A 57,486-nucleotide genomic window follows, 5' to 3' on the forward strand; every position below is an offset into this window, starting at 1 on the left:
GGCGAGGTCCGCGGCCGCACGCCGGTGTCCATCCGGCTGCGCGGCAACGCGCTGCGGGTGATCGTGCCGCAGACGTTCGACGACACCTGATCGCCTCTCCCGCTCAGAGCACGCCGCGCGCCGCGAGCAGGTCCCGCAGCCGGTCGTGCGGGAGGGCCGGCGACCGGTGCCCGTCGCGCCCGATCATGGTGCGGGCGGCCAGCAGCGCGTTCAGCACCGCCTCCTCCACGGCCTGGACGACGGCCTCGTAGAACGGGTCGATCCGGTTCCACGGGACGAGCCGCAGCGTCTCGTAGCCGTCCTCCCCGGCCGGGAACCCGCCGGTCAGCGCGCCCGGGTTCGCGGTGGAGAAGGCCAGGAAGATGTCCCCGGAGGAGTGCTGGCCGTAGGTGCCGGTGCGGGCCAGGCCGAGCGGGACGCGGCGGGCGAGCGCGGTGCACTGCCCGGGGATCAGCGGCGCGTCCGTCGCGACGACCGCGATGACCGAGCCGGCGCCGGCGAGGCCGAGCCAGTCGGTGTCCTCCATCGGGTTGTCGTCGGCGAGCGCCGCCCCGGTGGGGACGCCGCAGACGGTGAGGTCCTTGCGGGAGCCGAAGTTCGCCTGGACGAACGCGCCGACCGTGTACGCCTCGCCCGCGTACCGCACGACCCGCGAGGACGTGCCGTTGCCGCCCTTGAAGCCGTAGCAGTTCATGCCGGTGCCGCCGCCGGCGTTGCCCTCCTCGACCGGGCAGCCGCGCGCCGCGTCCAGCGCCTGGACGGCGTGCTCGGGCCGCACGTGGGCGCCGCCGACGTCGTTGAGGTAGCCGTCCCAGGTCTCGGCGACGACGGGCAGCATCCAGTCCTGCGAGCCCGGGCACTCGCGGAGCATCCAGTCGATGGCGCCGCGGTGGCAGGTCCCGACCGCGTGCGTGTTGGTGATCAGCACGGGGGTGTTCAGCGCGCCGGTCTCGGCGAGCCAGTGCGTGCCGGTCATCTCACCGTTGCCGTTCAGCGAGTACACCCCGGCCGCGCACGCGTCGGTGAGGCCCGACCGGCCGCGCGGCAGCAGCGCCGTGACGCCCGTGCGGACGGGGCCCTCCCCCGGGCGCAGCGGGCCGTCCCCGGAGATCAGCGTGACGCAGCCGACCTCGACGCCGGGCACGTCGGTGATCGCGTTGAGCGGGCCGGTGTCGCCGGGCAGCGGCAGGCCGAGGGCGCGGGCGCGGGTCATGGATCACCTTCCAGGTCGAGGTCGGCGGGGTCGCGGCCGGTGGCGTCGGCGGCGTAGCCGCGCAGCAGCCGCGCGGCGAGCGCGGCGTCGACGGCGGGCACGGCGTTGACGATGTGGAGCCCGTACCCGTCCTCCAGCGCGACGAGGTTGCGGGCGATCTCGGCGGCGCCGCGGGACAGGGTGAACGCGCCGGTCGCGGCCCCGGACTCCAGGATCGCGGCGTAGATGCCGGTCTGCCGCTCGAACAGCCGGATGTGCTCGGCCGCGTACGCGGGGTCGCGGCGCGAGACGGTGCCGAGCTCGTACAGCAGCACGCACAGCTCGTCGCCGGGCCCGGACGGCAGCCCGCTGGCGATCATCGCGGCGAGCCGGCGGCACGGGTCCGGCTCGTCGCGCACCGCCGCCTCGCGGGCCGCGCAGAACCGGTCGACGGCCTCGCGCTGCACCTCGCGCAGCAGGTCGGCCAGCGTCGGGAAGTAGTACAGGACCGAGCCGGACGACATCGCGGCCCGGTCGGCGACGTCGCGCAGCCGCAGGCCGAGCATGCCGCGCTCGGCGACCGCGCGCCGCGCGGCGGCGACGAGCTCGGTGCGCTTCTCCGCCGCCCTGCTGGGTCGTGCCATGCTCGACATTCTCCGAAGATCATTCAGACAATTCAAGTCAGAGCGCGGGCTCACGGATTCGAGACCGAGATGTGACGGACGGCTCGCTTGACCGTGCCGCCCGGAGTTCTTTGATACTCGTTCAAAGAACTCCGTCGGGAGGTGCCTCCATGGCCGCATCCGAAACCCGCCCGCCGGCCGCCGCCGGCCGGCCCCCGGCCCTGCACCGGGGGCTGCGCACCCTCGGCGCGCTGCTCATCGTGCTGTCCGCGGTCACGCCCGCCTCGTCGGTGTTCATCATCGCGCCGGGGGTGATCGCGCAGGCCGGCACCGGCGCGTTCTGGAGCTTCGCGGCGGCGGGCGCCGTCGGCGTCCTCATGGCGTTCGTGTACGCCGAGCTGTCCTCGGCCTACCCGCTGACCGGCGGCGAGTACGCCATCGTCGGCCGCACCCTCGGCCGGCTGCCGGGGTTCGTGGTGCTCGGGCTGATCCTGATCACCCAGCTGCTGATCCTCGCGGTGATCGCGCTCGGCGTCGGCACCTACCTCGGCGTGCTCGTGCACGGCCTGGACGGCCCGGTCGCCGCCGCGGTCGCGGTCGCCGTCGCCACCGTCGTCGCGATCTTCGACATCAAGGTCAACGCCCTGGTCACCGGGGTCTTCCTTGCGATCGAGATGGCCGCGCTGCTGGTGCTGTCCGGCCTCGGTTTCCTGCACGTGCAGCGGCCGTTCACCGACCTGCTCGCGCATCCGGTCGCCGCGGCGGACGGCGGGGGCCTCGCCGCCGCGTCCGCCGGGCTGATCGCCGCCGCGACCGCCGTCGCGATCTTCGCCTACAACGGCTACGGCTCCGCGGTGTACTTCGGCGAGGAGACCCACGACGCGCAGCGCGCCGTCGCCCGCACGATCCTGTGGGCGCTCGGCATCACCGTCGCGGCCGAGCTGGTCCCGGTCACCGCCGTGCTGCTCGGCGCCCCCGACCTGAAGGAGCTGCTGGGCTCGGACGCGATGCTGGAGTACTTCATCACCGCGCGCGGCGGCCACGCCCTCAACACGGTGATCAGCCTGGCGATCGCGCTGGCCATCCTGAACGCGGTCATCGCGATCATGCTGCTGACCGCCCGGCTGGTCTTCAGCTCCGGCCGGGACGGCACCTGGACGCCGCGGATCGACGGGGCGCTCACCGCCGTCCACCCCCGGTTCGGCACCCCGTGGGTCGCCACCGTCGCCACCGGCGTGCTCAGCGCCGCCGCCTGCTTCCTGGAGGAGAAGTTCCTGCTCGTCGTCACCGGCACGTCCCTGGTCGCGGTGTACGCGGCGCTGTGCCTGGCCGTGATCGCCGGCCGGCGCAACGGGACGACCGCGCACGCGAAGTACCGGATGCCGTGGTTCCCGGTCGCGCCGGTCGCCGCGCTCGGCGCCCTCGGGTACGTGATCTACCAGAACGCCAAGGACCCCGAGGTCGGGCGGCCGAGCCTGATCGTCACGGTCGTGGTGATGGCGGTGTCGGCGGGGTACTTCGCGCTCGTCCTGCGCCGCCGCGGCGGCTGGGAGCTGAAGGACGGGCAGGAAGGCTAGCGCTCGTCGGCCATGACGTAGTCGCCGGCCTCCAGGCGCTCGATGAGGCCGCGGGTCCACCGCATGGCCGAGTCGGCGGAGTGCACCCACCAGCCGAGCAGCTCGTGCAGGTGCGCGGGGTCCGCCGGCGCCTCGTACAGCGGCATGACGTTGGCGCGCCGGGCGGCCAGGCCGTCCAGCCGCTGCCGGAGCAGCTCGATCGCCTCCGGGCGGGTCAGCTCGGCCAGGAAGGCCAGCCCGGCCGTCAGCATCTCCGGGTGCCGGACGTCCACCGTCGAGATCGCGCAGCGCAGCAGCCGGAAGAACTCCTCGCGGCCCGCGTCGGTGATCTCGTAGTCGGTGTGCGGCGGCCCGGCGTCGCTCTCCTCCACGTCGTGCGCGAGCAGCAGGCCCTCCTTGGCCAGCTGCCGCAGCGCGTGGTAGATCGAGCCCGGGTTCACGTGGGCCCACTCGTCCGAGCCCCAGGAGATCAGCTCCCGGCGGACCTCGTACCCGTGGGCGCAGCCGAACCGCCGCACCCCGCCGAGGACCAGCAGCCGCGTCGCCGACATCATCACCCTTCCCCTGATCGAGCCGAGGTTCAGGGTAGAGCGTGCGCGGGGTCCCCGGCGCCGCGGGCACCGGCTAGCCGCGCAGGGCGGCCAGGTCCTCGGGCGTGAGGCGCAGCCGCGCGGCGGCCATGTTCTCCTCCAGATGGGCGGGGGAGCCGGTGCCGGGGATGGCCAGCATCACCGGTGACAGGGCGAGCAGGCCCGCCAGCAGCACCTGCGGGACGGTGGCGCCGTGTCGGGCGGCGACCGCCTTGACGCGGTCGTCGTCGGGGATACCGAACCCGCCGAGCGGGAAGTAGGGGACGTAGGCGATGCCGTCGCGCGCGCAGATCTCCAGCATCTCGGTGTCCGCGGCCTGGGTGATGTCGAACCGGTTCTGGACCGCCGTGACGGGCGCGATCGTCCGGGCCTCGGCGAGCTGGGCGGTGTCGACGTGGCTGAGCCCGAGATGCCGGATCAGCCCCTCCTCGCGCAGCCCGGCGAGGATCTCGAACCGCTCCGCGATCGGGTCGTCGCCCGGCTCGTCCAGGCCGCCCGGCCGCAGGTAGACCAGGTCGAGGCTGTCGCGGCCCAGCTCGCGCAGGTTGCGCTCGACCTCGGCGCGCAGCCCGGACGCGGGGAGCTGGCCGGTGGGGATCGGGTCGTCCGGCCCCCGGTACGGGCCGACCTTCGTGGCGATGACGAGGCCGTCGGGGTAGGGCGACAGCGCCGTGCGGATCAGCTCGTTCGCCGCCAGGCCGGACTGGTGGTAGTAGAACGCGGCGGTGTCGACGTGGTCGGCGCCCAGCTCGACGGCGCGGCGCAGCACCCGCAGGGCCGTGTCGCGGTCGTTGGGCGGGCCGTCCAGGGTGCTGACGGGCAGCCGCATCGCGCCGAAGCCCATCCGCCGGACCCGCAGGTCGCCGCCGATGTGGAAGTGGTCGTTAGCAGTGGTCGGTGTCGTCATGGGTCCCACTGTGCTGCGGTGATCCGGTCGGGACGAGGCGGTGGCAGCTTGCTGCCAGCCTGCGCCCCGCATGGCAGACTTGGCGGTGATGACGGTGGACATGGACCGGAACGTGGTCCTGCGCGGCGAGCAGGAGCTGGCCGAGCGGGCGTGGCGGCTGTTCCAGGCGCGCGAGGAGTTCGCCTGCGCCGCGACGGACATGACCACCTGGGCGATGCCCGGCGTCCGGGAGCGGATCGTGGCCGACCGGCACTGGAACGCGCCCGGCGGCATCACCGTCCGCAAGCTGTACACCCCCGCCGCGCTCGCCGACGAGGAGTCCGAGCGCGAGCTGATCCGGCTCGCGGACGGCGGGGTGCGGGTGCGGATCTGCACCGCGCCGCTGCCGCACGAGACGATCATCGTGGACCACCGGACCGCGATCCTCGCCGGACCGCCGGAGCGGGGCGTGCGCGAGTACACCGTCGTCCGGTCGCCCAGCGTGGTGAAGGGCGTGATCTCACTCTTCCGGGCGACCTGGGAGACCTCCGCCGACCTCGCCGACTTCCGGCGCGAGCGGCCGCCCGCGCTCAGCGAGGAGAGCCGGCACATCCTGCGGCTGCTCGCCGGCGGGCTGAAGGACGAGGCCGCCGCCCGGCAGCTCGGCATGTCGCTGCGCACCTACCGGCGCCGGGTCGCCGAGATCCTCACGCTGCTGGACGCCGGGTCGCGTTTCCAGGCGGGCCTGCGCGCCCAGGAGTTCGGCCTGCTGGGCTGACCGCCGGCGGCGCGGACGCGCGTCGAGACGTTCCCGCGTCCGTCAGACCGGCGTCCGTCAGACCTCCTCCCTGATCCGCCGCAGCAGCGACTCGTCCGCGATCTTGTGGTCGGCGGCCAGCAGCACCGCCTTGCTGACGATCAGCGACAGCCGCTCGTCCTCGAACGGCAGGAACAGCCCGGACTGCCCGATGCGGCGGGACGGCACCACGCGCAGCCGCGCGCCGTCCGGCTCCATCCGCACCTGCGCGGTGCCGAGGTGGATCCGGTAGGTGCGCAGCTCGCCCCGGACGGCGAGGAACCGGTCCTCCAGCGAGCACCGATCGGCGATCCTCGTGCCGGGCAGGACGCGCTCCAGCACGGCGCGCCGCACCTCGGCGGCGGCGCCCGGCCGCCCGAACGCCGCCTCCCGCCGGTAGTGCAGGTGGTGGCGGTCCTCGCCGTCCGGCCAGTCCGGGTCGGCGGCGATCGACGCCCCGTCCACGAACAGGCCGACGTCCCGCATCGCCTCGCCGAACACCAGCGGTGGCGCGCCGGCGAGGCCCGCGCGGCTCCAGTGCCGGCGGTCCCGGTGCTCGAACCGCACGTCGCCGGTGATCACGTGCTCGGGCTGCCCGGCGGCGTCGGCGGGGTCGTAGCGCAGCACCGCGCGCCATCCGCCGCCGAGGACGCGGCGCGCCGCCGGCTGGAAGCCGCCGTGCGGCCGGCCCCGGTGGTCGGGCCGCCAGCCGCGTTCCCGGAACAGCTCCCGCAGCCGCGCGTACCGGACGATGTGCCCCGCGAACCGGTCGGAGCGCAGGGCGCCCGCCTCGTCCGGGCCGAGCACGCAGACCTCGCGGAACGCCTGCCGGAAGGCCTGCACCATCCGGTTGTCGATCACGAAGTCGCGCCAGGCCCGCACCGCGGCGGGCCGCGCCCGCGCCGGATGCCACAGCCGCACCGGCGCGCCGTCCGGCGGGACGGGCAGCGCCCGGCCGTCCACCGTCACCAGCACGCCGTCGCCCGGCGTCGCCGCGTGCCAGATCCCGTCCGGGTCCTGGAACTCCCAGATCAGGCCGCGGGCCACGGCGCCGCTCACCGGGTGGTCGAGCCACTCGCGCCGCCACGCGCCGTGCCGCCAGGCCCGCCCGTCCGCCGCCATCAGCGCCTCGGCGCCCTCGCGCTCGCCCGCGAGCGTGCCCCGCACGTGCTTGGCGAGCGCCTTGAGCTCCCTGACCTCCGCGGCGTGCGGGACCTTGAGCGCGCCGGGGACGGTCGGCAGCGGGTACCCGTCCGCGCCGACGTAGTTCAGCCGCACGGTCAGCGGGTCCTCGATCGCGAGGACGGCCTGGTAGCCGCCGACGTCGCGGGCGAGGGAGCCGTCCGGGCCGAGGCCGTGCGCGGGCACCTGCGCCCCGCCCGGATCGCCGTCGCCGCCGCCGTCGGGGGGCGGATCCGCCGCCGGTGCGGTCCACGTCATCGGGGGCCGCCTCGTCGCGGGCCGCTTCCTTGCGGGCCACGGGCCGTCGAGCGCGGCCAGGTGCGCCCGGAGGTCGTCGAACATGTCGCGATCTTGGCAGATCCCTCCGCCGGAACCGGGCGGTTCGGTAAGGATCATCGGCCCGCCGGCGGCTGCCGCGGAATCGTCTCTGGTCAGTGACCTTCCGGTCACCTACGCTCGGGGAGACCGGGACAGAACGAGATTCGGGACGGCCCATGGCGCACAGCGTGGTGATCATCGGTAGCGGGTTCGGCGGCATCGGGATGGCGATCCGGCTGCGGCGGGCCGGCGTCCATGACGTGGTGATCCTGGAGAAGGCCGGCGGCCTCGGCGGCACCTGGCGCGACAACACCTACCCGGGCGCCGCCTGCGACGTCCCCTCCCACCTGTACTCCTTCTCCTTCGAGCGCAAGACCGACTGGACGCGGCGGTTCCCGCCGCAGCCGGAGATCCTCGACTACCTGTGGCACTGCGCCCGCAAGTACGGCGTGGTCGACAAGATCAGGTTCGGCACCGAGGTCACCGAGGCGCGCTTCGACGAGGACGCGGCGCTGTGGCGGGTGTCCACGACGACCGGCGAGCTGGACGCGCGGGTGCTGGTGTCGGCGTGCGGGCAGCTGAACCGGCCCGCGCTGCCGCCGATCGAGGGACGCGAGTCGTTCGCCGGGACGAGCTTCCACTCCTCCCGCTGGGACCACGGCACCGACCTGCGCGGCAAGCGGGTCGCGCTGGTGGGGACGGGCGCGAGCGCGATCCAGATCGTCCCGGAGATCGCCAAGGAGGCGGCGGAGCTGCGGCTGTTCCAGCGCTCCGCGCCGTACGTGATCGACAAGCCGGACCGGCCGTACCGGGCGTGGGAGAAGGCGGTCCTGAAGACCGTGCCCGGCGCGTACTCGCTGAGCCGGGCCCGGATCTACGCGATGTTCGAGTCGCGCGCCCTCGGCTTCGTGAAGTACCCGAAGCTGATGGGGCTCATGGAGAAGGGCTTCCGCAAGCATCTGGAGGAGCAGGTCGCCGACCCGGCGCTGCGCGGCCGGCTCGTCCCCGGCTACCGGATGGGATGCAAGCGGATCCTGCTGTCCGACACCTACTATCCGGCGCTGACCAGGCCGAACGTCCACCTGATCACCGACCCGATCGAGCGCGTCACGCCGTCCGGCATCGCGACGGCGCGCGAGCACCACGACGCGGACGTGATCGTCTACGCGACCGGCTTCCAGTCCACCGACTTCCTGTCCCCGATGAAGATCGTCGGGCGGGACGGCCGGGAGCTGAACGAGGCGTGGCGGGACGGCGCGCAGGCGCACCTCGGCATCACCGTCAGCGGCTTCCCCAACCTGTTCCTGCTGTACGGGCCGTACACCAACCTCGGCCACAACTCGATCATCTACATGCTGGAGTCGCAGTTCCGGTACGTGCTGGGCTGCGTGGAGGCGCTGCGCCGGCACGGCCTCGACTGGATCGACGTCAAGCCGGACGTGCAGGACGCCTTCACCCGCGAGATGCGGGAGCGGCTGCGCTCCACGGTGTGGGAGGCGGGCTGCCAGAGCTGGTACATGACCGCGGACGGCAAGGTGGTCAACAACTGGCCCGGCTTCACCTTCGCCTACCGCAACGCCACCCGCCGCCCCGACCCGCGCCATTTCACAGCGCGGCGCGCTACCGCCCGGTAGCCGCCGGGCCTAGGCTCGGGGACATGCCGACCGCCTTCATCACGGGCGCGACCGCGGGCATCGGCGCCGCGTTCGCCCGCCGCCTCGCCTCCGACGGGTTCGACCTGGTCCTGCTGGCCCGCGACACCGAACGGCTGGAGCGGACCGCCGACGGGCTGCGCGACCGGTACGGGGTGCGCGCCGAGACGCTGACCGCCGACCTGTCCACCGAGGCGGGGCTCTCCGCCGCCGAGGAGCGCACCCGCAAGGACGTCGACCTCCTGGTCAACAACGCCGGGTTCGGCCACAACGGCGTGTTCCTCGACGTACCGGTGTCGGACGAGATCACGATGCTGAAGGTGCACTGCGAGGCCGTCCTGCGGCTCACGCACGCGGCGCTGCCCGGGATGCTGGAGCGCGGCCGGGGCGGGATCGTCAACGTCTCGTCGGTCGCGGCGTTCGCGACGCGCGGCACCTACGGGGCGTCCAAGGCCTGGGTGGTGAACTTCAGCCAGGGCGTGAACGCCGACATCCGGCGCCGCTCGCGCGGGCGCGTCCGGGTTATGGCGCTCTGCCCCGGTTACACGCACACCGAGTTCCACCAGCGGGCGAACATGGACATGTCCGGTCTGCCGGAGTTCCTGTGGCTGAAGGACGACGACGTGGTGGACGCGGGGCTGCGCGACCTGCGGCGCGGCGTGCAGGTCAGCGTGCCGGGCGCGCAGTACAAGGCGATCGTGGGGCTCACCCGGTTCGTGCCGCGCGGCCTGGTCGCCCGGCTGTCGTCCGACACGGGCCGTAACTACGATTGATCAAGCGGTCAAGCGCCGCGGTCTTGTCACTTGGGGACGAAGGCGGCATGTTGGACTTCCGGCGGTTCTCAGGCGCGCGAAACCCCGGGTCCACCCGCCCGCAATCCGCCGAGAGGTCCCCCGATGGGTCACGACCTGGGTTACGCCGCCCTCGCTCTGATCGCGACCACCGTCTACTACATCGCCTTCCTCGTGTTCCGCCTGTCCGCGCGCCGGATGGAGCCGCTGCGCGGAAGCCGCCCGTTCCACGTCGCCCGGCTGATGCTCACCGACCCGGTCTGGCTGGGCGGCGGGCTGCTGCTGTTCCTCGGCCTCGGCTACGAGGTCGTGGCGTTCCAGGAGATGCCGCTGGCCGTGGCGCAGCCGATCTTCGCGGTCAGCCTGGTGTGCCTCGTCGGGTACGCGGTCTGGTTCCTCGGCGAGCGGCTCAGCCTCCGGGAGTGGGCGAGCGTCGCGCTGTTCGTGCTGGCCACCGTGCTGATCGGGCTGTCGGCCACCGGTGAGGGCACGCCCGCGGCGGACGCCACGCTCGCCGGCACCCTGCGCGCGCCGTGGACGATGCTGGCGATCTGCGCGCCCGCGGTCGTCGCCGCCGGGCTGGTGTGGCTGGTCGGGGACCGGCGCGCCGGCGGCCGGCACGCCCGCAAGCTCGCCGGGGTCGCCTACGGCATCGGCGCGGGCGCCTGCGCCGGGCTCGCCGAGGCCGGCATCCGCGGCATCTCGATCGTCTACGCCGACACCGGCAGCGTGCGCGCCGTCCTGGAATCGGCCTACCCGTACCTGACGCTCGGGCTGGCCGCGATCGCGCTCGGGCAGTTGCAGATCGCGCTGCAGCGCTGCCGCATCGCGATCGTCGCCGTCGTGCTGACCGTCATCGGCCGCACCTACCTCATCATCAGCAGCACCGTCCTGTTCGGCGAGGACTGGCCCCGCGACTCGCTGCCGTTCCTGCTGCGCGCGGGCGGGTTCGTGCTGGCGCTGGTCGCGCTGGTGACCTTCCCCCGCTACGAGGAGCCCGGCGCCACCGGCGCGCTGCCGGAGCGGGCCGCGCGCCGCAGGGGCGTGCGCGCCGTGCCTTGATCCCCTAGATTGCCGGAATGGCCCTCCCCTCCGCCCGCGGAGCGCGATCCGGCCGGGCCCTCGGCACGGCCGCGCTCGCGACCGCCGCCCTCGGCGCCTGCCTGCTCCCCCTCACCGCCTCCCCCGCGTCCGCCGTGGTCGGCGGAAAGCCCGCCTCCGCCGCCTCCTACCCGTGGCTGGCGGCGGTCGGCTCGCCGGTCTTCTTCGTCCGCCCGGCGGGCCAGTTCTGCGGCGGCGTGCTCATCAAGCCCGACACGGTCCTCACCGCCGGGCACTGCGTGGCGTTCCTGCGCGCGGCGCCCGGCCTGATGAAGGTCACGTTCGGCCGCGACGACCTGACCGGCAAGGGCGGCGAGACCGTGGACGTGAAGTCGCTGCGGATGCACCCGAAGTACAGCGAGACGACGTTCAAGGGCACGACGGCCAGCCACCACGACCTGGCCGTCCTGACCCTGGCGCGGCGCGTGAACCGGCCGACCGTCGCGCTCGCCGCCCCCGGACCGGCGAGGAGCGGTGTGATCGCCGGCTGGGGCACCACGTCCGAGACCGACTACTTCAACACCCGGCTGCGCTCGGTCACGGTGCCGCTGCCCGGCGATGCCGCCTGCGAGAAGGCCTACGGCGACGACTACGACGCGTCCGACAACGTCTGCGCCGGGTCGCCGCAGGCCGACAGCTGCCTGTTCGACAGCGGCGGCCCGCTGCTGGCCGGCGGCCGCGTGATCGGCCTCACCTCGTGGGGCTACGGCTGCGCCAAGCCCGGCTACCCCGGCATCTACACCCGCGTCACCGACCTGCCCTGAGCCGCGGAGGCGGCACCGAACAGGCCGGAAGCGGGCAGCGGTTGGCGCCGCCGGCCCGCCTGCCGCGATGCTGTGACCCATGCGCGTATTGGTGACGGGGGCGGCGGGTTACATCGGGTACGCGGTCGGGCGGCGGCTGGTCGCCGCCGGGCACGACGTCGACGGGCTGGTGCGGCGGGACGCCGAACTGCCGGACGGGGTACGGCCCGTCCGCGGGGACGTGCTCGACCCCGGGTCGCTGCCGTCCGGGCCGTACGACGGGGTCTGCCATCTCGCGGCCCTCACCCGCGTCCGCGAGTCGTTCGAGGAGCCGCTGCGCTTCTTCACCGCCAACGTCCAGGGGACGGTCAACGTGCTGCGCGCCGCCGCCGGCGCGCGGGTGGTGTTCGGGTCGACGGCCGCGGTGTACGGGACGCCCGAGCGGCAGCCGATCCCCGAGACCGAGGCCACCGCGCCGTCCAACCCGTACGGGGCCTCTAAGCTGGCCGCCGAGCAGGCCGTCCGCTACCACGCCCGCACCGGCGCGATCGGCGCGGTCGTGCTGCGGACGTTCAACGTCGCCGGGTCGGTGGACGGCCGCGTCGACCCCGACGAGACCCGGCTGATCCCCAAGGCGCTCGCGGTGGCCGCGGGCCATGCGCCACGGCTGGAGATCAACGGTGACGGGCTGGCCGTCCGCGAGTTCCTGCACGTCGACGATCTCGCCGCCGCCTACGTCCGCGCGCTGGAGGCGGTGAACCTCGGCGAGGACCGGGTCTACAACACCGGCAGCGGCACCGGGACCGCCGTCCACGAGGTGGTCGCGGCGGTCGAGGAGGTCACCGGGCGGCCCGTCCCGACGCTGCGCCGCCCGCCGCAGCCGGAGCCGCCCGTGCTGGTCTGCGACCCGGCCGCGATCCGCGCCGAACTGGGCTGGCTGCCGGAGCGCTCGTCCCTCCCGGAGATCATCGCGGGCTCGTGGGCCGCCCTCACCCGCGCGGGCGGATAAACTCTCCAGCGTGTCCGACCCGAAGTTCGAAGTCCAGATGCTGCACGACCGCGTCATGATCAAGGTAGAGAAGGACGCCGGCGAGCGCCGCAGCAGCTCCGGCATCGTGATCCCGGCGACCGTCGAGCAGGCCAACCGGCTGGCGTGGGGCGAGGTGTGCGGGGTCGGCCACCACGTCCGGACCGTCAAGGTCGGCGACCGCGTCCTGTTCCACCCCGGCGACCAGTACGAGGTCGAGATCCAGGGCGAGAACTACCTCGTCATGCGCGAGCGCGACCTGCACGCCGTCGCCAGCGAGCGCCCCGAGCACGGCACCGGCCTCTACCTCTGACCGCCCGCGTCACCGCTCGGCGACGTCCATGAGGATGTCGTCGGCGGCCCACAGGACGAAGCGCTCCACGGGCGTGACGGTCTGCCCGGGCGCGAGGTCGAACCGGAACCGCTTCAGCAGGACCGCCAGCACCAGCTCGGCCTCGACCATCGCCAGGGCGGAGCCCTCGCAGCTGCGCGGGCCGACGCCGAAGGGGATGTAGGCGAGCCGGGGCCGTCCCGCCGACGCCTCCGGGCCGAACCGGCCGGGATCGAACGCCTGCGGGTCGGGCCAGTACTCGGGGTTCAGGTGCACGGCCCAGAACGGGTAGAAGATCGTCGTGCCCGCGGGGACGGTGTACGGGCCGAGTTCGACGTCCTCGGTGGCCTCCCGGGCGCCGTACGGGCCCGGCGGGTACAGCCGCATCGCCTCCTTGAGCGCCATCTCCAGGTGCGTCAGCCGCTTCAGGTCGCCGTACTCGGGGACGTCGCGGTCGCCGAGGACCGCGTCCACCTCGGCGCGCACCCGGTCGGCCGCGTCGGGGTGCCGGGCCAGCAGGTACAGCGTCCAGGAGATGGCGACGCCGGTGGTGTGGTGGGCGGCCAGCATGGTCATCAGCACCGTGTCGCGGATCCGCGCCGGGGACTCCCCGGCCGCCGACAGCGCCCCGATCAGGTCGCTGCGCTCGGCCTGCTCGCCGGTGCCGCGCCCGCGGTGCGCGGCGAGCACCCCGTCGACGGTCGAGCGCAGGTAAGTGAGGGCCTCCTCGGCGCGGCGCGTCCCCTCCGGGTCGTTCGCGCCGGCCCGGGCCAGGTACTCGGTGAGGACGACCTCGAACGCCGACACGACCCGCGCGGCGGAGCCGGCCGACTCCAGGCCGCTGCCGAGCGCGTACCGGCAGATCATCTGGAGCGACAGCTCGCTGAGGTCCTTCTGCAGGGCGATCGGCCCCTCGGCCGCGCGCGCCGCCCACCGGTCGGCCAGGTCGGAGGCCAGGCCGGTGAAGGCCGCGAAGTGCGCCTCGTGCGAGGGGCGTCCGGCCAGCACCGACAGCATCACCCGCCGCCAGGGGCCGTGCTCGCTCGCCGGGATCGTCTGCAGGTTGCCCGACTCCTGCAGCGGGGCCAGGAACTCGAACAGCTTCTCCGGCCGCCTGTCGATCCTCGCGGTGGCCTCCAGCAGCACCGGGTCCGCGACCGACACCGCCTCCCCCGCGCCCGGCAGCGGGAACCGCACGACCGGCCCGTACTCGGCGTGCAGCCGCAACTGGTAATTGTGCAGCCCGCCCGCCTCCGCGAGGGCGGCGCCGCCGTCGCCGTCCGCGGGCGGTCCGGGAATCTCCGATGAGCCCCTGCCGTCGCCTCGCATTGCGCTCTCCCGCGTGCAGATCATCGATTCGGTTGTTTCGCGAAGGCCGCAATGCTTACATATTCCGGATGACTTCGCGACAAGTTCGCGATCACGGGATCGCCACTGCGGAAGGCCGGGGGTAGGACGCTGGACACCGTGGATCTGGAGACGCCGAACGTCCCGCGGATGTACGACTACCTGCTGGGCGGCAAGGACAACTTCGCCGCCGACCGGGAGGCGGTGCGGGAGGTCGTCCGCCACGCGCCCGACACGCCTTCCTGGCGCGGGAGAATCGCGCGTTCCTGCGGCGCGCGGTGCGCTTCCTGGCGGAGTCGGGAATCCGGCAGTTCCTCGACATCGGGTCCGGCCTGCCCACGCAGGGGAACGTGCACGAGATCGCCCACCAGGTCGCTCCCGGCGCGCGCGTGGTGTACGTCGACGTGGAGCCGGTCGTGCTCACCCACGGCCGGGCGCTGCTGGCGGGCACGCCGGAGGTCACCGTGATCCAGGGCGACGCCCGCCGCATCGAGGAGATCCTGGACGACGCCGAGGTGCGCCGGCTCATCGACTTCGACCGGCCGGTCGCCGTGCTGATGCTGGCGATGCTGCACTTCATCGGGGACGGCGACGACCCGCACGGGATCGTGGCCCGGGTCCGCGAGGCCATGGCGCCCGGCAGCCACCTGGCGGTGTCGCACGTGACCGGCGACTTCGACACCGACAGCCGGGTGCGGGACGCGGGCGCGGTGTACGAGAAGGCCACCTACCAGATCACGCTGCGCGGACGCTCGGACGTCGCGCGCTTCTTCGACGGTTTCGAACTGGTCGAACCGGGCCTGACCACGCTGTCGCTGTGGCGTCCCGACTCCGATTCCGGCGTCCCGGCGAACGCCGAGCGGCAATGGTGCTACGCGGGCGTGGGCCGCAAAGTCGATTAATCTTCAATCAGTTTTCGGGAATGGCCGGAGCCGTCCCGCCCTGATCACCTCGCCTCTTTCACCTCGGGTCATCGGCATGGGACCGAGGTGACGCGGGCGCGGGCACGGACGATGGGCCGTCCGCGCCCGCGCGCCATTCACCCTCCGTTCACTCGCCGAACAGGCGGCCGTAGTCGGCCATGGCCAGGGCGATGTCGGCCTGGGCCCAGAACCGGTGGTAGGTGAACACCGGCGCGGTGGAACTCGCGCCCGACGCGTACGCCCACACGCGGTCGAAGTCGGGGTCGCTCTTGTAGAACGACCGGATGGACATGAACGTGGACTTGGAGTCGATCGGGTCGCCGTTCGGCATCTTCCCGGTCCAGCCGGACGGCACGTAGACCGGGTCGGCGAGCCGCTTGTAGTCGCTCCGCGTCTCCGGCGCCGACACGCCCTTGCCGTCGGTGTGCTTCCAGATGGCGTCGAGGAGGTCCTTGGCGGCCTGCTTGGCCTTCGCGTCGCCGGACTTGGCCGCGTAGTACGCCAGGGTCTTGGCGTACGCGGCGGCCACGCCGACGTCGTCGCCGTAGTCGGCGACGCTGACGTGCAGCCCGGTGTTGGCCGGGGGCATCCCGGTCGCGCCGGACCAGTCGGCGTCCGGCTGCCCCGTCCACGTCAGCGTGGACGGGATCTTGATCGAGCCGGTCGAGGGGTCGACGGTCGTCTGCGACATGGCCCAGGCCGCCCACTTGGCCAGCAGCGCCTTGGCGTTGGCGTCGCCGGTCTGCTGGTAGTACTCGGCCACCCGCTCCATCGACCACGCCTGGAACCCGAACCACTGGTTGCTGGGCGGGTCGTGGTAGACGGGCTGCCAGTCATAGGCCATCCCGTAGAACTTCGCCGTGCCGGCGGGCGGCTGGCTGTAGCTGCCCTCCCAGCTGTTGGTCGCGCCGCCGGCGATCGCGCCCTCCGCCGACTGCAGCCAGGTGTAGAACTGCAGCTGCCGGGTCAGGCTGTTCTGCCAGTCGGTCTTGGCGGTCGCGCCCTTCGGCGCCATCGCCGGGTCGTTCACCAGCGCGTACGCGGTGAGCGGGTTCTGGTACCCGAAATGGGATGCGCCGTCGCCGATGCGCCACGCCCAGCCCGCGTTGGAGTCCAGCGCGCCGCCCCACGCGTAGTACCAGGACAGCAGGTAGTGCTCGCTGTTCTTCCCGGACCCGGCCGGGCACGACGACGCCGGGTAGCAGTCGCCGATCTTCTTGAAGTACTTGTCGAAGAACGAGTACCGCAGGTAGTCGCCCATCTTCCCGGCCTTGGCGACGGTGCCGGCCACGTCGGAGCCCTTGTCCTGCTCCTTGGCCCACGTGTCCGCCCAGTACGCGGCCTGGATGGCGCGCGCGTCCGCGTCGGGGGCGTCGGTGAACTTCCACTGCTTGGCGTAGCTGGAGTCCTTGATGAACAGGTCCAGGAAGCCGTTGGTGCCGCCGTACTTGAACGCGTCGCACGTCGGCTGCGGGACCGTCTCGAACACCGACTCCTGCGAGCCGCGCTGGTAGGTGTTGATGTAGGACGGGCCGGCGGCGGACGGGCCGTTCTCGCAGCCGCCGCCGGGGGTGTCGCCGTAGCCGTAGACGTTGTCGACGTCCTCCAGCCAGTGCATGCCGTAGATGTCGTCGGTCCCGTACGCCGACTTCAGCTCGCCCGCGATCGGGTCCTGCCCGACGGGGACGCTCCCGTCGATCTGCGACGGGTAGCCGCTGGGCAGCGGGTGCTCGGCGGCGTAGGTGGCGGGCTTGGACGCGTTGTAGAAGGAGTTGGTCGGCTGGTCCGCGTGCGTGGGGATCATGTACTTCTCCATGAGCGCCCACGCGTTGTTGAACGGCGTCCAGTTCTGGGTGACCTTCCCGTACATCGCCTCCAGCCAGATCAGGTAGCTGTAGGCCTCCGACGTCGTCTCGTGGCCGTGGTCGGGGGCCTCGACCATGAACGTCTCGACCGAGTGGTACGGGATGCCCTGCGGGCTGAAGTAGCCGTTCGCCGGGTCCTTGATCTTGTTGTACTGGTCCAGGAACCGCTGGGTGTAGGCGCCGGTGGCGCCGCTCACCTCGGTGACCGTGACGGCCGCGGAGGCGTACCCGGGCGCGCTGGAGGTGAAGGTCGCCTTCCCGGTCGAGGACGCGTCCGCCGTGACCTCCACGTTCTGCGTGGTGGACCAGTTCTGCGGCGTGAAGGTGAGCGTGCCGCCGCCCGTCACCGACAGGCCGGTGCTCCCCGCCGTGCGGGCGGTCGTCACCGTCACGTTCGACGACGGCGCCTGCGACAGCTTCACGCCGAAGGCGGCCTTGCCGCCCTGCGCGACGGTCAGCGACGCGGGCGAGGCGACCACGCTGGCGCTCGCTGCGACGGTGACGCCGACCGGCTCGGACTCGGCGGTCCCGCCGGCGCTGTCGGTCACCTTGGCGTACAGGGAGTAGGTGCCCGCCTTGGACGGCGTCCAGTTCAGGCTGTACGGGGCGCTGGTGTCACCGGCGGCGAGCAGCCCGTCCTGGCTGTAGAACTCGACCTTGCTCACCGTCGCCCCGGACGCCGCCGAGGCGGTGGCCGCCAGCGGGACCGAGTCGCCGAGGCTGTAGGTCGACCCGGCCGCCGGGCTGGTCAGCGCGACGGTCGGCGCCCCGGTGCCCTGGTTGCACCGCACGCCGTTGAGGCTGAACGCCGTGGGGTCGGCGTTGGTGCCGCTGTAGGTGAACTGCGCGCCGACGTTCACCGTCGCGCCGGACGCGAGGCTCCCGTTCCAGCTCTCGTTCTGGACGGTGATGTCCTTGCCGGACTGCGACCACCGGCCGCTCCAGCCGCTCACCAGCTTCTGGTCGCCGCCGTAGGAGTAGGTCAGCTTCCATCCGGTCAGGGCGTCGCCCTGGTTGGTGATGTCGACGCTCGCGGTGAACCCCGAGCCCCAGTCGTTCTTGCTGTAGGAGACCTTGCAGGAGGCCGCCGCCGCCAGCGACGGCGGGGCCGGGGCGGCCAGGCCGCCGCAGACGAGGGTCAGCGCCGCGCTCACCGCCGTGAGCGCGCGCCATCGACGCCGTCTTCGCACGTGTGCATCCTTCCGATCGGGCCCTCGCTCGCGCAGGGCGCAGCCCGCCTCCGGCGGTCGCCGGGACGTTGGTCCCCCGTGGTTCATGCGGTCCGGGCCGGACGGTCCGGGCGCCGGGTCGTCCGCCGCGTCAGGCGGACTCGCGGATGATGAGGCGGGTCCGCAGCACCACGCCGCGGTCCCCGGACGGGCGGCCGCCGGAGCGGGCGCGCAGTTCGCGGGCGAGCCGGGCGCCGAGGTCCTCGGCGGGCCGGCGGACGGTGGTCAGCCGGGGCCGCACCTGCCGGGCGACCGGGGCGTCGTCGAACCCGACGACCGCCACGTCGTCGGGGACCCGCCGGCCGGCCCGCCGCAGGGCGCGCAGCGCTCCGACCGCCATCAGGTCCGAGGCGGCCAGCACGGCGTCGATGCCGGGTCGGCGCTCCAGCAGCCGGCTCATGGCGTGCTCGCCGGACAGCCGGCCGAAGTCGCCGTGCCCGACCAGCCCGGCCACGTCCATCCCGGCCTCCTGCGCCGCCATCCGGTAGCCCGCCAGCCGGTCCACGCCCGCGGCCATGTCGGCCGGGCCCGCGATGGTGGCGATCCGCCGGCGGCCCGAGGCGAGCAGGTGCCGGACGGCGGCGTGCGCCCCGCCGCGGTTGTCGGCGTCCACGTAGGGCAGCCCCACGTCGTCGAGCGGCCGTCCGGCGAGCACGACGGGGGCGCCGGCGGCGGCCCGCAGCACGCACGCGCGCCGGTCGGGGTGCGCGCCGATCAGCAGCACGCCCTCGAAGCGGCCGCCGCGCAGGTAGTCGGCGGCGGTCTCCCATTCGCCCGGCGTGCCGGCCATCAGCACCACCAGGGGCCGGCGGCCGCCGAGCTCGCGCCGCACGCCCCACAGCAGGCCGGCGTGGAACGGGTCGGCGAAGACCCGCGCGCCCTCGTCGCACATCACCACGGCGACCGCGCCGGGCGAGCGGCGGCCCGGCGTGGTCGGGCGGCGCGGCACGTAGCCGAGGCGCTGCGCGGCCTCCTCGACGCGCTCGCGGGCGGTGCGGCTGACGTGGGCCGAGCCGGTGAGGACGCGGGAGGCGGTCGCGGGCGAGACGCCGGCCGCCCGGGCCACCTGCGCCAGGGTCGGCGCGCGGCCCACGGGTTCGCCGGCGCGCGGGCCGGGGCCGGATTCGGTGATCGTCAACGGTGCACTCCCTTCGGGGGTCCCGGCCGCGGGGTGGCCGGCCGGGGAGGTGGGAGTAATGGGAGCGCTCCCAAGAATCAGGTCGGCGCGCCATTGTGTCAAGGGCCGCCTGACCTCCGGCGAACGCCGCCTTCACTCCGCCCGGCGCGATTCGTGAAAACCGTGGAAGAAGGCTTTCCGGGACGGCGCGCGGCGATCTACGGTCGCGTTCGGCCAAGGAAATGGGAGCGCTCCCATAAAGGAGATCACGTGACACCGGAGAATTCATGAGCCCGCTCTCCCCGCGCACCGCCGCCCTGGCGTCCCTCACCGGAGCGCTCTGCCTGGCGGGCGCCCTCACGGCCGGCGCGGGCGCCGGCGCCGTGCTGGGCGCCCGCCCCGCCCACGCCGCCGTCGCCTGCCAGGTCGACTACGCCAAGAACGACTGGGGCACCGGCTTCACCGCGTCCACCACCGTCACCAACCAGGGCCCGGCGCTGACCGGCTGGAAGCTCCAGTACTCCTACGCCGGCGACCAGAGGCTGAGCAGCGGCTGGAACGGCGTGTGGACGCAGTCCGGCAAGCAGGTCACCGTCGGCAACCAGAGCTGGAACGGCTCGGTCGCGTCCGGCGGGTCCGTCCAGGTCGGCGCGAACTTCACCTACAGCGGCACCAACGCCGACCCGACCGCCTTCACCCTCAACGGCACGGCCTGCAACGGCGGCCCACCGCCCACCAGCCCGCCGCCGACCAGTCCCCCGCCGACCAGCCCGCCGCCGTCCGGCCCGGCCCCGAAACTGAAGGTCTCGGGCAACTCCTTCGTGGACGCCTCCGGCCGGACGGTCCGGCTGCGCGGGGTCAACCGGTCGGGCGGCGAGTTCGCCTGCGTGCAGGGCAACGGAATCTGGGACGGCCCGATGGACGCCGCGTCGGTAGCGGCCATCAAGGGCTGGAACGCCAACACCGTCCGCGTCCCGCTCAACGCCGACTGCTGGCTCGGCCTGTCCGACGTCGATCCCGCCTACGGCGGCGCCGCCTACCAGAAGGCGGTCGAGGACTACGTGGGGCTGCTCGTCCAGAACGGCCTGACGCCGATCCTCGACCTGCACTGGACCAACGGGCTGTGGACCGGCAACGACAGCCACTGCCAGACCGCCGACGCGGCCTGCCAGAAGCCGATGCCGGACGCCAAGTACGCGACGGAGTTCTGGAAGCAGGTCGCCGCCGCCTTCAAGGGCGACACCGCCGTGGTGTTCGACCTGTTCAACGAGCCGTACCCGAACAACCTCGGCGTCATGGGCTACGACCAGTCGTGGAAGTGCTGGCGCGACGGCGGCGCCGACTGCACCGGCCTGTCCTACGACGCCGCCGGGATGCAGGACCTGGTGGACGCGGTCCGCGGCGCCGGGGCGTCCAACGTGATCATGGCCGGCGGCAACAGCTACTCCAACGACCTGTCCCAGTGGCTCAACTACAAGCCGGCCGACCCGACCGGGAACCTCGCCGCGTCGTGGCACTCCTACAACTTCAACTACTGCAAGGACGCGGCCTGCTGGGACCAGCAGATCGCACCCGTCGCCGCGCAGGTCCCGCTGGTCGCCGGCGAGATCGGCGAGAACGACTGCGGGCACGGCTACATCGACACGCTCATGGGCTGGCTGGACGCGCACGGGGCCTCCTACCTCGGCTGGACCTGGAACACCTGGAACTGCACCAGCGGCCCGGCGCTCATCAGCTCCTACGACGGCACCCCCACCGCCTACGGCGCCGGGTTCCGCGACCACCTGCGCTCGTGACCCGGCATCACTCCGGCACTTCCCACCCCCCGTCGGTCCTACTGAATCGAGGAGAACCCGGATGAGACATCCATCGGTGCGTCCCGCGGCGCGCCGCGGCCTGGCGGCCGGAGCGGCCGCCGCGCTGCTGGCCACCGGCGCGGTCGTGCTCACGCAGGCGGAGGCCGGCGCGGCCACCGGCTGCAAGGTCGACTACGTCAAGAACGACTGGGGCGGCGGCTTCACCGCCACGGCCACGGTCACCAATCTCGGCGACGCGCTCAGCGGCTGGACGCTCGAGTGGGACTTCGCGGGCGACCAGAAGGTCACCAGCGGCTGGAACGGCACGTTAAGCCAGAGCGGGCAGCACGTCACGGTGAAGAACATGTCCTGGAACGGGTCGCTGGCGACCAACGCCAGCGTGGCCCCCGGCTTCCAGGGGACCTACTCCGGGACGAACGCCGTGCCCGCGTCGTTCAAGCTGAACGGCCAGACGTGCACGGGCGGGACGTCCAGCCCGCCGCCCACCTCTCCCCCGCCGACGTCCCCGCCGCCGACCTCGCCGCCGCCCGGCACCCGGGTGGACAACCCGTTCGCCGGCGCGAAGCAGTACGTCAACCCCGAGTGGTCGGCGCTCGCGGCGGCCGAACCGGGCGGAAGCAAGATCTCCAACCAGCCGACCGCCGTGTGGCTGGACCGCATCGCCGCCATCGAGGGCGTGAACGGCGGCATGGGCCTGCGCGCCCACCTGGACCAGGCGCTCAAGGAGGGCGCCACCTCCGCGGAGTTCGTGATCTACGACCTGCCCGGCCGCGACTGCGCGGCCCTGGCCTCCAACGGCGAGCTCGGCCCCACCGAGATCGACAAGTACAAGACGCAGTACATCGACCCGATCGCCGCCATCATGGGCGACGCCAAGTACGCGGGCATCCGCATCGTGACGGTGGTCGAGCCCGACTCGCTGCCGAACCTCGTCACCAACGCGGGCGGCACCGCCGGCTCCACCGACGCGTGCGCGACGATGAAGGCCAACGGCAACTACGTCAACGGCGTCGCCTACGCGCTGAAGAAGCTGGGCGCCATCCCGAACGTCTACAACTACGTGGACGCCGGCCACCACGCCTGGCTGGGCTGGGACAGCAACTTCAACCCGACGGTCCAGCTGTTCGCCCAGGTCGCCGACGCGTCCGGCAGCAAGTCGAACGTGCACGGCTTCATCACCAACACCGCCAACTACTCGGCCACGAGGGAGCCGTACTTCAAGGTCACCGACACGGTGAACGGCACGACGGTGCGCCAGTCGAAGTGGGTGGACTGGAACAACTACGTGGACGAGCAGTCGTACGCGCAGGCGCTGCGCACCGCCCTGGTGGGCGCGGGCTTCGACTCCCACCTCGGGATGCTGATCGACACCTCGCGCAATGGCTGGGGCGGGTCCGCCCGGCCGACCGGCCCGGGCCCGCTGACGTCGGTGGACGACTACGTCAACGGCGGCCGGATCGACCGCCGCATCCACGCCGGCAACTGGTGCAACCAGAGCGGCGCGGGCCTCGGTGAGCGTCCGACGGCGGACCCGGCGACCGGCATCGACGCCTACGTGTGGGTGAAGCCGCCCGGCGAGTCCGACGGCGCCAGCCAGCCCGTCGACAACAACGAGGGCAAGGGCTTCGACCGCATGTGCGACCCGACGTACACCGGCAACGCCCGCAACGGCAACAACCCGACCGGCGCGCTGCCGAACGCGCCGCTGGCCGGGCACTGGTTCTCGGCCCAGTTCCAGCAACTGCTGAAGAACGCCTACCCGACCCTCCCGTAAGGGAGCGCTCACAGGAGGGCCCGGCCGCCCGCTCTCAGGCGGCCGGGCCCTCCGCCGTTCTGCGGGGGCTCACCATTCCGGCGGCCGGTGGTGGTGCCAGGGTGCGGCGGCCTCGACCTGGGCGCACAGTGCGAGGAGGTTGGCCTCGCCGGCGGGCCGCCCGACCAGGCTCACGCCGACCGGCAGCCCGTCGCCCGTGCGGTGCAGCGGCAGGTTGGCGGCGGGCTGGCCGGTCATGTTGTAGACGCTGGTGAACGCGCTGAAGGCGCTCTGCCGGCGGAGGTTGTCGAGCGGATCGGTGTCCTTCTCGTCGAAGAACTCCACGGGCTGCGGCAGCGCCGCCAGCGTCGGTGTGAGGACGGCGTCGTAGCGGGCCGTCGCCTCGACAGCCGCGCGGGCGGCGCGCTGCATGCCGGCGATCGCGGCGGCGTGGGCGGCGCCGTCGATGCGGCGGCCGTATTCGCGCCAGGCGCGGGTGACCGGACGCAGCTTCTCCTCGTCGTCCGCGTCGACGGTGTGGCCGAGCGACTGCACGCCCCAGACCGTGATGAAGAAGTCGGAGACCTCCGGTCCGAACGGCGTGGGGATGTCCTCGACCTCGTGTCCGAGGTCTTCCAGCAGGCGGGAGGCGTGCTCCCACGCTTCCACGCAGGCCGGGTCGACGTCGATGCCGGGTGCGGCGGGCTTGGCGTAGCGGCCGATGCGCAGCCGTCCGGGCTCCCGCCCGGCGTGGCCGAGGAAGGTCTCGCCGGCGGGCAGCGGCGGCGCCCAGTGCGGGTCGCCGGGCATCGGGACGGCCATCAGGTCGAGCATCGCGGCGGCGTCCCGGACGGTGCGGGCCAGCGGACCCTGGACGGCGAGGCCGTTGACCTCGGCCGCGTCGGGGCCGGCGCTGATCCGGCCGCGGGAGGTCTTGAGCCCGAACAGCCCGCAGCAGCTCGCGGGGATGCGGACCGAGCCGCCGCCGTCGCTGCCGTGCGCGACCGGGGCGAGGCCGAGCGCCACGGCGGTGGCCGCGCCGCCGCTGGAGCCGCCGGACGTCCGCGCGCGGTCCCACGGGTTGCGCGCCGGGCCGGCCAGGTCGTTGTCGGTGTAGCAGCAGAGCCCGAACTCGGGGGTGTTGGTCTTGCCGAGGCTGATCATGCCGCCGCGGCGCAGCAGCGACACCACGTGCGCGTCCCTGCCGGGGACGTGGTCGGCGAAGGCGCGCGAGCCGTAGCCGGTGGGCACGTCCGCCGTCGGCGTCAGGTCCTTGATGGCCGTGGGCACGCCGGACAGCGGCGCGGGGTGCTCCGACCGTCCGGTCATGGTCTCGGCCTGCGCGACCGCCTGTTCTGCGGTGACGGTGACGAACGCGCCGTAGCGCTCGTCGAGCCGCTCGATGCGCGCCAGGTAATGGCGCACGAGTTCCACGGGCGCGACCTCGCCCGCCCGCACCGCGGCGGCCTGTTCGAGCGCGCTGAGTTCGTGCAGTTCCGTCATCGCACCTTCCCTTGACCGGCGGCGGTTTCGTCCGGTACGCACCCCGGAACACCGCACACACTAATACCGACCAGTCGGTATGTCATGGGCCGCCGGGCCCGGCCGCCGTCACGCCATCGGGTCGCTGTGGACCTGGCGACCCGCGAGGAACGTCGCGTCCACCGTCAGGTCCTCGATCTCCTCCGGCGGGACGCGGGTCGGATCGGCGGAGACGACGGCGAGGTCGGCGTACTTCCCCGGCGTGAGGGAGCCGGTGATGCCGTCGGCGTGCAATTGCCAGGCGGCGTCGATGGTCTGGGCACGGAGGGCCTGCCGGACGCTGATCCGCTCATCGATGCCGAACGCGTGGCCCTGACGGGACATGCGCGTCGCGGCCACGGCGATGTTGTGCAACGGGTTCGCCGGAGTGACCGGGGAATCGTTGTGCAGCGAGACGCGCATCCCGGTGCTCAGGGCGGTGCCGATCGGCGCCCAGCGGCCCGCGACGTCCGGGCCGAACAGCTCGTTCAGCACCTCGCCCCAGTAGTAGATGTGGTCGGGGAAAAGGCTGCACGTGATGCCGAGGGAATGGGCGCGCTCGAACTGCTCGGGACGCATGGAGCTGGCGTGCTCGATACGCAGGCGCCGATCGTCCGGACGGCCGCCGAGCATCTCCTCCCAGACGTCCAGGACCTGCTGGACGGCATCGTCGCCGTTGGCATGGCAGGCGAGCTGCCAGCCCTTGGCGTAGTAGGCCCGCGATATCTCCAGCAGCTCGGCGTCGCCGTAATTGGGGGCGTGGCGTTCGCCGGTCGCCAGATAGGGGAAGGACGCGGCGAGATTGCCGGTCCAGGGCGAGCCGTCCGCCCAGGTCTTGATGCCGATCTGGCGGATCATGTCGTCGCCGGTGCCGGGCGCGACGTCGCTTTCCAGAGCGGGCGTCGACACTTCGTAGAGGCGCAGGCGGGTGGTGAGCGGGACGTTCTCCAGCAGCGGCCGGACGCTCGGGTCGAAGGCCATCTCGCTCATCATCGTCACGCCGCGCGCGTTCACGCGTGCGCTCTGCGCCATCAGCGACGGAGCGATGTCGGTGACACCCTCGCGGAGATATCCGGTGACCATCGAAATGGCGGCGGGCTCGTAGGCGGCGCCGTTCAGTTCCCCGGCGGCGTTGCGGCCGAACTGCCCGCCGGGCGGGTCCGGCGTGGTGGGGGTGAGACCGGCCTGGCGCATCGCCACGGTGTTGAAGAACACCGCGTGGCCGGAATTGTGCATGATGATCAGCGGTGAGGCGGGGGCCAGGTCGTCGAGCCAGGAAAGGGTCGGCTCCGGCAATCCCTTCTGCAGGAGCGGCTCCCACCCGTTGCAGACCGTCACCGGGCGGGTGGCAACGGCCTCCCGAATGGCGGTCAGGACCTCATCCGCAGTGGGCAGGACGACGGGGCGGATGTCGACCAGGGCGGGGCTCTGCACGGTGGCGTCGCCCAGGAAATGGCCGTGGGCCTCGACGAACCCGGGCAGGACGCAGCCGTCCACGTCGACGACGCGGGTGGCGGGGCCGCGCAGGGCGTCCAGATCGTCCGGGTCGTCGCCGACGGCGAGGATCCGTTCGCCGCGCACGGCCAGCGCCCCGGCGAACGGCCGGGAGTCGTCCATGGTGACGATCCGGCCCCGCAGGATGAGGTCGGCGGTCACGCCAGGTACGCCAGGGCCGCGCCGGTCAGGGCGGTCGTCCCCGCCTGGACGGACGCCTCGGGATCGGGCGCGAACTGCGAGCTGTGGTTGCCCGGGATCGTCGCCAGCTTCTCCTCCGGGCTGTCCCCCGCCGCGTCCAGCCAGGTCTGGAGCGGGGTGCCGCCGAAGAACCAGAAGTCGGACGGGACGGCGGCGCCGCCGTTGTGCTCGGCGAAGCCGAAGACCGAGAAGTCCTCGCTGCCCATGAGCGGGCCGTGCTCGATCACGGCCTCCGCGCCGAACAGCTCGGTGTGCACGGCGGAGACGCGGGCGTCGGCGGCGGCGTCGTTCACGGTCAGCGGGAAGTCGCCGGAGACGGTCAGCTCGGGCGGCCGGGGGCAGCCGGACGCGGCGCACTCGGCCTCGGCGATCCGGCGGATCGCGGCGAGGACCTGGTCGCGGACCCGCGCGGACTGGCTGCGGAAGTTCAGCGCGACGTGCGCCTCGTCCGGGATCACGTTGGCCTTGGTGCCCGCGCGCACCATGCCGGTGGTGACGACGACCGGCTCGCGCGGCGACACCTCCCGCGACACGATCGTCTGCAGCCGGGTGACCAGGTGCGCGGCGGTGACGACCGGGTCGACGCAGGTCTCCGGGGACGAGCCGTGCCCGCCGCGCCCGAAGATCCGCACGTCCACCGTCGTCGCCGCGGACATGATGAGGCCGGGCCGGTGCACGATCGAGCCCGCCGGGAACGCGCCGACGTGCTGGCCGAGCACCGCGTCCGGGCGCGGCAGCCCCCGCCACGCCGCGTCCCGGACCATCGCCAGCGCGCCGTCGCCGAGCTCCTCGGCCGGCTGCGCGACGGCCAGCAGCGTCCCCGACCAGAGCGACGTCCGCCGGGCGAGCGCCTCGGCGGTGGCGACCAGGCAGGTGACGTGCATGTCGTGCCCGCAGGCGTGCATGACGCCGGGGACGGTGCTGGCGTAGGGAAGGCCGGTCCGCTCGGTGACGGGCAGCGCGTCCATGTCGGCGCGGACCAGCACGACCGGGCCGTCGCCGTTGCGCAGGACGCCGATCACGCCGGTGTCGCCGACGCCCTCGGTGACCTTGAACCCGGCGGCGTGCAGGCGGGCGGCGGCGATCCCTGCGGTGCGGTGCTCCTGCCACGACAGCTCGGGGTGGGCGTGCAGGTCGCGGTACAGCTCCCGCAGGCCGGCGGCGTGCTCGCCGAGGTCGCTGAGGGTCTCGCGGGTCTGCTCCGCGGCGCGGCTGGTCACCTGGTCTCCTTCGGAGGCAGCGACGGCGCGCTCGCGAGCAGCCGTCGGGTGTAGGGGTGCGACGGGGCGGCGTAGATGTCGCCCCGCTCGACGATCACGCCGTGGTGCATGACGGCGACCGAGTCGCTGACGTGCCGGACGACGGCGAGGTCGTGGGAGATGAACAGCATCGTCAGCCGCAGCTCGCCGCGCAGCCGGGCGAGCAGGTTGAGCACCTCGGCCTGGACGGAGCAGTCCAGCGCGGAGGTGATCTCGTCGGCGACGACGACCTCGGGCCGCGCGACGAGCGCGCGGGCGATCGCGATCCGCTGCCGCTGGCCGCCGGAGAACTCGTGCGGGTAGCGGCGGGCGGCGTCGGGTTCGAGCGCGACCATCTCCAGCCCGCCGGCGATCTGGTCGGCGTGCGCGCGGGGGTCGGCGCGGCGCGGGTCGATCGCCTCGGCGAGGGCGCGGCCGATCCGCATCCGCGGGTCGAGGGAGGAGTTCGGGTCCTGCGAGATCAGCTGGATGCGGCGGCGGGCCGCGGTGAGCCGCGCGCCGCGCAGCCCGGACACCTCCGCGCCGTCCAGCAGGACGCGGCCCGACCGGGGGCGGACGAGCCCGACCATGGCCTTGGCCAGCGTCGACTTCCCCGACCCCGACTCGCCGACGAGCCCGACCGTGGTGCCCTCCGGCACCTCCAAGCCGACGTCGTCGAGCACGGTGTGCACGCGGCGCCCGTGCCCGAACACCACGGTGACGTGCTCGGCGGCGAGCTTCGCGGCGGCCGGTCCGGCCGCGGGGGCCTGCTCCAAGGGGAGGGTCATGAGGCGGTCTCCTCCGCAGTGCTGGTGTCCGCTGCATGCTGGTCGAGAACGTGGCAGGCGGCCCGGTGGCCGGCGCCGACGGGGATCGCGGCGGGCAGCACCTCGGCGCATTGCGGCATGACGAGCGCGCAGCGGGACGCGAAGGCGCATCCGGCGGGACGGTCGGCGGGCGCGGGCGGGCGCCCGGGGATCGTGGTCAGCGCGTCCTCGGCGGCCGCGTCCACGCGGGGCGTGGCGTCCAACAGCGCGCGGGTGTAGGGGTGACGGGCGCGTCCGGCGGCGAGGTCCTCGACGGGCAACTCCTCCACGATGCGTCCCGCGTACATCACCAGGACCCGGTGGCACAGGGACGCGATGACCCCGATGTCGTGCGAGATGAACAGCATCGCGGTGCCGCCGCGGCGGTTGGCCTCGCGCAGCAGGTCGAGGATCTCGGCCTGGACGGTGACGTCGAGCGCGGTGGTCGGCTCGTCGGCGACGAGCAGCCGCGGCCCGGTGAGCAGCGCGGAGGCGATCATGGCGCGCTGGCGCATCCCGCCGGACAGCTCGTGCGGGTGCTGGCGCAGCCGCGCGGCCGGACGCGTGATCCGGACCGACTCCAGCGCCTCGGCCGCCCGCGCGCGGGCCGCCTTCCGGTCGAGGCCGCGGTGCCGGCGCAGCACCTCGGTGAGCTGGCCGCCGATGCGCAGCGCCGGGTTGAAGGACGCGGCCGGGTCCTGGTACACGACGCCGATCTCGGTGGCGAGCCGGTCGGGCGCGGCGCCCGCGAGCAGGTCCAGATCGTCCAGCCGGAGGGTGCGGGCGTCGGCGGTGACGGTGTCGGGCAGCAGCCGGGCGACGGCCATCGCGGTCAGGCTCTTGCCCGACCCCGACTCGCCGACGACCCCGACGATCTCGCCGGGACGGACGGTGAACGACACGCCGTCCACGAGGTCGACGCCTCCGGCCGAGACGCGCAGCCCGTCCACGGTGAGCAGCGCCTCGTCGTCCAGAGCCGCCGCCGGAGCCGCGACCGGGGCGGGCGCCTTCTTCAGGCGGCCGGAGATCCCAATGCGATGCGGGTCGGCGCCCGCCGCGAGCCCGTCGCCGACGAAGCTCGCCAGCACGCCGGTCAGCGTGATCGCGACCGCGGGGCCGAGGGCCTCCGCCGGGTTGGTGTAGAGCGCGTCCAGGCCGGTGTTGAGCAGCGCGCCCCAGTCGTAGGACGGCGCCTGCACGCCGAGCCCGATGAACGACAGCCCCGACAGCGCCGTCAGCGTCCCGGCGAACGCGACCGACAGCAGCACCAGCAGCGGCTCGGCGATGTTCGGCAGCAGGTGCCGGACGAGGATCCGGTGCGGCGGGACGCCGAGCAGCCGCGCGGCGGCGACGAAGTCGCGGCCGGCGACGGACGCGGCGAGGTTGGCGGTGAGCCGCGCGAACGCCGGGCTCCACGCCACGCCGATCGCGACGACGGCCGCGGCGGTCCCCGCGCCGAGGATCGCCGCGACCGCCAGCGCCAGGATGACGGCCGGGTAGGACACCATGACGTCGATGAGCCGCAGCCCGGCCTCCCGCACGCGCCGGCCCGACACCCACACGGCGGTGCCGAGCAGGATCCCGGCCGTCCCGGCGATCGCGGTGGCGGCCAGCGTCATGACGAGAGTGAGGCGGGTGGCGGCGAGCGTGCGGGCCAGCACGTCGCGGCCGAGCGCGTCGGTGCCGAGCCAGTGCTCGCCGGACGCGCCCTCGCGGGCGGCGCCGGACAGGTGCGCCGCGTCCCCGCCCCAGATCAGCGGGGCGGCCACGGCGAGGACGGCGATCAGGCCGAGCCCGGCCAGCCCGGCGGCCAGGCCCCGGGACGAGCGGATCACGAGGTGCTCCTAGCGGTGAGCGTGCGCGGGTCGAGCAGGCCGAGCAGCACGTCGATGAGCAGGTTGAGCAGGGCGGCGAGGACGCCGAGCACCAGCACGGTGCCCTGGATGACCGGATAGTCGCGGTTGATGATCGCCTGCACCACCCGGCCGCCGAGACCGGGCCAGGCGAACACGCTCTCCACGATGATCGTGCCGCCGAGCATCGCGGTCAGCATCAGCCCGCCCATGGTGAGCGTGCCGGTCAGCAGGTTCGGCAGCGCGTGCCGCGCGTACAGGGCGAGCGGCGGCAGCCGGCGGCCGCGCGCGGTGCGCATGTAGTCCTGGTTCAGCACCACGGCGGCCTCCCGCCGGACGATCCTGGCCAGCACGCACGTCGACGGCAGCGCCACCGCCACCACCGGCAGGACCAGCGCGGACAGGCTGGCCGCGCCGGCGGCCGGCAGCATCCGCAGCGAGATCGCGAAGACCAGGACCAGCAGCGTGCCGAGGACGTACTCGGGGGTGGCGCCGACCAGGCCGGTGAGGAAGGTGAACGCCGCGTCCAGCCGCCGGCGGCGCCCGCCGCGGGTCGCGACGGCGACGCCCATCCCGAGCGGGACCGCGGCGGCCAGCACCAGGACGATCGCCAGGAACGCCAGCTCGGCGGTGAACGGCAGCCGCCCGCTGATCACGTCCGCGACCGGCTCGCGGGTCTGGAAGGACGTGCCGAGGTCGCCGTGCAGGAGGCCGGAGACGTAGGAGCCGAACTGCGCGGGCAGGGAGCGGTCCAGCCCGAGCTCGTGCCGGAACCGCGCCACCTGCGCGCCGGTCGCGTCCGTCCCGGCCAGCGCCCGCGCCGGGTCGCCCGGGATCAGCTGCACCATCAGGAACGTGACCACGACGAGGGTGACGAGCACCCCGGCCAGCCCGGCCAGGCGGCGCGCCAGGAACCCGATCCACGGGTTCCGGACGCGGCCGCCCGCCCTGCCCGGCGACGGCACCGGGGCCGGGGCCTCCTGCACGGCGGCCGTCATCAGCCCTGCACCCGGAACGAGGTCGGGTCGACGGCGCCGCCGCTGACGACGGCGTCGGCGCTCTTGCCGAGCACGAACGCGACGGGGACGGTGGACAGCGGCACGACGTCGTCGCGCTCCAGCAGCGCCTTCTGCGCCGCGCCCCACGCCGCGCACTTGCCGGCCTGGTCCGTGGTGGCCATGGCCTTGGCGAACCCGGCGTCGAAGCCGGCGTTGCCGATCCCGCCGAAGTTGCGGCCCTCGGGCGGGTTCGGGCCGGTGAGCAGGATCGCGCCCGCGGTGAGCGTCCCGGAGAAGTTCAGGTGCGCCATCACCGTGACGTCCCAGTCGCCCTTGTTGGCCAGGACGTCCGACGCCCACGTGGCGTTGTCGACATTGCGCAGTTCGACCTTGGCGCCCAGGGCGCGCAGAGCCTCCTGCACGTAGGTGTTACCGGAGCCGCCCGCGACGCTGTTCGTCCCGTTGAGCTTCAGGGAGACGCCGTTCAGCGCCTTCTTGGCCGCCGACGAGTCGGTCTTGGTGACGATCGAGCCGTCGGTGTTCGCGCACTGGCTGGTGCTGTCGCTCCAGCTCTTCATCACCTCGCCCTTGCCGCCGTAGACCTTGTTGAAGGCGGCGGGGTCGAGGGCCTGCGCGACCGCCTTGCGGAACTTCGGATCGGCGCCGGGGTGGCCCTTGCGCTCGTTGAACACGACGAACATCCGCAGCAGCGGCTGGACGTGGAGGTGGTAGCCGCCGCCGGCGAACCGGGCCGCGTCGGGACCGGTGAACGCCGCGTAGTCCAGCTCGCCCGTGCTGAGCTGGTTGGCCGCGGTGCTCTCGTTCGACACGACCGACAGCCGGACCGTGGCCGGGCGGTCGCCCGCGGGCACCTTCGCCTTCCGGTAGGCGGGGAAGGCGTTGTAGCCGTCGCGGAGCTTGAAGGTGTACTGCCGGCCGCGCTGCGCGTCGCTCAGCGTGTAGGGGCCGGTGCCCGCGCCCGGGACGGGCTCCTGGCCGAGGGCCTTGGGGTCCTTGAGGCCGGGCGGGCAGACGATGCCGGCGTTGGTCATCGCCATGGCGGGCACCAGGTCCGACCACGGCCTGGACAGCTTGACCGTGACCGTGCGGGCCGCGTCGTCGGAGGCCACCGTGACCTTGGCGCCGGGGCCGAACGCCAGCCCGGTCCCTGCGGCGCCGGTCTTCGGGTCGGCCCACCGGCGCAGCGACGCGGCGACGTCGCCGGCGGTCAGCGGCTTGCCGTCCGAGCAGGTCAGGCCGCCGCGGAGGGTGAAGGTGGCCGAGTCGGGCGCGGCCGTCCACTTCTCCGCCAGGCCGGGTACGACCGACTGGTCGGCGTCCCGGTAGACCAGGGTGCCGAACTGCATCCGGGCGAGGGAGTAGTCGGTGGCGGCGGTGCCGAGCGCCGGGTCGAAGGTGTTGGCGTCGGAGGTCACGGCGTACCGGAACGGGCCGCTGCCACCGCCCGCGGACGGCTCCGACGAGGTGGTGCAGCCGGCGGCGACGAGGGCCGCCGCGGCCGCCAGCACGGCCGCGGCGGCGGAGCGGGAACGAACCATGGACTTCTCCCGGGGGGGCGAGGAACGAGGGTGGGAGCGAATGCAGACCAGGATCGGGGTAGCCGCGAAATCTCCAGTAGATTGCACGAATGCTCGGTGAACACCCCTTGTCGTGCACGGATCCGTCGCATGGATGAGCTCGACCTCGCGCTGGTGAACGCGCTCCAGCACGACCCGCGCGCGTCCTGGGCGCGGCTCGCCCGCCCGCTCGGCGTCGACGCGGCCACGCTGTCGCGGCGCTGGGCGCGGCTCAGCTCGTCCGGCGAGGCGTGGGTCACCTGCTCCCCCGGGCCCTCCCAGCTCGACTTCGGCGCGTTCGCGCTGGTCGAGGTCGGCTGCCTGCCGGGGGCGAACCAGCGCATCGCCGCGGAGATCACCGCCGACCCCTGCGCGGGCAGCGTCGAGCACACCACCGGCAACCGCGACCTGCTGCTGACCGTCACCGCGATGAGCGTCGCGGCCGTCAGCGCGTACGTCCTGGACCGGCTCGGCGGCATCGACGGCGTCACCTTCACCCGCACCCATCTCAGCCATCGGCTGCACCGCGAGGCCAGCCGGTGGCGGCTGGACTCCCTCAGCCAGGACCAGCGCCGCGACCTGGAGCGCGGCGCGGCGTCCGGCGGCGGGCAGGAGCCCGGGCCGCTGCGCGACGACGAGGTGGCGATCATGCTCGCGCTCGCCGCCGACGGCCGCCGCTCGCATGCCTCGCTCGCCGCCGAGCTCGGCATGCCGGAGGCGCGGGTGCGGCGCGCGCTCACCGGGATGCTGTCCAGCGGCCGGGCGGTGCTGCGGTGCGAGGCCGCGCACTGGCTGGCCGGCTGGCGGGTGACCGGGATGCTGTGGCTGAACGTCCCGCCGCCGCGGCTGCGGGCGGTCGCCGACGGCATCGCGACGATGCGCGAGGCCCGCATGGTCTGCTCGGTCGTCGGCCGCGCGAACCTCATGGTCAACGTCTGGGTGCACGGCATGCGGGAGCTCGCGGCGTTCCAGGCCCGGCTCGCCTCCCTGTATCCGGACATCCAGATCGTGGAGCAGTCGGTGACGCTGAAATGGGTCAAGCGGGTGGGCCGGCTGCTGGACGAGAGGGGCCGCAGCATCGGCTGCGTCCCCCTGGACCCGCGCCTGGCGACGGCGCCCGCGCCCGGCTGATCCGGCTCAGCCGCGGATGGAGGGGCGTCCCGCGATCAGGTCGCCCACGCGGGTGGCGAGCCGCTGGACGGGCCGCCGGTACCGGCGCTCGCGGGCCAGCGCGCGGCGCTCCTTGCGCGAGCCCGGCGGGTAGCGGCGCCGCGCCCAGGGCGAGCCGGGACGGGCCAGCCGGACCGCGCCGACCAGCGCGACGATCCCGATGAACAGCCCGACCAGGCCCGTCCACGTCTTGCCCTTGAGCAGCGCGACGACCGCGAGGCCGAGGTCGACCAGCAGGACGGCGGCCAGGCCCCAGCCGCCGCTCGCCTCGCCCTCGCTGGCGAACGCGTCCCCGCCGAGGGGCCGCAGCCCGACCAGCAGCAGCCCGCACAGCGCGACCGTGACGAACACGACCTCGACCGACAGCCGGCCCTGCTCGGTCCAGTAGACGTCCTTCAGGTGCAGGACCAGGGCGAACTCGTCCAGGACCAGGGCCATGCCCACGCCGAACACGGCCGCGGACGCCGCCGCCCAGCCCGAGGAGTCATCGGTGATCGCCAGCCCGCCGACGCCGCCGACGCACATGAACACCAGGCCGAACACCACGTGGTGGACGTGGTGGCCGCCGGGCGCGACGTTGCCCGGCCACCACCGCACCCGCCGCCGGATCATCCGCACGCTGAACCGGATGAACAGGAACCCGGCGATGAACGCGACGAAGAAGCAGAACAGCCTCAGCCGCCCCGTGTCGGCGATCTCCCGGGTGAACCACGCGCCCATGCCGGGCACGTTCCCCGTCCCGCGCAAAGGCAGGGCAGGCCGCGGGTGAACGCGCGGTCGCGGGAACCGCGGCTACTTGCTGGGCTGCGGTGTCTTGCAGTGGACCTTCGGGTTCGCGCCCACGTAGTTGAGCGGGCCCGCCAGGATCGTCACCACGATGGTGCCGGCCTTGGCGCAGCTGGCCTTCCGGTCGTCGTAGTAATGCCGCTGACCTGCCGCGATGGCACCAATGATCAGCCATATGAGCACGATCGCCGTTCCGACGCGCAATGCTGCCTCCGGGGGCGTGGTCCGTCCGGCGACTCCGTACGGTGGGACGTGATCGTAGACCCGCTCCGGCGTCCTGTCACGGGCCGGGCCGGGTCGCGCGCCCGGGCCGCGTCCGCCGGACCCCGGCGCGGGGAACGGACGCCGCCCTAAGCTCGTCGGAAAGGGACGGACCGACACACGAGCACGAGTGCGGAGGACGGACATGGGCGACGAGGTCGCGCACGACAGGTCGGGGCAGCTCAAGCAGATCGAGAGCGGGCTGCTGCCCGGCGAGCAGGTCATCGCGGTCTACGACGCGGTCGGCGCCGGCACCGGGTTCGTCGGGCTCACCGACCGGCGGGTGATCATCCAGGACAAGAGCTTCGCCGGCAAGAAGTACGCGATCACCAGCATCCCGTACTCCAAGATCACTTCGGTCAGCGTGGTCAGCAACAAGTCGTGGGCGGGCCCCTACTTCTCCTCCGGCTCGATCGCGATCAACGTCGGGACGCTGAGCTACGAGGTCGAGTTCCGCGGCGCCGACAAGAGCCACCACGTGCACAACGTGATCCTGGACCTCATCTCCCGCTAGCCCCCGCGGCTTTGGAAGCCGCGCCCCGGCCGGGGCGCGGCTTCGCCCTCCGGATCGATGGTGGCTTTCCGCGACGTAGGACCTGCGCACGGTGATCGCCATCCACTAGACTGGCGGCTCCTCGACCCACCCCCGCTCCCAGTCGAGGGGACGCCATGACAGACCGCCAGCCCCCCGGCCCCGCCTCCACGGGCGCCGCCCTCAACCGCATCTACGACTACTCGCTCGGCGGCAAGGACAACTACTGCGCCGACCGCGCCGTCGCCATCGAGGCGTTCGACGCCTTCCAGGCCGCCCGGCTGCTGCCCCGCGAGAACCGCAAGTTCCTGCGCCGCGCCGTCCGCCACATGCTGGACGAGGGCGTCCGGCAGTTCCTCGACGTCGGCTGCGGCCTGCCCGGCAGGGGCAACGTGCACGAGGTCGTGCACGCCCGCGACCCCGCCGGGCGGGTGGTGTACGTCGACAACGACCGCGTCGCCGTCGTCCACTACCAGGCGCTGCTGCACGCCGTGCCGAACGCGGCGGCGGTGCACGGCGACGCCCGCAAGCCGCACGCGGTCCTCGCCGACCCGGAGGTCACCGCGCTCATCGACCTGCGCCGGCCGGTCGGCGTGCTGATGACCGCGACGCTCGACGCGATCCTCGACGAGGAGGACCCCGAGGGGATCGTCCGCGCGTTCGCCGGCGCGATGGCGCCGGGCTCCCACCTGGCGATCTGCGACTTCACCGACGACGCGATGACGCCCGGCGAGCGCGCCGTCCAGGAGCGGATCATCGCCGAGGCGGGGCTGGTGTTCACCGCCCGCTCCCGGGCCCGGATCGCCGCGTTCTTCGACGGGCTGGAGCTGGTCGAGCCCGGTCTCGTCCCCGCGCCCGAGTGGCGCCCGGACCGGCCGCACGAGCCCGCGACGGGCTGGCTGGTGGCGGGCGTCGCCCGCAAACCCTGACGCCCCGGACGCCGGCGGTCCCGGGCCGCCGGCGGCCGGACACCGACGATCGGACGCCGGCGGTCAGACGCTGACGCGGGCCGTGGAGCCGGTGCGCTCCTTGGTGACGCGCAGCTGCGCCGGGATGCGGGCGCGCAGCTCCACGACGTGGCTGACGATGCCGACCGCGCGGCCGCCGTCGCGCAGGCCGTCCAGCACGTCCATGACCTCGTCGAGGGTGTCCTCGTCGAGGGTGCCGAAGCCCTCGTCGACGAACAGCGTGCCGATCTCGGCGCCGCCCGCCTCCGCGGTGACGACGTCGGCGAGGCCGAGCGCCAGCGACAGCGAGGTGATGAACGACTCGCCGCCCGACAGCGTCACCGGGTCGCGCTCCAGGCCCGTCCAGGCGTCGGCGACGCGCAGCCCGAGGCCGCCCGCGCCGTGGCTGCGGTCGCCCGCCGCCTTGTCGGTGGTGTGCACCAGCGCGTACCGGCCGCCGGACATCCGGCCGAGCCGCTCGTTCGCGGCGGCCACGACCTGTTCAAGGCGGGCGGCCAGCACGTACGCCGACAGCGACATCGAGCGCCGGTTCGCCGCGTGCTTGCCCGAGGCCAGCCCCGCGAGCCGCTCGGCGACCCGGTGCCGCTCGGCCGCCGGGCGCCACGCGCGGACGGCGGCGCCGAGGTCGGCGCGCAGCCGGGCGAGCCGCTCGCAGCGGTGCCGGGCCCGGTCGGCGGCGGACGCGGCGCCGCTCTGCGCGGCCTCCGCCGAGGCCAGCGCGGTGTCGAGGGCCGCGAGGTCGGGTGCGGGCCCGGCGGCGGCCTCGGCCAGCGACCGGTCGGCGAGCAGGTCGCGGACGAGGGCCTCCTCGTCGTCGAACCGGCGGAGCTTGTCGCGCAGCCCGGCCTGGTCCTCGTCGGGCATCGCGGCGGCGAGCACCTCGTCCGGCGTGCGGAAGCCCTCCTCCTCGGCGGTCGCCTTGGCGCGGGCGCGGGCGGCCGCGAGCTCGTCGGCGGCGCGGTCGGCCTCCCGCAGCGCGTCCATCGCCTCGGCCAGCGCGTCCGCCTCCCCGGCGAGCCGGTCGATGCGCGCCTCCAGGGTCGGGTCGGTGCCGCGCGCCTCGTCCAGCGCGTCGCGCAGCCGCGCCTCCTCGGCGTCCAGCTCGGCGCGCCGGGTGCGGTTGGCGGTGAGCGCCTGGACGTTGCCGTGCTGGGCGTCGCGGACACCCTCCAACTCCTGCTCGTTGCGGTGCAGGACGGCCTCCAGCCGGTCGGCCTCGGCGGCGCGGGCCGTCGCGGCCGCGAGCGCGTCCTCGGCCTCGGCCAGTTCGCCGGCCAGCGCCTCGGCGGTCACCTCGCCGACCGTCTCCAGGAGCCCGTCGCGCTCGGTGCGCAGCGCCTCGACCTGGCGCGCCGCGTCCTCCCGCTCGTGCTGCGCCCGGTCGGCGGCCTCCTGCGCCGCGTCGACCTGCTCTTCGGTCGGGATCAGCGCGAGGGAGGTGACCGGGGCCGGATGCTCGGTGGAGCCGCAGACCCGGCAGGGCTCGCCGTCCTTCAGGTCCTCGGCGAGGACGGCCGCCATGCCGTCCAGCCGGGCCTGCCGCAGGTCGAGGACGTGCTGGCGGGCGTCCTGCGCGGCGTCCACCGCGTCGCGGTGCGCGGCCTCCGCATCGCCGAGCAGATGGCCCACCCGGTCGCGCCGGTGCGCCGCGTCCAGCCGGCGCCGCGCGTCGGCCACCGCGGCCTCGGCGCCGGGGCGTCCCGCCGCTGCGAGCCTGGCCTCGTCCAGCTCCGCGCGGCCCGCCTCGACGACGCCCGGCAGCTCGGCGAGGGCCGCGGCGATCCGCGCCTCCTCCGGCTCCAGGCGCGCCAGCTCGCGGGCCAGCTCCGCGCGCTCGGCCTCCAGCGCGCCGAGCCGCGCGGCCTCCTGGCGGCGGTCCGCCAGCTTCGCCATCTCGTCGCGGCGGGCCCGCTCGGCCTTCGCCAGGACGTCCTCCGAGGCGTTCGGCGGCAGCAGCGCCGCGACCCGCGCGCGGGTCTCCTCGGCCCACCGGCGCGCCTGCCCGGCGCGGACGTGCCGATCCTGCACGGCGCGGACCAGCGGGACGACCCGGTCGGCGCGCGCGGCGGCGTCGAGCCCGGACGCCAGCCGCGACCGTTCCTCGGCGCGCGCGGCCAACGCGTCGCGGCGCGCGAGCGCGTCGGCGTGCTTCTGCCGCCGCTCCGCCAGCGCCCGCCCGGCCTCCAGAGCCTCGCGGGCGGCCCGCACGGCCCCGGCCGCGTCGTCGCGCAGTTCCTCGGCGGCGGCGCGGACGTCGTCGTGCCCGCCCGCCAGCTCGGCGGCCCACACCGGAAGCGCGTCGATGTCGGCGGCCGGCTCGGGCACCTGCTCGCCGCGGCGCGGCGCCGGGACGGCCGGGCGCTCGCCACGCGGCGGCGCGGCGCCGGTCGCCTCCGCGATCCGGTCGGCGATCGAGGCCGCGGCGGCGCCGAGCTCGGCCGCCTCCCGCCCGCTTGCGGCGCGCCGGTCGGCCAGCCACTTCTCGACCTGCGTGAACACCTCGGTCGCGAACAGCCGCTCCAGCACCTTGCGGCGCTCGTCCGCGCCCGCGCGCAGGAACCCCGCGAACTCGCCCTGCGGCAGCAGCGCCACCTGGCAGAACTGCGCGGCGTTCATCCCGAGCAGCCGGGAGATCAGGTCGCCGGCCTCGTCCAGCCGCGTGGTGAGCCCGGTCCAGCCGCCGTGCTCGAACTCCTCCAGGACCACCTTGGCGTGCTCGGTCGTGGTGCCGGACCCGCGCAGCTTCGGCCGCTCCCACGCCGGCGACCGCGTGACGCGCAGCCGGCGGCCCCGGATCGTGGTCTCCAGCACCACGCGCGGCCCCGCGCCGGGCGCCGCGTGGTCGCTGCGCAGCCCCTTCACCGCGTTGCGCACGCCCGGCACCTGGCCGTACAGCGCGAAGCACACCGCGTCCAGGATGCTCGTCTTGCCGGCGCCCGTCCGGCCCTGGATCAGGAACAGCCCGGCGTCCGACAGCGCGTCGAAGTCGATCGTCTCCGTCCCGGAGAACGGCCCGAACGCCGTCACCTCGAGGCGGTGCAGCCTCACGCCAGGGCCTCCTTCCGGCGGCAGTGCTCGAACGCCTCGTGCAGCAGCGCGCGCTCGGCCCCGGTCGCGGGGCCGTCGGTGACCTCGGCGACGAAGTCGCCCGCGACGTCGAGTTCCGAGCGGTTACGGACGCGCTCGGTCCAGGTGCGGGCGTCGTCGGTGCCGCCGCCCTCCGGCTCGAAGCCGAGCACCAGCGTGTGCGGGAAGCGGCGGCGCAACCGCTCCATCGCGGCGGACGGGCGGCGCTCGTCGGTCAGCGTGATCTGGAGCCAGCGGTCCTCGTACTTCTCGTACTCCGAACTCGTCAGCAGGTCGTCGATCCGGCCCCTGACGCGGCCGAGCCGCCGCGGGACGGGTGCCTCCGCGAACTCCGCGGCGACGCCGTCCTCGCGCAGGTCGATCAGCCACGACCCCTTGACGTGGTGCTCCTCGGAGAACGAGTACGCCAGCGGCGAGCCCGAATAGCGGACGCGGTCGGTGATGGCCCAGCGGCCGTGCAGATGGCCGAGCGCCGCGTAGTCGACGCCGTCGAACACCGACGCCGACACCTGCGACGAGCCGCCGACCGAGATGTCGCGCTCGCTCTCGCTGCTCTCGCCGCCCGTCACGAACGCGTGCGCGAGCACGACCGAGCGCAGGCCGGGACGCTCCGCCGCGTCCGCGCGGACCCGGCGCATCGCCTCGGTCAGCGCGGCGACGTGACTGCGCTCGTCCAGCTCCCACGGATGGCGGACCAGCTCGGGCTCGAGGTAGGGGATGCCGTAGATCGCCGCGTCGCCGATGACGACGGGCTCACCGACACGGGCGAAATCGGTGCGGACGTGCACGCCCGACGCGTCCATCAGCGCGGACCCGAACCCGAGCCGGCGCGCCGAGTCGTGATTGCCGGCGATCAGCACCACCCGGGTCAGGGCGGCGAGCCGCGCGAGCGTCTCGTCGCACAGCTTCACCGCGTCGACGCCGGGCAGCGCCCGGTCGTAGACGTCACCGGAGACCAGCACGCACTCCACCCGCTGCTCGCGGACCGTCGCGACGAGGTCGTCGGCGAACGCCGCCTGCGCTGCCAGCAGATCCTCGCGGTGGAACGATCTGCCGAGATGCCAGTCGGAGGTGTGCAGGATTCGCATGTCGCAGCAACCATAGGCACCCCCTCCGACACATCCGGCGCAGAAACGCCGGGCCACCCCAAACGATCTTTGGGATATCTTGCCGCGATGCCCACTCCCCGCAACGGTGTCCGGTCCCTCCGCGAGCTGCGCGACGTCGACGCGGCGCGGGCGGCACTGGAGGCGGACGCGTCGGCGACGCTGGGCGACGTGCTCGCAGACTGCGGCGCGCTGAAGCCCGCCGTCCTCGCCGCGTTGCTTCCGGCGGCCAACAAGGCGCATGCCAGAGCGGTCACGGCGGAGGAACCGGACGCCGCCGACGTCGCCCTCGTCGAACGCGTCGGAGACCTGTGCCTGCGGACCAGCGACGAGTTCGGCGCCGGAGGTGGCTGCGCCGCGCCGCGCGCCTCGGCCGCGGCAAGGCCGCCTGATGGGCGGCCGCCAAGTCCAACGAGTACGGCGACCCGCGGGAGGCCGAGCGCATGTGGGCGGTCGCGGCCGTCAACGGCTATCCGTTCTGCGGCTGGCTCGCGGGACGCTCCCCGAGGTGCTGCTCGACCTCGGGCTCGACGGCGAGGCCGGGCCGCTGGTCGAGGCCGTCCTCGGCGAGGCGCCTGGGCACCGGGCCGCGCTCGCCCTCGCCGGGGCCTCACCGCCCGGCGCCCGGCCGGAGAGTCCGCCGGCACGCCCTAGGCTGGGCGGGTGAGTGATCGTCCTTACGTCCTGCTGAGCTGCGCGATGTCGGTGGACGGGTACATCGACGACGCGGCGCCGGAGCGGTTGCGGCTGTCCAGCGCGGCGGACTTCGACCGGGTCGACGCGGTGCGGGCCGGCTGCGACGCGATCCTCGTCGGCGCCGGGACCGTGCGGGCCGACGACCCGAAGCTGCTGGTCCGCTCGGCGGCGCGGCGGGAGCAGCGGGTCGCGCGCGGGCTGCCGCCCGACCTCACCAAGGTGACGCTGACCTGGAGCGGCGACCTGGATCCGGGCGCGCGGTTCTTCACCACGGGCGAGTCGCCGAAGCTGGTGTACGCGCCGTCCGGCACGGCCGCGGAGCTGGCGGGGCGGCTGGACGGGCCGGCCGAGGTGGTCGACGCGGGCGAGCCGCTCGAGCTGCCGGTGGTCCTCGGCGACCTCGCGGCGCGGGGGGTGCGGCGGCTGATGGTCGAGGGCGGCGGCGCGATCCACACGCTGTTCCTGACGTCGGGGCTGGCCGACGAGCTGCAGCTGGTCGTGGCGCCGTTCTTCGTCGGCGACCCGTCCGCGCCGCGGTTCGTCCGGCCGGGGGTGTTCCCGCAGTCGCCGGCGCGGCCGATGCGGCTGGCGGAGATCACCCGGATCGGCGACCTGGCGCTGCTGCGGTACCTGGCGGGGGGCGGGCGTGGCTGACGCGATCATGACCGACGCGGGCTGGCTGGCGCTGGCCTGCGACCTGGCGACGCTGTGCCCGCCGTCGGACACGGCGTTCTCGGTGGGCGCGGTGATCGTCGACGCGGACGGCCGGGAGATCGCGCGCGGCCACTCGCGGGAGGCCGACCCGCACGACCACGCGGAGGAGGCGGCGATCGCCAAGTCCGGCGGGGTGCTGCGCGGCGCGACCGTCTACAGCTCGCTGGAGCCGTGCGGGAACCGGGCGTCGCGGCCCCGGCCGTGCGCGGAGCTGATCGTCGCGTCGGGGGCGCGCCGGGTGGTGTTCGCCTGGCGGGAGCCGTCGCTGTTCGCCGCGGGCACGGGCGCGGAGATCCTGGCGGCGGCGGGCGTGGAGCTGGTCGAACTGCCGGAGCTGGCGGGCGCGGCGCGGGAGCCGAACGGGCATCTGCTCGGCGGATGAGACTCTAGTCTCATTTCTCTTGCCAACCCCCCGGAACCGCATGCCATGCTGAGCCAAGCAAGCATTCGGTCACCGGATGCGCACCGGACTCTCCGCGGACTTCGTCCCCCCGGCAGGAGGCACATCAGCATGCTCGAGCACGATCGGCTGTTCATCGGCGGCGAGTGGACGGCACCGGCCGGCACCGGCACCATCGAGGTCGTCTCCCCGCACACCGAGGAGGTGATCGGCCGGGTGCCCGACGGCACCGAGGCCGACATGGACGCCGCGGTCGCCGCCGCCCGGCGCGCCTTCGACCAGGGCCCCTGGCCGCGGATGACCCCGGCCGAGCGCGCGGAGAAGGTCGGGAGGCTGTCGGCGATCTACGCCGAGCGGCAGCAGCAGATGGCCGACCTCGTCACCGCGGAGATGGGCTCGCCGATCCTGTTCTCGGTGTTCGGCCAGGCCGCGATCCCGCAGATGGTGCTGCAGTACTACGTCGACCTCGCCGGCACCTACGCCTGGGAGGACGAGCGGCCCGGCATGCTCGGCCCGGTCACCGTCACCCGCGAGCCGGTCGGCGTCGTCGCCGCGATCGTCCCGTGGAACGTGCCGCAGTTCACGCTGATGCTCAAGCTCGCGCCCGCGCTGATCGCCGGCTGCACCGTCGTCGCCAAACCGTCCCCCGAGACGCCCCTCGACAGCTACCTGCTGGCCGAGTGGATCAAGGAGGCGGGCATCCCGGACGGCGTCGTCAACATCGTCCCGGCGGGCCGCGAGGCCGGCGCCTACCTGGTCGCGCACCCCGGCGTCGACAAGGTGTCGTTCACCGGCTCCACCGCCGCCGGACGCAAGATCGGCGCGGTCTGCGGCGAGCAGCTCAAGCGGGTCACCCTCGAACTCGGCGGCAAGTCCGCCGCGATCGTGCTGGACGACGCCGACCTCGCCACCACCATCGAGGGCTTCAAGATGGCCTCGCTGATGAACAACGGCGAGGCGTGCGCCGCGCAGACCCGGATCCTGGCGTCCCGCCGCCGCTACGACGAGGTCGCCGACGCGCTGGCGACCATGGTCGGCGGCCTGACGGTCGGCGACCCGTCCGACTACTCCAGCGAGATCGGCCCGCTGGTCGCCCAGCGGCAGCAGGAGCGCGTGGAGAACTACATCCGGATCGGCCAGGACGAGGGCGCCAAGATCATCACCGGCGGGCTGGACCGGCCGCACGACCGCGGCTGGTACGTCGCGCCGACCGTGTTCGGCGACGTCCGCAACGACATGCGCATCGCCCGCGAGGAGATCTTCGGCCCGGTGCTCGTCCTGATCCCCTACGAGGACGAGGAGGACGCCGTCCGGATCGCCAACGACAGCGACTACGGCCTCGGCGGCTCGGTCTGGACCGGCGACGTCGACCACGGCGTCGAGGTCGCCCGCCGCATCCGCACCGGCAGCTGCGGCGTCAACCTGTACAGCCTCGACCCCAACACCCCGTTCGGCGGCTTCAAGAACAGCGGCCTCGGCCGCGAGCTCGGGCCCGAGGGCCTGAACGCCTACCTGGAGCACAAGTCCATCCCGCGTCCCGCCTGACGCCCGTCCCGAACCCGCGTGCCGTCCCGTGAGCGCCTGCACGGGACGGCACGCGACGTCTCAGCCCCCTCCACCGATCGGTTGATGCGGCGGATCAGCCGCCGCGCCGCCGGTCGGTCGATGTGCGCGAAGGCCCCGCTCCGCGAGCCTTGAGGTCGTAGTCGTAGCGAGACGACCCGAGGAGCACGCGTTGGCGATCATCGAGGTGGACGGCCTCACCAAACGGTACGGCGACCACGTCGCCCTGGACGGGGTGTCGTTCTCCGTCGAGGAGGGCGAGATCTTCGGCATCCTCGGCCCGAACGGGGCCGGGAAGACCACCGCGGTCGAATGCCTGGAGGGCCTGCGCCGCCCGGATGGCGGCACCGCCCGCGTCCTCGGCCTGGACCCGCGGGCCGACGGCCGCAGACTGCACGAGCTGATCGGCGTCCAGCTCCAGCAGACGGGCCTGCCCGGATCCATCCGGGTCCGGGAGGCGCTGGAACTGTACGCCTCCTTCTACTCCTCCCCGCGCGACCCCGGCGAGCTGCTCGCCGAGTGGAACCTGGAGGACAAGCGCAACGCCCGCGTCCGCAAGCTGTCCGGCGGGCAGGCGCAGCGCCTCTACATCGCGCTCGCCCTCGTCGGCGCGCCCCGCGTCGCGTTCCTCGACGAGCTGACCACCGGCCTGGACCCGCAGGCCCGCCGCGCCACCTGGGAGCTGATCCGCCGGATCCGCGAGAGCGGCGTCACCGTGGTGCTGATCAGCCACTTCATGGACGAGGCGGAGGAGCTGTGCGACCGGCTCGCCGTCCTGGACGGCGGCCGGATCGTCGCCACCGGCACCCCCGGCCGGCTCATCGAGGAGGCCACCGGGGGCGGCGGCCGGATGCGGTTCCGCCCCGTCGACGAGCTGGACATCGCGCTGCTGGCCGGCCTGCCCGGCGTCACCGACGTCCGGCGGTCCGGAGCGCACGTGACCGTCACCGGCCACGGCGACTTCGCCACCGCCGTCACCTCCGCGCTCGCCCGCAACCACATCGTGGTCGCCGAGCTGCGCATCGACCAGCGCACCCTCGACGACGCCTACCTCGCCCTGACCGGCGGGCCGTCCGCCCGCGACTGAAGGAGCCGCAGACATGTTCAGCAAGATCCTGGCCGTCGAGTTCCGGATGCGGATGCGCGAGGCGCTCACCCCGCTGTTCGCCATCGCGCTCCCGCTCGCGCTGCTGTTCGGGTTCGGGCTGATGCCGGACGCCACCGAGCCGTCCAAGGACCTCGGCGGGGAGACCACCGCCGAGTACATGGCCGTCCTCGGCACCGGCATCGCGTTCGCGATCCTCAGCCTCATCATGCTGCCGAGCGTGCTGTCGGACTACCGCGAGCGCGGCGTGCTGCGCCGGATGCGCGCCACCCCCGTCCGGCCGTCCGCGCTCCTCACCGCCCAGCTGGTGATCAACGCCGGGGCCGCGACGGTGACCGCCGCGGTCATGATCGTGGTCGGCGCGGCGGCGTTCGGCACCCCGGTCCCGCGCGGCTTCGGCTGGTTCCTGCTCGCCGCCGTCCTGTGCCTGCTCGCGCTGCTGGCGGTCGGCTCGCTCGTCAGCGCCGTCGTGCCGAGCGGGCGGGCCGGCAACGCGGTCGGAGCGCTGCTGTTCTTCCCCAGCATGTTCCTCGCGGGCGTCTACATCCCCTACGACCAGATGCCGCGCACTCTCCAGCGGATCTGCGACTTCACCCCGCTCGGCGCCGGCATCAGGACGATGCGGGACGCCTGGATGGGCCATGCCCCGCACCCCTACCAGCTGGTCATAATGGCGGTGTACGCGGTGGTCGCGACCGGGGCCGCCGCCCGGCTCTTCCGGTGGGAGTGACGTGCGGGAACACCAGACCGGGTTCGACCTCTGGGAACGCCGCGAGCAGTCGGTCCTGCGGATCGTCCCGTACGTCTCGCTGGCTCTGGCGACGGCGCTGGCCCTGCTGTCCGACCACGAGTCGGCCGGCAGGGTCGCCCTGCAACTGGGGCTGTCCGCGGCGACGGCCGGGTGGATCGCCTGGATGGCGACCCTGCACCCGCAGTGGCCGGACCGGCCCCGCGTGCCCGTGGGCATCTACTACCCCGTCCTGATCTGCCTGCTCGGCACGCTGATCTCGCTGAACCCGATGTACGGCTTCGCGATCATCACCGGGTACGTGCACGCGTTCTACCTGAACCCGCGGCTGCGGTTCGTCGGCGTGTTCGTCTGCGCCGCGCTCGCCGCGCTGGCGCAGATGGGCGGCCCGGGAGGCGTCGACGGCGGGTCCTGGCCCCTCTACCTGCTGATCTTCGCCGTGAACGCGCTGATGTCGGGCGGCATCTGCCTGTTCGCCTGGCGCGGCGACGAGGAGACCCAGCAGCGCAAGGCGATCATCAACGAGCTGGCCGAGGCGAACGCGCGGCTGGAGTCGGCGCTGGAGGAGAACGCCGGACTGCACGCCCAGCTTCTCGCGCAGGCCCGCGAGGCCGGCGTGCACGACGAGCGGCAGCGGATGGCCGGCGAGATCCACGACACCATCGCCCAGGGCCTGGCCGGCGTCGTCACCCAGCTGCAGGCCGCCGAACAGGCCCGCGCCCGCGACGCCGACTGGAAGCGCCACCTGGACATCGCCCAGCAGATGGCCCGCGAGAGCCTCGCCGAGGCGCGCCGGTCCGTCCAGGCGCTGCGCCCCCAGCCGCTGGAGGACTCCGCGCTGCCCGCCGCGCTCGCCGACGTCGCGAGCCGCTGGACGGCCCTGCACGGCGTCCCCGCCGAGGTCAGCACGACCGGTACGGTACGGATCATGCACCCGGAGGTGGAGGGCACCCTGCTGCGCACCGCCCAGGAGGCGCTGGCGAACGTCGCCAAGCACGCCAGGGCGTCCCGCGTCGCGCTGACCCTGTCGTACATGGGCGACCTGATCACCCTCGACGTCCGCGACGACGGCGCCGGGTTCGCGCCCGACCAGGTCACGCCGACCGCCGGCGGCGGCTACGGCCTCACCGCGATGCGCCGCCGCGTCGCCCGCGTCGCCGGGACGCTGGCGATCGAGTCCGAGCCGGGCGCGGGCACCGCGATCTCGGCGAGCGTGCCGGCCGTCCCGATGGGAGACCCCGCGTGACCGGCCCGGTGATCAGGCTGCTCATCGCCGACGACCACCCCGTGGTGCGCGACGGGCTGCGCGGCATGTTCACCGGCGAACCCGGCTTCGAGGTGCTCGCCGAGGCCGCCGACGGCGCCGAGGCGGTCCGGCTCGCCGAGACGCTCCGCCCCGACGTCGTGCTGATGGACCTGCGGATGCCCGGCACCGACGGCGTCACCGCGATCACCCGGATGGCCGAGCGCGGCCTGCCCGCCCGGGTGCTGGTGCTCACCACCTACGACACCGACGCCGACGTGCTCCCCGCGATCGAGGCCGGCGCCACCGGCTACCTGCTCAAGGACGCCCTGCAGGACGAGCTGTTCCGCGCGGTGCGCGCCGCCGCGCGCGGCGAGGCCGTGCTGTCCCCGTCGGTCGCGGCGCGGCTGATGAGCCGGATGCGCACCGGTGCCGCCCGCCCCGCCGCGCCGCCAGGCGACGAGCCGCTCAGCCCCCGCGAACTCGAGGTACTCGGCCTGATCGCGCGCGGCAGCACCAACCGGGAGGCCGCCGCCCGGCTGTTCATCAGCGAGGCCACCGTCAAGACCCACCTGCTGCACATCTACGGCAAGCTCGGCGTGAACGACCGCGCCGCGGCCGTCGCCGCCGCCTTCGACCGCGGCCTCCTGCGGCCCGGCTCGCCGTCCCGCTGATCAGGACAGCGTCGCGACCGTCCAGCCGTGCCGCACCCGGCAGGCGTGCGCGGCCTCCGCCGACGGCGCCCCGGCCACCAGGACCCGGACGCCGGGCATCGGAACGGCCCCGTGGTCGAAGGCCAGCGCGCGCAGCTTGGCGGGGCTGACGACGACGGCCGTCGCGTCGTACCTGAGGATCGCCTCCAGCAGATCGCGTGCGCCCGGTTCCCGCACCCCCGCGAACGCGGCGCCCTGGACCAGGCACAGGTCGATGAGCCCGATCCACGTCCGCACCGGCACGTCCGATCCGCAGCAGACCAGGACGTCGTCCTCCCCCAGCGCAACGGCGCCGCCCAGCCGGTAGAGGTCCGCGAGCCGATCGGCGTGCGTGACGTCCTCGCGCGGGCCCGCGAGCCGCAGGGCGGCGTCGCGCAGCGGATCCGGAGACGGCACCTCGCCGATCTCCACCCCCCTCTCCAGCAGCCGGCCGAACGGCGTGGCGCCCGGAACATTCCCGAACGCGAAGACCTGCCGCACATACGAGGCGTCCGCCGCCGCCAGCGACCGCGCGGCGGTGTCCGCGCCCGTCAGCAGGAAGCGCGCGCCCACCTCGTTCATCATCCGGGCGGCCTCCTCGGCGGACGCACCGGGCGGCAGCGGCGCGGGCACGGCGCCCGCCGCGCCCACCGCATGCACGGCAACCGCCAGGTCGCACGCGTCGGCGAGATGGATCGCGCCGACGTCCCCGGCCCGTACCCCGTGCCACCGCAGTCCCCGCGCCGCCGCCCGCACGGCGTCCGCGAACCGCGCGCGGCGCAGCTCCCGCCCGCGGTCGGCGACCGCCGTCCGGCCGCCGTCGGCCCGCATCGCCGCCAGCACCGTCCGCGTCACCGTCGCATCCGTGACGCCGACCGCCCCGGCCTCTCCCTCCAACATGCCGCGACCGTACGCCGCCCCCTCCCCCAGCCACATCCAAAGATCTATGTAGACCCATATGTAGCCCGCCCTACACACCCCCACCCACCACCCCCCGTGACCGGCAGAGCCAGCCAGGCCACCCCACCCAAGAAGGGCACAACCCCCACCCGCCCATCCCACAGATCCAGCGCCGCTTGAACCGAACAGCACACCGACGAAACAGACCATGACCCCGACGACGCGGGCCGGGGGTTTTCGCGACATGCGGCCCGCCCGAGCTCCTAGCAACTTGCGAGCCGGGCGGCCCGGCGGCAGTCACAGACCACCCCGCACAACAGGCAGAGTAAGGGGAGGCGGCCTAAGCCGACGCGGGCGAGGAGCGCAGCACCGCACACGCCCATCGGGCGTGCGGGTTAGGGAAGGCGGTCCAGGCCGGCGCGGGTGAGGAGGGCGCGGCGCCGTACGCGGCCGCCGGGTTCGCGGGGGATCTCGTCGACGATGTGCACGTCCACGATTCCGCCGCGTTCGGCGACGTGGGTCTCGAGGTAGGCGAGCAGGTCGGCCTCCGAGGTCTCGTCGGTGACCACGGCGAACCCGTGCGGGACGAGGCCGAGGTCGTCGTCGGGCACGGGCACGACAGCGGCGTCGGACACCGCCGGATGCGCGGCGAGCACGCCGCCGGGCTCGGCGGGCGGCTCGGAACGGCCGCGCCCCACCCGGCCCAGGACGAACACGCGGCCGTGGTCGTCGGCGAACGCCGAGTCGCCGGTGGGCAGCCAGCGGACGGGGACGGCGGCGGTCCGTGCCACGGGCAGCCGTACGCACAGCTCGCCCGGCTGGTAGGACGGCTGGACGGCGCCGGTCCGCGGGTGGACCACGCGCCACATCACGCCTGGCAGCCCGCGTCCGACGGAGTCCAGGGTGCCCTCCTCGGCCGCGCGCAGGTTGAGGTGGGTGATGCCGGCGGCCTCGGCGATCCCGTACGCCTGCCGAACGGGGCAGCCGAGCCGGGCCGCCGCGGCGCGCGCGTCCTCGGCGGCCAGCGGCCCACCCGCGGCGACCACGGCCCGCAGCGACCCCAGGTCGTAGCGGGCCACCGCGCGATCGCGGCCGAGCGCCTCCACCAGCGAGGGCGGCAGCACCGCCACGGTCGTCCGCCACCGTTGCAGCGCGCGCAGCAGGTCGTGACGGCCGCCGCCGGTGAAGGCGACGACCGTGGCGCCGAGCCGGAGCGCCGGGTTCAGGACCCCGTTCAGGCCGAGGACATCACTGAGCGGCAGCGCCGTCAGCACGGTGTCGGCGGTACCGATCATGCCGGCCTCGGCGACGCGCATCAGGCCGACGACGACCTCAGCGTGGGTGAGCCGGACCGCCCGGACCGGCCCCGGCGAGCCGCCGGTGCAGGCGACGAGCGCAAGCGCGTGGGACGGGTCGACGGGAACGGATGCGGGCGGCCCGTCGAGCAGCGCCGCGAACGGCTCGGTGCCGGGTTCCGTACCGAAGGAGAACAGCCGCCGGCCCGGCGCGCGGATGTCGCCGACGAGCCCCGGCCAGGTGATCGCCGTCCGGACTCCCTCCGCCTCCAGTAGCCGGGCGATCTCGGCGGCCTGAAGCCCGCCCACGGGGAGCGGAACGGCGCCTGCAGCGGCGACCGCGTGCAAGGCCAGGGCGAACTCCGGACCGCCCGGCAGATGCAGGCCGACCACGTCCCCCGGCCGGACCCCTTCCCGGGCGAGCCCGGCCGCGGCGGCCCCCGCCCGTGCGGCCAGTCCCCCGTACGACAGCGAACGCCCGGACGACGCGTCCGCCACCGCGGGACGGGCGGCCTTGGCGGGATCGGACCCGGCGCCGCCGAACACGACCCGCGTCACCGTCGCACCGGGAAACGCGGCGGCCGCGTCCACACCGTTGGAGATCATGCCCCGACGCTATGTTGGACGCCGCGTCCAGCACATGCACCGGACTACGCAGGCGGGGTCGTATTCACCCGCGCCCGAGGTGTGTACACACCCTCAGTCCTCCGCGGGGAGGCTGTCGACGACCCACGCGGCGATCTGCGCCCGCGACGAGAACCCCAGCTTGGTGAGGATGTTCGTCACGTGCCGCGCCACGGTCGCCGGGCTGATCACCAGTTCGTCCGCGATCCCGCGATTGGTCAGCCCCCGCGCCACCAGCCGCGCGATCTCCCGCTCCCGCGCCGTCAACGTACTCGGCGGCGTGACCGGCCGAGCAACCCCGCTCGTGGCAGGACGCGCCGGCTCCATGGTCTCTCCCGCGTAACCGCGCACGCCACGCCCGCCGCCTCGCGCCCCCGAACCGGACACATACCGTGCGCCGCCGCCCTCAGCCGCCCGAGCCCGAGCATTCCGCTCGCTCTCCGTCAGCGCGCCCGCCGAACTCGCCGCCTCCCCCGCACGGAAGGCCCGGGGCCATGGATCTCCCTCACCGACTTCACCAGCACCGCCGTCAGGCCGGTATTCAACCTGGCCACCGGCAGGCGACGCCCCATACCCCGTCCGAGAACGCCTCCCAGCCACACCGGAAGCGCCCTTCGCGTCCCCTTCCTCATCGTCCGACATACCGACATAGCGCTCTGGCCACGCCGAACCCTCACCCCACGGCCACCCTGCCTCAACCCCAGATTCGCCCGCCCCCGCCACACCCTCCTCAGCCGATCCACCCTCGAAGCGCGACTCACCCGCACCAGACCCACCCGCCGCAGCCCGCCCCCCACTGGCCGCCCTACCGCCTTCCCATTCGGACCAGGCCGCCGTCCCCTCATGCCGATACTGCACCGGCTCGGGTTCGCCCGGGCCCACCGCACCCGCAGCGCTCTTCTCCCCCGTTACCGGCATGTTCCCCTCCACCTCGCCCCAGGCCGATTCCCCCATCTCCGGCCAGCCCCCACCGGAAGCAGAGCCGGACGTCCCCGACGCAGCCACTGCCGCCTCCTCCCCTGAGGATGAGACGCGGGCATCTCGCTCGGGGCAAGAGGAGCCGTCTTCCAAAGCGGAGTGACCCACGCCGGGGGCAGGGCCGGGCGTCCCCGACGTAACCGCTGCCGCCTCCTCTCCAGAGGAAGCGCCAAGACCTCGCCCAGGTTGAGCAGGGACGCCTTCTATGCAGGGATGTCCTGCGGCCGAAACAGGGCTGGCCTCCGCGGGCGTGGCCACCGCCAACTCTTCCCGGCCGAACGCAGTATCGATGCTTCGCATCGATCCAGTCGGGGCGCCTTCCACGTCCGGGCGGCCTGCGGCCGGAGTGGGGCCGGACTCTTCGGGCGTGGTCGTCGTCAGCTTTTCGCAGTCGGGCGCAGTGTCGAGGCCTTGTGCAGGTTCAGTCGGGGCGCCTCGCACGTGGGAGTTGCCTGTGGCCGAAGTTGGGGTGGGTTCTGCGATTGGGGAGGTCGCGGGCTCGTCCGCTGTGGACGCGGCGCCGAGATTCTCGGGTCGGGCCGATGGACCGTCTGCGCGGGAGTGACCGGCGTGCGAGGCAAGGGTGGGCGTTGCTGGCTTCGCCGAGGCGGGGGCGGTGTTGGGGTCTCGCTCGGGTGAGGGTGCTTGTTCGGGGTGGGGACGGTTTGTGGTGGGGGAGGTCGGCGTCGCCCTTTTCTCGGCGGTTGGGGTGGGGGCGGGGGGGGTGTGGAGGGCGTAGTCGATCGCGTCGTCGGGGGGCATTGCGCGGCCTTCGCCCCAGAACTGGGCCACGAGGGGATCGCCGAGGCGGCGGCGGATCGGTTCGAGCATCCGTTCGCGGCGGGCGCCGGCGCCGGGGTGGCGGCCGGTGGCCTCGCGCAGCGCGGACGCCGCGCCGGCGAGCGTCACCGCGCCGCGCGCGTCGCCCTCGAAGGCGGCCAGTTCGGCGAAGGCCTCCAGGGCGCGGGCGACGTCGAGGCGGATGCCCGACGAGCGGCTCAGGGACAGGCTCCGCGACAGTGCCTCACGCGCGGACTCCGGGTCCTGTTGCTCCAGTGCGACGCGGCCGATGCCGGCGAGCGCACGGGCCATCTCGGGGCGCGCCCCGATCTCCGCCAGGATCGGCAGGACCTCGGCGTAGTGGACGCGGGCGGCGGCGGGGTCGCCGCGGAGTTCCGCGAGCCGGCCGAGGCCGATGATGGCGTGCGCGGCGCCCCACAGTTGGCCTATCTGCCGCATCAGCGTCGCGCCCTCGTCCAGGTGTCCGCGCGCCTCGCGGAGGCGGCCCCGGCGGATCAGCAGGTAGCCGCGGGTGATCCGTGCGTACGCGCGGACCCATTCGTGGCCGGGGCCCGCGGCGATCGCGTCGGCCTCGTCCAGCCGTTGCGCGGCGTCCTCGAACCGGCCCGCGCGGGCCAGCGACTCGGCGAGCGTGACCAGCGCGGACGCGGTCACGATGGCGTCTCCGGCCGCGCGGCAGGGACCCAGCGCCTCCTCGGCGTACCGGGCGGCCTGCGCGGCGTCGCGCCCGCCGGCGGCCAGTTGCGCGCGGCCCGCCAGCGCCGCGCCCAGCGTGCGCGCGCCGGTGCCGTGGGAGCGGGCGAGGAACCGGTCCGTCCATTCGGCCCATTCGGCGACGCGTCCCCGGACGATCCAGAAGGTGCGCAGCGCGGTGCACAGCCGCAGGCCCTTCTCGATGTCGCCGCGGTCCAGCGAGAAGGTGAGCGCCGCCTGGACGTTGCCGAGTTCCGCGTCGTACCGGCGGAAAAGCGCCACCCGGTCCGCCCATGCGCCGGGTACCTCCGCCACCGCGAGCCTGCCGTCGTCTTCGGCGGCTTCCAGCACGGTGTCGCGGTGCCGCAGCCGGAACGTCTCGTCCTCGCCCGCTTCGGCGAGGCGCTCGGCCGCGTACTCGCGGATGCTGTCGAGCTGCCGGAACCGGACCTGCCCCGCCGTCTCCCCCACGACGGCGACCAGCGACTTGTCGACGAGCGCGGTCAGCAGGTCCAGGACGTCCTCGGCGGGGAGCGCCTCGTCCGCGCAGACGTGCTCGGCTCCCTCGAGGGTCCAGCCCGCGAAGACCGACAGCCGGCGCAGCAGGATCCGCTCCGGTTCGCCGAGCAGGTCGTGGCTCCAGTCGATCGCCGCGCGCAGCGTCCGCTGCCGGGGCGGCGCGGTCCGGTCGCCGGCGCTGAGCAGCCGGAACCGGTCGGCGAGCCGGCCGGCGATCTGCTCGACCGACAGCACCCGGACGCGCGCCGCCGCCAGTTCCAGCGCCAGCGGCATCCCGTCCAGCGCCCGGGTGACGTCCTCGACGCCGCTGGTCACGTCGAATCCGGGGCGGGCGGCCCGGGCCCGGTCGGTGAACAGCCGCACCGCCTCGTGCGGCTCCAGCGGCGGCACCCGCCACACGTTCTCGCCCGCCATCCGCAGCGGCTCGCGGCTGGTCGCCAGCACCCGCAGCCGCGGGCAGCGCGCCAGCAGCAGGCCGGTGAGCTCGGCGCACTCCTCGATGACGTGCTCGCAGTTGTCCAGGACGATCAGCACCGACGGCCCGCGCAGCGCGTCGGCGAGCGTCTCGGCCGTCCGGCGGCCGTCCTCGTCCGCCACGTCCAGCACCGCGGCGACGCGCCGCGCGACCGCTTCGGGCGTGCCGCCCGGGCGGACGCCGGCGAGGTCCACGAACCAGACGCCGTCGGGATGGGCGTCGAGCATCGTCCGCGCGACGTGCAGGGCCAGCCGCGTCTTGCCGATGCCGCCCGCGCCGCACAGCGTGACCGCGCGCATGGCCTCCAGGAGGCGGCGCAGGTCGGCCGCGTCGCGTTCGCGCCCGACGAAGGCGTTGGGTTCGGCGGGAAGGTTCGTCCTCTGGAGGGGGTTCGGCCCCGTGGGAGAGTTCGGCTCGGTCATGCCTCTCCTGCCGTGTCCGAAGAGTCCGGCCCGGTGGGTTCCGTGCCCAGGTTCGGCGCGCGGCCCTCGACGTCCGGGTCGCTCTGTGAGTGTGTCATCGCTGTGCGTGCGCCGTCTGCGGTTTCGCGGGCCCGATTTCGCGGCTCCCACCGCCGCCGATTCCACCCTGGGCGCCGCGGGGCCGTACCGTAGTGCGCCGTGTCGACCACCTCCGATAACGCGGCCGCCAGCCTCGACGACGTGCTGGTCGGCGAGGCCGTGCTGGGCGTGTACCGGCAGATGTTCGCGGCGCTGGCCCGCGACAGCGGCGCCGTGGTGGACGACCCCGAGCTGGTGGACGTCGCCGAGACGCTGCTCGCCGCGTTCGCCGACGCCGGCGAGGACGGGCTGAGCCGCGAGCAGATGCGGTACGTGTGCCGCCGCTATCCGGCGGAGGTGTTCGAGAACCGGCTGCGGGTGCTGAAGGGGCTCGGCGCCGTCCGGGAGGTGTTCCCGAAGCCGAACCAGCTGCGCTACCGGGCCTCGTTCACCAGCGTGGTCGGGCTGATGTTCGTCCGCCGCATGATGCTGGACGGCGGGCAGAGCGAGATGCACCGGCTCCTCGCGCTGGAGCAGCTCAACGTCGCCGACCCGCGGATGACGCCGGAGCAGGCCCGCGACGGCGCGGACGGCCTGGCCCGCGCGTTCCGCCTCTGGAGCGTCGAGCTCCTCACCCTGACCAACGGGACGATCGAGGAGCTGCGCGAGCAGGCGCCGAAGCTGTGGGGCACGGAGGAGATACTGCTGCGCGCCGAGCGGCTGCACGGCGCGATCCTGCGGCGGTGGCCGCAGCTCGACCGCACGTGCACCGACCTGCGCGCCGCCATCTACGCCTACGGCGACGCGTCGCGGCGCGCGGCCGCGCGCCTGTCGGACTCCGCCGGCACGACCCGCAACCTCACCCTCCTTCCGCCGGAGACGTGGCGGACCTTCGCCCGTACCGCCGGCCGCGAGGAGCTGGCGGCGGTGCTGGACGGTTTCGTGTTCGACGCCGCCGCGCCGTGGCACGAGCCGTCCGCCGTGGTGACCGCCGTGGAGGACGGGCCGCGCGCCACCCCACCGCGCCCGGCGCCGCCCCGCCCGTCGGTGCCGGACACGGGCCTGTCGTCCGACACCGGATCCGACGTCACGACGATGGAGCGGCTCCGCGCCATGGCCGAGGAGGTGCTGCGCGGCCGCGACCGGGTCGCCGTGCAGGACGTCCTCGCCCACGACTGGGTGACGGCGCGGCGCACCCTCGCCGACCTGTCCTCGGCGCATCTGCACCCCGAACTGCCCTACCGGCTCGTCTGGTCGGACGGCCTGGACGTCCGCCCGGAGGGCGCGCCGACCTGGGTGTCGCCCGGCTGGTTCGAGAGGACGTGACCGTGGACCCGCAGGTACTCGAGCGGGCCAGGGCCCGCGTGCTCGGCGCCCCGTCGGTCGCCGCGGCCGATCCCGTCCCGTCGGGCACGGCCGCGGCCACGGACGGCGACCGCGTGTGGCTGCTGCCGGTGTGGCCGGACGGCGCCACGCCCGCCCTTCTGGAGGAGTACCAGACCGCGCCGATGCCGCTGGACCGCGCGGGTCAGGCGCGCCGCGTCCTGGCGGCGGCGCTGCGCTGCTGCTGGACCCGGCTGGACGACGCGCCGTGGCCTGGAACGCCGTCGACGGTCGCAGCCGTCCTGGACGTGTACGCGGGCATGTCGCGGGGCGACGCCGACCTCGCACGCCGCTGGGCCACCGGTGAACTCCGCCGCCTGGCCGAGACCGGGTGGCTTCTGCTGGACGAGGCCACCGGCGAAGGGGGCGGCACCGTCCGCCCAGGCCCCCGGGTTTCTCTCTGGGCCGAGCACAGCCTGTCGTCTCTGCGCACCCTGATGCACCGCCTCCCCGAGCCTCCGCGCCCGGAACCGGACGCGCCGGCCTCGGCCGACGAGACCCCGGCAGAGCCGGAGATGGAACGTGCGTCATCCGCGCCTCCTGTGGTGTTCGAGTCACCTTCCGTGAACGAGCCTGCCGCAGCCCCGGCGGCAACGGCGAAAGAATCTTCATCTGTGGATAACTCGCCGCGCGGCGCGGAGCCCGGAAGCGGGGACGGCCCGGGGAGCGGCGGTGAGTGAGCTGTTCGACGGGCTGCTGCGGGGCTATGACGAGCGGCGGCGCGCCGAGCTCGTCGCGGCGTACATGGCGGTGGAGCACGCGGCGGAGCCGGTGCCGGAGGTGCGGTTCCCGGCGCTGCGGGAGCCGGCGTTGCGGCGGACGGTCGAGGAGATGCTCGCGCTGAGCGGCCGGACGCTGGTCCGGTCGGAGCAGACGTCGTGGATCTCGGGTTACCGGGACGACGTCGCGGCCGAGCTGGCGGAGGACGAGGAGTGCGTGCCCCCCGTCCAGGAGCGGGCGGTGCTGACGCTGGTGCTGATCCATTCGGTGGCGATCCCGCGGGCGGCGGGGCTGCTGGAGGACGACTCGTGGCTGTCGCCGTATCCGACGCCGGTGGAGGAGCTGAGGCGGCGGACGCAACTGCCCGTCGGGGAGCTGGACGCTGCGCTGCGGCGGCTGCGGCTGGCGGGGCTGGTGTCGCAGGTCAAGGCGGGCGCGGACGACTCCGGCGGGTTCGTGCCGGGGCCGCAGTTCCACCGGCTGACGCCGGCGGCGCGCAGGCGGCTGCAGGAGGAGCTGATCCTGGCCGCCGGTCCGGACTCGCCGCTGGCGGCGGCGATCCGGGCGCGGCGGCGGGGCCGGGAACGCGAGCAGGGGGAGAACGGATGACGGCCGTGCTGGAACCGCTGGTGCCGGGGCCCGCCCGGGACGCCGAGAACGTCGTCGGCGACCGGACGCTGGTGGCGGTGCAGGCGGTGAACATCTCGCGGCTGTCGACGCATCCGGTGCCGACCGTGCCGGGGACGCTGATCGTGGTGGCGGGGCAGGGCCCGAAGGACTCCAACGGCGCGGGCAAGTCGTCGTTCATCGCGGCGATCACGGCGCTGCTGGGCGACGAGCAGTGGCGGTTCGCGTCGGGCGCGCGGGCGGTGGCGGAGCTGCTGTTCAACGCGGAGCTGGCGGCGCAGGGCGACAGCCAGTGGGCGAGCGCCGACCACGGCTACATCGTGGGCGTCTTCGACTACGCCGACCCCGCCGA

General features: G+C 74.1%; 47 protein-coding genes and 1 pseudogene (2 of these 48 running past the window's edge). 26 read left to right on the plus strand and 22 right to left on the minus strand.

Annotation, left to right across the window (positions count from 1 at the left end):
• Positions 1-90 carry the final stretch of a diacylglycerol/lipid kinase family protein gene (locus tag QP089_RS35170; RefSeq protein WP_285917685.1) on the plus strand. The gene continues 897 nt to the left of window position 1, outside the view, so the window shows 90 of its 987 coding nt (coding positions 898-987); its start codon lies beyond the left edge, outside the window; the stop codon is at positions 88-90.
• A gap of 13 nt (positions 91-103) precedes the next feature.
• Here the strand turns inward: QP089_RS35170 and QP089_RS35175 are convergent, their stop codons facing one another.
• Together QP089_RS35175 and QP089_RS35180 are read right to left on the minus strand one after the other, a co-directional pair.
• Positions 104-1,213 (minus strand): DmpA family aminopeptidase, encoded by a 1,110-nt coding sequence (locus QP089_RS35175; protein ID WP_285917687.1) that lies wholly within the window; start codon positions 1,211-1,213, stop codon positions 104-106.
• Entirely contained in the window at positions 1,210-1,836 is a 627-nt protein-coding gene (locus QP089_RS35180) for a TetR/AcrR family transcriptional regulator (protein WP_285917689.1), read from the minus strand. The genes QP089_RS35175 and QP089_RS35180 overlap by 4 nt, the downstream gene beginning before the upstream one ends.
• Before the next feature lie 149 nt (positions 1,837-1,985).
• Here QP089_RS35180 and QP089_RS35185 point away from each other — a divergent pair, with 149 nt between their 5' ends.
• The gene (locus tag QP089_RS35185) at positions 1,986-3,392 is read left to right on the plus strand and encodes an APC family permease (protein ID WP_285917691.1); all 1,407 of its coding nucleotides are present in this window, start codon (positions 1,986-1,988) and stop codon (positions 3,390-3,392) included.
• Here QP089_RS35185 and QP089_RS35190 read toward each other — a convergent pair.
• Together QP089_RS35190 and QP089_RS35195 are read right to left on the minus strand one after the other, a co-directional pair.
• Positions 3,389-3,946 (minus strand): PadR family transcriptional regulator, encoded by a 558-nt coding sequence (locus QP089_RS35190; RefSeq protein WP_285917693.1) that lies wholly within the window; start codon positions 3,944-3,946, stop codon positions 3,389-3,391. The two genes, QP089_RS35185 and QP089_RS35190, sit on opposite strands and share 4 nt — an antisense overlap.
• 70 nt (positions 3,947-4,016) lie before the next feature.
• Positions 4,017-4,889, minus strand: a complete 873-nt coding sequence (locus QP089_RS35195) for an oxidoreductase (protein ID WP_285917695.1) — start codon at positions 4,887-4,889, stop codon at positions 4,017-4,019.
• A 70-nt stretch (positions 4,890-4,959) separates the two neighbouring features.
• Here QP089_RS35195 and QP089_RS35200 point away from each other — a divergent pair, with 70 nt between their 5' ends.
• The gene (locus QP089_RS35200) at positions 4,960-5,646 is read left to right on the plus strand and encodes a helix-turn-helix transcriptional regulator (protein WP_285917698.1); all 687 of its coding nucleotides are present in this window, start codon (positions 4,960-4,962) and stop codon (positions 5,644-5,646) included.
• Positions 5,647-5,703: 57 nt separating this feature from the next.
• Here the strand turns inward: QP089_RS35200 and QP089_RS35205 are convergent, their stop codons facing one another.
• On the minus strand, positions 5,704-7,188 hold the full coding sequence (locus tag QP089_RS35205; RefSeq protein ID WP_285917699.1) for a DUF4132 domain-containing protein: 1,485 nt from the start codon (positions 7,186-7,188) through the stop codon (positions 5,704-5,706).
• 152 nt (positions 7,189-7,340) lie between these two features.
• On the opposite strand from QP089_RS35205, the gene QP089_RS35210 reads away from it, so the two are divergent.
• The 6 genes from QP089_RS35210 to QP089_RS35235 all read left to right on the plus strand — a co-directional run bounded on the left by QP089_RS35210 (position 7,341) and on the right by QP089_RS35235 (position 12,791).
• Positions 7,341-8,798 carry a flavin-containing monooxygenase gene (locus tag QP089_RS35210; RefSeq protein WP_285917701.1) on the plus strand — a complete coding sequence of 486 codons (1,458 nt, stop codon included), beginning with the start codon at positions 7,341-7,343 and terminating at the stop codon, positions 8,796-8,798.
• 23 nt (positions 8,799-8,821) lie between these two features.
• The gene (locus QP089_RS35215) at positions 8,822-9,589 is read left to right on the plus strand and encodes an SDR family NAD(P)-dependent oxidoreductase (protein ID WP_285917703.1); all 768 of its coding nucleotides are present in this window, start codon (positions 8,822-8,824) and stop codon (positions 9,587-9,589) included.
• 123 nt (positions 9,590-9,712) lie between these two features.
• Complete coding sequence (locus tag QP089_RS35220; RefSeq protein WP_285917704.1) at positions 9,713-10,669, plus strand: DMT family transporter; 957 nt, start codon at positions 9,713-9,715, stop codon at positions 10,667-10,669.
• A gap of 17 nt (positions 10,670-10,686) precedes the next feature.
• Positions 10,687-11,472, plus strand: coding sequence for a serine protease (locus QP089_RS35225; RefSeq protein WP_285917705.1), 786 nt, complete (start codon positions 10,687-10,689; stop codon positions 11,470-11,472).
• A 79-nt stretch (positions 11,473-11,551) separates the two neighbouring features.
• The gene (locus QP089_RS35230; RefSeq protein WP_285917706.1) at positions 11,552-12,460 is read left to right on the plus strand and encodes an NAD-dependent epimerase/dehydratase family protein; all 909 of its coding nucleotides are present in this window, start codon (positions 11,552-11,554) and stop codon (positions 12,458-12,460) included.
• Positions 12,461-12,470: 10 nt separating this feature from the next.
• On the plus strand, positions 12,471-12,791 hold the full coding sequence (locus QP089_RS35235; protein ID WP_285917707.1) for a GroES family chaperonin: 321 nt from the start codon (positions 12,471-12,473) through the stop codon (positions 12,789-12,791).
• 9 nt (positions 12,792-12,800) lie between these two features.
• Here QP089_RS35235 and QP089_RS35240 read toward each other — a convergent pair whose 3' ends face one another.
• Complete coding sequence (locus tag QP089_RS35240) at positions 12,801-14,138, minus strand: cytochrome P450 (protein ID WP_285917710.1); 1,338 nt, start codon at positions 14,136-14,138, stop codon at positions 12,801-12,803.
• A gap of 168 nt (positions 14,139-14,306) precedes the next feature.
• Between QP089_RS35240 and QP089_RS35245 the strand changes: the two are divergent.
• Positions 14,307-15,058 (plus strand): annotated as a pseudogene (locus QP089_RS35245) (SAM-dependent methyltransferase).
• Between the two features lie 148 nt (positions 15,059-15,206).
• Here QP089_RS35245 and QP089_RS35250 read toward each other — a convergent pair.
• Both QP089_RS35250 and QP089_RS35255 read right to left on the minus strand, forming a co-directional pair.
• Positions 15,207-18,134, minus strand: coding sequence for a glycoside hydrolase family 48 protein (locus QP089_RS35250; protein WP_285917712.1), 2,928 nt, complete (start codon positions 18,132-18,134; stop codon positions 15,207-15,209).
• 130 nt (positions 18,135-18,264) lie between these two features.
• Positions 18,265-19,311 (minus strand): LacI family DNA-binding transcriptional regulator, encoded by a 1,047-nt coding sequence (locus QP089_RS35255; RefSeq protein WP_285917714.1) that lies wholly within the window; start codon positions 19,309-19,311, stop codon positions 18,265-18,267.
• A 266-nt stretch (positions 19,312-19,577) separates the two neighbouring features.
• On the opposite strand from QP089_RS35255, the gene QP089_RS35260 reads away from it, so the two are divergent.
• Both QP089_RS35260 and QP089_RS35265 read left to right on the plus strand, forming a co-directional pair.
• Complete coding sequence (locus tag QP089_RS35260; protein WP_285917715.1) at positions 19,578-21,086, plus strand: cellulase family glycosylhydrolase; 1,509 nt, start codon at positions 19,578-19,580, stop codon at positions 21,084-21,086.
• A gap of 61 nt (positions 21,087-21,147) precedes the next feature.
• Positions 21,148-22,881: a glycoside hydrolase family 6 protein gene (locus QP089_RS35265; protein WP_285917717.1), complete on the plus strand. Its 1,734-nt coding sequence runs from the start codon at positions 21,148-21,150 to the stop codon at positions 22,879-22,881.
• Positions 22,882-22,950: 69 nt separating this feature from the next.
• Here QP089_RS35265 and QP089_RS35270 read toward each other — a convergent pair whose 3' ends face one another.
• The 7 genes from QP089_RS35270 to QP089_RS35300 all read right to left on the minus strand — a co-directional run bounded on the left by QP089_RS35270 (position 22,951) and on the right by QP089_RS35300 (position 32,530).
• A complete protein-coding gene (locus QP089_RS35270) occupies positions 22,951-24,363 on the minus strand; it encodes an amidase (RefSeq protein WP_285917719.1) in 1,413 nt (470 codons plus the stop codon).
• A gap of 108 nt (positions 24,364-24,471) precedes the next feature.
• Positions 24,472-26,037, minus strand: a complete 1,566-nt coding sequence (locus QP089_RS35275; RefSeq protein ID WP_285917721.1) for an amidohydrolase — start codon at positions 26,035-26,037, stop codon at positions 24,472-24,474.
• Complete coding sequence (locus QP089_RS35280) at positions 26,034-27,296, minus strand: amidohydrolase (protein WP_285917723.1); 1,263 nt, start codon at positions 27,294-27,296, stop codon at positions 26,034-26,036. The genes QP089_RS35275 and QP089_RS35280 overlap by 4 nt, the downstream gene beginning before the upstream one ends.
• Positions 27,293-28,102 carry an ABC transporter ATP-binding protein gene (locus QP089_RS35285; RefSeq protein WP_285917725.1) on the minus strand — a complete coding sequence of 270 codons (810 nt, stop codon included), beginning with the start codon at positions 28,100-28,102 and terminating at the stop codon, positions 27,293-27,295. Before QP089_RS35285 ends, QP089_RS35280 begins: the two co-directional genes overlap by 4 nt.
• Positions 28,099-29,955 (minus strand): dipeptide/oligopeptide/nickel ABC transporter permease/ATP-binding protein, encoded by a 1,857-nt coding sequence (locus QP089_RS35290; protein ID WP_285917727.1) that lies wholly within the window; start codon positions 29,953-29,955, stop codon positions 28,099-28,101. The genes QP089_RS35285 and QP089_RS35290 overlap by 4 nt, the downstream gene beginning before the upstream one ends.
• The gene (locus QP089_RS35295) at positions 29,952-30,971 is read right to left on the minus strand and encodes an ABC transporter permease (protein WP_285917729.1); all 1,020 of its coding nucleotides are present in this window, start codon (positions 30,969-30,971) and stop codon (positions 29,952-29,954) included. Before QP089_RS35295 ends, QP089_RS35290 begins: the two co-directional genes overlap by 4 nt.
• Complete coding sequence (locus QP089_RS35300; RefSeq protein WP_285917730.1) at positions 30,971-32,530, minus strand: ABC transporter substrate-binding protein; 1,560 nt, start codon at positions 32,528-32,530, stop codon at positions 30,971-30,973. The genes QP089_RS35295 and QP089_RS35300 overlap by 1 nt, the downstream gene beginning before the upstream one ends.
• Positions 32,531-32,659: 129 nt before the next feature.
• Between QP089_RS35300 and QP089_RS35305 the strand changes: the two genes are divergently transcribed.
• Entirely contained in the window at positions 32,660-33,679 is a 1,020-nt protein-coding gene (locus QP089_RS35305) for an Lrp/AsnC family transcriptional regulator (RefSeq protein ID WP_285917733.1), read from the plus strand.
• Between the two features lie 6 nt (positions 33,680-33,685).
• On the opposite strand, the gene QP089_RS35310 is transcribed toward QP089_RS35305, so the two are convergent.
• Positions 33,686-34,438, minus strand: coding sequence for a hypothetical protein (locus QP089_RS35310; protein WP_285917736.1), 753 nt, complete (start codon positions 34,436-34,438; stop codon positions 33,686-33,688).
• 72 nt (positions 34,439-34,510) lie between these two features.
• The gene (locus tag QP089_RS35315; RefSeq protein WP_285917739.1) at positions 34,511-34,687 is read right to left on the minus strand and encodes a hypothetical protein; all 177 of its coding nucleotides are present in this window, start codon (positions 34,685-34,687) and stop codon (positions 34,511-34,513) included.
• A gap of 223 nt (positions 34,688-34,910) precedes the next feature.
• On the opposite strand from QP089_RS35315, the gene QP089_RS35320 reads away from it, so the two are divergent.
• A complete protein-coding gene (locus tag QP089_RS35320) occupies positions 34,911-35,279 on the plus strand; it encodes a PH domain-containing protein (protein ID WP_285917740.1) in 369 nt (122 codons plus the stop codon).
• A 155-nt stretch (positions 35,280-35,434) separates the two neighbouring features.
• Complete coding sequence (locus QP089_RS35325) at positions 35,435-36,226, plus strand: SAM-dependent methyltransferase (RefSeq protein WP_285917742.1); 792 nt, start codon at positions 35,435-35,437, stop codon at positions 36,224-36,226.
• 63 nt (positions 36,227-36,289) lie between these two features.
• On the opposite strand, the gene QP089_RS35330 is transcribed toward QP089_RS35325, so the two are convergent.
• Together QP089_RS35330 and QP089_RS35335 are read right to left on the minus strand one after the other, a co-directional pair.
• Positions 36,290-39,313: an AAA family ATPase gene (locus QP089_RS35330; RefSeq protein WP_285917744.1), complete on the minus strand. Its 3,024-nt coding sequence runs from the start codon at positions 39,311-39,313 to the stop codon at positions 36,290-36,292.
• Complete coding sequence (locus tag QP089_RS35335) at positions 39,310-40,440, minus strand: exonuclease SbcCD subunit D (RefSeq protein WP_285917746.1); 1,131 nt, start codon at positions 40,438-40,440, stop codon at positions 39,310-39,312. The genes QP089_RS35330 and QP089_RS35335 overlap by 4 nt, the downstream gene beginning before the upstream one ends.
• A gap of 681 nt (positions 40,441-41,121) precedes the next feature.
• Here QP089_RS35335 and QP089_RS35340 point away from each other — a divergent pair.
• The 7 genes from QP089_RS35340 (at position 41,122) to QP089_RS35370 (ending at position 47,601) form a co-directional block, all read left to right on the plus strand.
• Positions 41,122-41,808 carry a RibD family protein gene (locus QP089_RS35340; protein WP_285917748.1) on the plus strand — a complete coding sequence of 229 codons (687 nt, stop codon included), beginning with the start codon at positions 41,122-41,124 and terminating at the stop codon, positions 41,806-41,808.
• 7 nt (positions 41,809-41,815) lie between these two features.
• Positions 41,816-42,250, plus strand: a complete 435-nt coding sequence (locus QP089_RS35345) for a cytidine/deoxycytidylate deaminase family protein (RefSeq protein ID WP_285917856.1) — start codon at positions 41,816-41,818, stop codon at positions 42,248-42,250.
• Positions 42,251-42,379: 129 nt separating this feature from the next.
• The gene (locus QP089_RS35350) at positions 42,380-43,813 is read left to right on the plus strand and encodes an aldehyde dehydrogenase (protein WP_285917750.1); all 1,434 of its coding nucleotides are present in this window, start codon (positions 42,380-42,382) and stop codon (positions 43,811-43,813) included.
• Positions 43,814-44,003: 190 nt separating this feature from the next.
• Complete coding sequence (locus tag QP089_RS35355) at positions 44,004-44,918, plus strand: ABC transporter ATP-binding protein (protein WP_285917752.1); 915 nt, start codon at positions 44,004-44,006, stop codon at positions 44,916-44,918.
• A gap of 13 nt (positions 44,919-44,931) precedes the next feature.
• Positions 44,932-45,666 carry an ABC transporter permease gene (locus QP089_RS35360; RefSeq protein WP_285917754.1) on the plus strand — a complete coding sequence of 245 codons (735 nt, stop codon included), beginning with the start codon at positions 44,932-44,934 and terminating at the stop codon, positions 45,664-45,666.
• Position 45,667: 1 nt separating this feature from the next.
• Positions 45,668-46,930 (plus strand): sensor histidine kinase, encoded by a 1,263-nt coding sequence (locus QP089_RS35365; protein WP_285917757.1) that lies wholly within the window; start codon positions 45,668-45,670, stop codon positions 46,928-46,930.
• Positions 46,927-47,601, plus strand: coding sequence for a response regulator (locus tag QP089_RS35370; protein WP_285917759.1), 675 nt, complete (start codon positions 46,927-46,929; stop codon positions 47,599-47,601). Before QP089_RS35365 ends, QP089_RS35370 begins: the two co-directional genes overlap by 4 nt.
• Here the strand turns inward: QP089_RS35370 and QP089_RS35375 are convergent, their stop codons facing one another.
• The 3 genes from QP089_RS35375 to QP089_RS35385 all read right to left on the minus strand — a co-directional run bounded on the left by QP089_RS35375 (position 47,602) and on the right by QP089_RS35385 (position 54,326).
• Entirely contained in the window at positions 47,602-48,519 is a 918-nt protein-coding gene (locus QP089_RS35375) for an AMP-binding protein (RefSeq protein WP_285917761.1), read from the minus strand. It abuts the gene before it with no gap.
• A 395-nt stretch (positions 48,520-48,914) separates the two neighbouring features.
• Positions 48,915-50,420 (minus strand): AMP-binding protein, encoded by a 1,506-nt coding sequence (locus tag QP089_RS35380; protein WP_285917763.1) that lies wholly within the window; start codon positions 50,418-50,420, stop codon positions 48,915-48,917.
• Positions 50,421-50,513: 93 nt separating this feature from the next.
• Positions 50,514-54,326 carry a LuxR C-terminal-related transcriptional regulator gene (locus QP089_RS35385; protein WP_285917765.1) on the minus strand — a complete coding sequence of 1,271 codons (3,813 nt, stop codon included), beginning with the start codon at positions 54,324-54,326 and terminating at the stop codon, positions 50,514-50,516.
• 198 nt (positions 54,327-54,524) lie between these two features.
• On the opposite strand from QP089_RS35385, the gene QP089_RS35390 reads away from it, so the two are divergent.
• The 4 genes in view from QP089_RS35390 to QP089_RS35405 are tightly spaced (at most 2 nt apart) and all read left to right on the plus strand, a layout consistent with a single transcriptional unit that may run on beyond the window.
• On the plus strand, positions 54,525-55,730 hold the full coding sequence (locus tag QP089_RS35390) for a hypothetical protein (protein ID WP_285917767.1): 1,206 nt from the start codon (positions 54,525-54,527) through the stop codon (positions 55,728-55,730).
• Between the two features lie 2 nt (positions 55,731-55,732).
• Positions 55,733-56,467, plus strand: a complete 735-nt coding sequence (locus tag QP089_RS35395; protein WP_285917769.1) for a hypothetical protein — start codon at positions 55,733-55,735, stop codon at positions 56,465-56,467.
• Positions 56,460-57,116 (plus strand): DprA-like winged helix domain-containing protein, encoded by a 657-nt coding sequence (locus QP089_RS35400; RefSeq protein WP_285917770.1) that lies wholly within the window; start codon positions 56,460-56,462, stop codon positions 57,114-57,116. The genes QP089_RS35395 and QP089_RS35400 overlap by 8 nt, the downstream gene beginning before the upstream one ends.
• Positions 57,113-57,486, plus strand: the beginning of a protein-coding gene (locus QP089_RS35405) for a chromosome partitioning protein ParA (RefSeq protein ID WP_285917772.1). Its footprint extends 2,725 nt past the window's final position; 374 of the gene's 3,099 nt are visible here — the first part of the coding sequence; the start codon lies at positions 57,113-57,115; the stop codon falls past the right edge of the window. Before QP089_RS35400 ends, QP089_RS35405 begins: the two co-directional genes overlap by 4 nt.

Origin of the sequence: Actinomadura opuntiae (genome assembly GCF_030283205.1) — a bacterium.
Lineage (GTDB): Bacteria > Actinomycetota > Actinomycetes > Streptosporangiales > Streptosporangiaceae > Spirillospora.

What these genes read in the sequence shown, in the direction of transcription:
- QP089_RS35240 (WP_285917710.1), bottom strand. Translation starts at nt 14,138, where the DNA reads ATGCGAGGCGACGGCAGGGGCTCATCGGAGATTCCCGGACCGCCCGCG.
- QP089_RS35380 (WP_285917763.1), bottom strand. Translation starts at nt 50,420, where the DNA reads ATGATCTCCAACGGTGTGGACGCGGCCGCCGCGTTTCCCGGTGCGACG.
- QP089_RS35325 (WP_285917742.1), top strand. Translation starts at nt 35,435, where the DNA reads ATGACAGACCGCCAGCCCCCCGGCCCCGCCTCCACGGGCGCCGCCCTC.
- QP089_RS35220 (WP_285917704.1), top strand. Translation starts at nt 9,713, where the DNA reads ATGGGTCACGACCTGGGTTACGCCGCCCTCGCTCTGATCGCGACCACC.
- QP089_RS35215 (WP_285917703.1), top strand. Translation starts at nt 8,822, where the DNA reads ATGCCGACCGCCTTCATCACGGGCGCGACCGCGGGCATCGGCGCCGCG.
- QP089_RS35360 (WP_285917754.1), top strand. Translation starts at nt 44,932, where the DNA reads ATGTTCAGCAAGATCCTGGCCGTCGAGTTCCGGATGCGGATGCGCGAG.
- QP089_RS35310 (WP_285917736.1), bottom strand. Translation starts at nt 34,438, where the DNA reads ATGGGCGCGTGGTTCACCCGGGAGATCGCCGACACGGGGCGGCTGAGG.
- QP089_RS35305 (WP_285917733.1), top strand. Translation starts at nt 32,660, where the DNA reads ATGGATGAGCTCGACCTCGCGCTGGTGAACGCGCTCCAGCACGACCCG.
- QP089_RS35260 (WP_285917715.1), top strand. Translation starts at nt 19,578, where the DNA reads ATGAGCCCGCTCTCCCCGCGCACCGCCGCCCTGGCGTCCCTCACCGGA.
- QP089_RS35300 (WP_285917730.1), bottom strand. Translation starts at nt 32,530, where the DNA reads ATGGTTCGTTCCCGCTCCGCCGCCGCGGCCGTGCTGGCGGCCGCGGCG.
- QP089_RS35195 (WP_285917695.1), bottom strand. Translation starts at nt 4,889, where the DNA reads ATGACGACACCGACCACTGCTAACGACCACTTCCACATCGGCGGCGAC.
- QP089_RS35230 (WP_285917706.1), top strand. Translation starts at nt 11,552, where the DNA reads ATGCGCGTATTGGTGACGGGGGCGGCGGGTTACATCGGGTACGCGGTC.
- QP089_RS35335 (WP_285917746.1), bottom strand. Translation starts at nt 40,440, where the DNA reads ATGCGAATCCTGCACACCTCCGACTGGCATCTCGGCAGATCGTTCCAC.
- QP089_RS35375 (WP_285917761.1), bottom strand. Translation starts at nt 48,519, where the DNA reads ATGTTGGAGGGAGAGGCCGGGGCGGTCGGCGTCACGGATGCGACGGTG.
- QP089_RS35180 (WP_285917689.1), bottom strand. Translation starts at nt 1,836, where the DNA reads ATGGCACGACCCAGCAGGGCGGCGGAGAAGCGCACCGAGCTCGTCGCC.
- QP089_RS35175 (WP_285917687.1), bottom strand. Translation starts at nt 1,213, where the DNA reads ATGACCCGCGCCCGCGCCCTCGGCCTGCCGCTGCCCGGCGACACCGGC.
- QP089_RS35205 (WP_285917699.1), bottom strand. Translation starts at nt 7,188, where the DNA reads ATGTTCGACGACCTCCGGGCGCACCTGGCCGCGCTCGACGGCCCGTGG.
- QP089_RS35320 (WP_285917740.1), top strand. Translation starts at nt 34,911, where the DNA reads ATGGGCGACGAGGTCGCGCACGACAGGTCGGGGCAGCTCAAGCAGATC.
- QP089_RS35270 (WP_285917719.1), bottom strand. Translation starts at nt 24,363, where the DNA reads ATGACGGAACTGCACGAACTCAGCGCGCTCGAACAGGCCGCCGCGGTG.
- QP089_RS35350 (WP_285917750.1), top strand. Translation starts at nt 42,380, where the DNA reads ATGCTCGAGCACGATCGGCTGTTCATCGGCGGCGAGTGGACGGCACCG.
- QP089_RS35345 (WP_285917856.1), top strand. Translation starts at nt 41,816, where the DNA reads ATGACCGACGCGGGCTGGCTGGCGCTGGCCTGCGACCTGGCGACGCTG.
- QP089_RS35190 (WP_285917693.1), bottom strand. Translation starts at nt 3,946, where the DNA reads ATGATGTCGGCGACGCGGCTGCTGGTCCTCGGCGGGGTGCGGCGGTTC.
- QP089_RS35185 (WP_285917691.1), top strand. Translation starts at nt 1,986, where the DNA reads ATGGCCGCATCCGAAACCCGCCCGCCGGCCGCCGCCGGCCGGCCCCCG.
- QP089_RS35210 (WP_285917701.1), top strand. Translation starts at nt 7,341, where the DNA reads ATGGCGCACAGCGTGGTGATCATCGGTAGCGGGTTCGGCGGCATCGGG.
- QP089_RS35385 (WP_285917765.1), bottom strand. Translation starts at nt 54,326, where the DNA reads ATGACCGAGCCGAACTCTCCCACGGGGCCGAACCCCCTCCAGAGGACG.
- QP089_RS35225 (WP_285917705.1), top strand. Translation starts at nt 10,687, where the DNA reads ATGGCCCTCCCCTCCGCCCGCGGAGCGCGATCCGGCCGGGCCCTCGGC.
- QP089_RS35200 (WP_285917698.1), top strand. Translation starts at nt 4,960, where the DNA reads ATGGCAGACTTGGCGGTGATGACGGTGGACATGGACCGGAACGTGGTC.
- QP089_RS35265 (WP_285917717.1), top strand. Translation starts at nt 21,148, where the DNA reads ATGAGACATCCATCGGTGCGTCCCGCGGCGCGCCGCGGCCTGGCGGCC.
- QP089_RS35295 (WP_285917729.1), bottom strand. Translation starts at nt 30,971, where the DNA reads ATGACGGCCGCCGTGCAGGAGGCCCCGGCCCCGGTGCCGTCGCCGGGC.
- QP089_RS35285 (WP_285917725.1), bottom strand. Translation starts at nt 28,102, where the DNA reads ATGACCCTCCCCTTGGAGCAGGCCCCCGCGGCCGGACCGGCCGCCGCG.